This is a genomic window from Massilia sp. SYSU DXS3249, from assembly GCF_053668055.1.
In genome coordinates this window covers 1-56,253 of the sequence record NZ_JBSIPX010000003.1, presented here as the reverse complement: position 1 = coordinate 56,253, position 56,253 = coordinate 1, and the positions used below count along the sequence as shown (strand labels likewise).

At 64.6% G+C, this 56,253-nt stretch carries 57 protein-coding genes (1 of these 57 only partly in view); 40 read left to right on the top strand and 17 right to left on the bottom strand.

From position 1 onward, the window contains the following. The 8 genes from ACWCIA_RS04490 to ACWCIA_RS04455 all read right to left on the bottom strand — a co-directional run. A protein-coding gene (locus ACWCIA_RS04490) for a hypothetical protein (protein ID WP_454161349.1) crosses the window boundary here: on the bottom strand, window positions 1–20 show its beginning. 565 nt of this gene lie to the left of the window's left edge; 20 of the gene's 585 nt are visible here — the first part of the coding sequence; it begins with the start codon at window positions 18–20; the stop codon falls past the left edge of the window. A 110-nt stretch (window positions 21–130) separates the two neighbouring features. Then, entirely contained in the window at window positions 131–688 is a 558-nt protein-coding gene (locus ACWCIA_RS04485; RefSeq protein ID WP_454161347.1) for a GNAT family N-acetyltransferase, read from the bottom strand. Further along, window positions 685–1,812 carry an acyl-CoA dehydrogenase family protein gene (locus ACWCIA_RS04480; protein WP_454161345.1) on the bottom strand — a complete coding sequence of 376 codons (1,128 nt, stop codon included), beginning with the start codon at window positions 1,810–1,812 and terminating at the stop codon, window positions 685–687. The genes ACWCIA_RS04485 and ACWCIA_RS04480 overlap by 4 nt, the downstream gene beginning before the upstream one ends. Window positions 1,813–1,843: 31 nt before the next feature. Beyond that, window positions 1,844–2,512, bottom strand: a complete 669-nt coding sequence (locus tag ACWCIA_RS04475) for an SDR family oxidoreductase (RefSeq protein WP_454161343.1) — start codon at window positions 2,510–2,512, stop codon at window positions 1,844–1,846. 160 nt (window positions 2,513–2,672) lie between these two features. Continuing rightward, complete coding sequence (locus ACWCIA_RS04470; protein ID WP_454161341.1) at window positions 2,673–3,872, bottom strand: acetyl-CoA C-acyltransferase; 1,200 nt, start codon at window positions 3,870–3,872, stop codon at window positions 2,673–2,675. Beyond that, window positions 3,869–5,698: a bifunctional isocitrate dehydrogenase kinase/phosphatase gene (aceK, locus tag ACWCIA_RS04465; protein WP_454161339.1), complete on the bottom strand. Its 1,830-nt coding sequence runs from the start codon at window positions 5,696–5,698 to the stop codon at window positions 3,869–3,871. Before aceK ends, ACWCIA_RS04470 begins: the two co-directional genes overlap by 4 nt. A 181-nt stretch (window positions 5,699–5,879) precedes the next feature. Next, window positions 5,880–7,064 (bottom strand): isovaleryl-CoA dehydrogenase, encoded by a 1,185-nt coding sequence (locus tag ACWCIA_RS04460; protein WP_454161337.1) that lies wholly within the window; start codon window positions 7,062–7,064, stop codon window positions 5,880–5,882. Between the two features lie 119 nt (window positions 7,065–7,183). Then, complete coding sequence (locus ACWCIA_RS04455) at window positions 7,184–7,594, bottom strand: MerR family transcriptional regulator (protein ID WP_454161336.1); 411 nt, start codon at window positions 7,592–7,594, stop codon at window positions 7,184–7,186. A 127-nt stretch (window positions 7,595–7,721) separates the two neighbouring features. Between ACWCIA_RS04455 and ACWCIA_RS04450 the strand changes: the two genes are divergently transcribed. From ACWCIA_RS04450 to ACWCIA_RS04440, 3 genes are all read left to right on the top strand, one after another. Beyond that, window positions 7,722–8,774: an MBL fold metallo-hydrolase gene (locus tag ACWCIA_RS04450; protein ID WP_454161334.1), complete on the top strand. Its 1,053-nt coding sequence runs from the start codon at window positions 7,722–7,724 to the stop codon at window positions 8,772–8,774. Window positions 8,775–9,195: 421 nt separating this feature from the next. Beyond that, window positions 9,196–9,471, top strand: a complete 276-nt coding sequence (locus ACWCIA_RS04445) for a hypothetical protein (protein ID WP_454161332.1) — start codon at window positions 9,196–9,198, stop codon at window positions 9,469–9,471. Window positions 9,472–9,589: 118 nt separating this feature from the next. Then, window positions 9,590–9,760 carry a hypothetical protein gene (locus ACWCIA_RS04440; RefSeq protein ID WP_454161330.1) on the top strand — a complete coding sequence of 57 codons (171 nt, stop codon included), beginning with the start codon at window positions 9,590–9,592 and terminating at the stop codon, window positions 9,758–9,760. 39 nt (window positions 9,761–9,799) lie between these two features. On the opposite strand, the gene ACWCIA_RS04435 is transcribed toward ACWCIA_RS04440, so the two are convergent. Both ACWCIA_RS04435 and grxD read right to left on the bottom strand, forming a co-directional pair. After that, the gene (locus ACWCIA_RS04435; RefSeq protein WP_454161328.1) at window positions 9,800–10,405 is read right to left on the bottom strand and encodes a UbiX family flavin prenyltransferase; all 606 of its coding nucleotides are present in this window, start codon (window positions 10,403–10,405) and stop codon (window positions 9,800–9,802) included. Next, window positions 10,405–10,716 carry a Grx4 family monothiol glutaredoxin gene (grxD, locus tag ACWCIA_RS04430; RefSeq protein ID WP_454161327.1) on the bottom strand — a complete coding sequence of 104 codons (312 nt, stop codon included), beginning with the start codon at window positions 10,714–10,716 and terminating at the stop codon, window positions 10,405–10,407. The genes ACWCIA_RS04435 and grxD overlap by 1 nt, the downstream gene beginning before the upstream one ends. Before the next feature lie 183 nt (window positions 10,717–10,899). Here grxD and ACWCIA_RS04425 point away from each other — a divergent pair, with 183 nt between their 5' ends. Then, entirely contained in the window at window positions 10,900–11,208 is a 309-nt protein-coding gene (locus ACWCIA_RS04425) for a hypothetical protein (RefSeq protein WP_454161325.1), read from the top strand. Between the two features lie 141 nt (window positions 11,209–11,349). Here ACWCIA_RS04425 and ACWCIA_RS04420 read toward each other — a convergent pair whose 3' ends face one another. Further along, the gene (locus ACWCIA_RS04420; protein WP_454161324.1) at window positions 11,350–13,719 is read right to left on the bottom strand and encodes a Tex family protein; all 2,370 of its coding nucleotides are present in this window, start codon (window positions 13,717–13,719) and stop codon (window positions 11,350–11,352) included. A 212-nt stretch (window positions 13,720–13,931) separates the two neighbouring features. Between ACWCIA_RS04420 and ACWCIA_RS04415 the strand changes: the two genes are divergently transcribed. The 32 genes from ACWCIA_RS04415 to ACWCIA_RS04260 all read left to right on the top strand — a co-directional run bounded on the left by ACWCIA_RS04415 (window position 13,932) and on the right by ACWCIA_RS04260 (window position 46,279). Beyond that, the gene (locus tag ACWCIA_RS04415; RefSeq protein WP_454161322.1) at window positions 13,932–17,048 is read left to right on the top strand and encodes a DEAD/DEAH box helicase; all 3,117 of its coding nucleotides are present in this window, start codon (window positions 13,932–13,934) and stop codon (window positions 17,046–17,048) included. Window positions 17,049–17,422: 374 nt separating this feature from the next. Next, window positions 17,423–18,643, top strand: a complete 1,221-nt coding sequence (locus ACWCIA_RS04410) for an ATP-binding protein (protein WP_454161321.1) — start codon at window positions 17,423–17,425, stop codon at window positions 18,641–18,643. Then, the gene (locus ACWCIA_RS04405; RefSeq protein WP_454161319.1) at window positions 18,640–19,320 is read left to right on the top strand and encodes a response regulator transcription factor; all 681 of its coding nucleotides are present in this window, start codon (window positions 18,640–18,642) and stop codon (window positions 19,318–19,320) included. Before ACWCIA_RS04410 ends, ACWCIA_RS04405 begins: the two co-directional genes overlap by 4 nt. 227 nt (window positions 19,321–19,547) lie before the next feature. After that, window positions 19,548–20,252, top strand: a complete 705-nt coding sequence (locus ACWCIA_RS04400; RefSeq protein WP_454161317.1) for a transposase — start codon at window positions 19,548–19,550, stop codon at window positions 20,250–20,252. 301 nt (window positions 20,253–20,553) lie between these two features. After that, entirely contained in the window at window positions 20,554–25,257 is a 4,704-nt protein-coding gene (locus ACWCIA_RS04395; protein WP_454161315.1) for a glutamate synthase-related protein, read from the top strand. Between the two features lie 144 nt (window positions 25,258–25,401). Next, on the top strand, window positions 25,402–26,865 hold the full coding sequence (locus ACWCIA_RS04390; RefSeq protein WP_454161313.1) for a glutamate synthase subunit beta: 1,464 nt from the start codon (window positions 25,402–25,404) through the stop codon (window positions 26,863–26,865). 476 nt (window positions 26,866–27,341) lie between these two features. Next, window positions 27,342–28,145 (top strand): ABC transporter ATP-binding protein, encoded by an 804-nt coding sequence (locus tag ACWCIA_RS04385; RefSeq protein WP_454161312.1) that lies wholly within the window; start codon window positions 27,342–27,344, stop codon window positions 28,143–28,145. Next, window positions 28,142–28,924, top strand: coding sequence for a lipid asymmetry maintenance ABC transporter permease subunit MlaE (gene mlaE / locus ACWCIA_RS04380; protein ID WP_454161311.1), 783 nt, complete (start codon window positions 28,142–28,144; stop codon window positions 28,922–28,924). The genes ACWCIA_RS04385 and mlaE overlap by 4 nt, the downstream gene beginning before the upstream one ends. 59 nt (window positions 28,925–28,983) lie before the next feature. Continuing rightward, entirely contained in the window at window positions 28,984–29,457 is a 474-nt protein-coding gene (gene mlaD / locus ACWCIA_RS04375) for an outer membrane lipid asymmetry maintenance protein MlaD (RefSeq protein WP_454161309.1), read from the top strand. Next, window positions 29,454–30,278: an MlaA family lipoprotein gene (locus ACWCIA_RS04370; RefSeq protein ID WP_454161307.1), complete on the top strand. Its 825-nt coding sequence runs from the start codon at window positions 29,454–29,456 to the stop codon at window positions 30,276–30,278. The genes mlaD and ACWCIA_RS04370 overlap by 4 nt, the downstream gene beginning before the upstream one ends. 101 nt (window positions 30,279–30,379) lie before the next feature. After that, a complete protein-coding gene (locus tag ACWCIA_RS04365; protein WP_454161305.1) occupies window positions 30,380–31,027 on the top strand; it encodes an MlaC/ttg2D family ABC transporter substrate-binding protein in 648 nt (215 codons plus the stop codon). Continuing rightward, a complete protein-coding gene (locus ACWCIA_RS04360) occupies window positions 31,028–31,303 on the top strand; it encodes an STAS domain-containing protein (RefSeq protein WP_379743549.1) in 276 nt (91 codons plus the stop codon). 298 nt (window positions 31,304–31,601) lie between these two features. After that, on the top strand, window positions 31,602–32,528 hold the full coding sequence (locus ACWCIA_RS04355) for an ABC transporter ATP-binding protein (protein WP_454161303.1): 927 nt from the start codon (window positions 31,602–31,604) through the stop codon (window positions 32,526–32,528). Continuing rightward, window positions 32,525–33,292: an ABC transporter permease gene (locus tag ACWCIA_RS04350; protein ID WP_454161302.1), complete on the top strand. Its 768-nt coding sequence runs from the start codon at window positions 32,525–32,527 to the stop codon at window positions 33,290–33,292. Before ACWCIA_RS04355 ends, ACWCIA_RS04350 begins: the two co-directional genes overlap by 4 nt. A 55-nt stretch (window positions 33,293–33,347) precedes the next feature. After that, window positions 33,348–33,584 carry a BolA family protein gene (locus ACWCIA_RS04345; RefSeq protein WP_454161301.1) on the top strand — a complete coding sequence of 79 codons (237 nt, stop codon included), beginning with the start codon at window positions 33,348–33,350 and terminating at the stop codon, window positions 33,582–33,584. Window positions 33,585–33,586: 2 nt separating this feature from the next. After that, entirely contained in the window at window positions 33,587–34,837 is a 1,251-nt protein-coding gene (gene murA, locus ACWCIA_RS04340) for a UDP-N-acetylglucosamine 1-carboxyvinyltransferase (RefSeq protein ID WP_454161299.1), read from the top strand. Then, a complete protein-coding gene (gene hisG / locus ACWCIA_RS04335; protein ID WP_454161297.1) occupies window positions 34,837–35,517 on the top strand; it encodes an ATP phosphoribosyltransferase in 681 nt (226 codons plus the stop codon). The genes murA and hisG overlap by 1 nt, the downstream gene beginning before the upstream one ends. A gap of 5 nt (window positions 35,518–35,522) precedes the next feature. Then, entirely contained in the window at window positions 35,523–36,851 is a 1,329-nt protein-coding gene (gene hisD, locus ACWCIA_RS04330) for a histidinol dehydrogenase (RefSeq protein ID WP_454161296.1), read from the top strand. Then, window positions 36,848–37,708: a DNA-methyltransferase gene (locus tag ACWCIA_RS04325; protein WP_454161294.1), complete on the top strand. Its 861-nt coding sequence runs from the start codon at window positions 36,848–36,850 to the stop codon at window positions 37,706–37,708. Before hisD ends, ACWCIA_RS04325 begins: the two co-directional genes overlap by 4 nt. Beyond that, the gene (gene hisC, locus ACWCIA_RS04320; protein ID WP_454161293.1) at window positions 37,705–38,799 is read left to right on the top strand and encodes a histidinol-phosphate transaminase; all 1,095 of its coding nucleotides are present in this window, start codon (window positions 37,705–37,707) and stop codon (window positions 38,797–38,799) included. Before ACWCIA_RS04325 ends, hisC begins: the two co-directional genes overlap by 4 nt. A 38-nt stretch (window positions 38,800–38,837) precedes the next feature. Then, the gene (hisB, locus tag ACWCIA_RS04315) at window positions 38,838–39,428 is read left to right on the top strand and encodes an imidazoleglycerol-phosphate dehydratase HisB (protein WP_193687690.1); all 591 of its coding nucleotides are present in this window, start codon (window positions 38,838–38,840) and stop codon (window positions 39,426–39,428) included. A gap of 15 nt (window positions 39,429–39,443) precedes the next feature. Next, window positions 39,444–40,085 (top strand): imidazole glycerol phosphate synthase subunit HisH, encoded by a 642-nt coding sequence (gene hisH / locus ACWCIA_RS04310; RefSeq protein WP_454161291.1) that lies wholly within the window; start codon window positions 39,444–39,446, stop codon window positions 40,083–40,085. A 28-nt stretch (window positions 40,086–40,113) separates the two neighbouring features. Beyond that, on the top strand, window positions 40,114–40,890 hold the full coding sequence (gene hisA, locus ACWCIA_RS04305) for a 1-(5-phosphoribosyl)-5-[(5-phosphoribosylamino)methylideneamino]imidazole-4-carboxamide isomerase (protein WP_454161290.1): 777 nt from the start codon (window positions 40,114–40,116) through the stop codon (window positions 40,888–40,890). A 17-nt stretch (window positions 40,891–40,907) separates the two neighbouring features. After that, on the top strand, window positions 40,908–41,669 hold the full coding sequence (gene hisF / locus ACWCIA_RS04300) for an imidazole glycerol phosphate synthase subunit HisF (RefSeq protein WP_454161288.1): 762 nt from the start codon (window positions 40,908–40,910) through the stop codon (window positions 41,667–41,669). Window positions 41,670–41,671: 2 nt separating this feature from the next. Then, entirely contained in the window at window positions 41,672–42,082 is a 411-nt protein-coding gene (hisI, locus tag ACWCIA_RS04295) for a phosphoribosyl-AMP cyclohydrolase (protein WP_454161286.1), read from the top strand. Next, on the top strand, window positions 42,079–42,417 hold the full coding sequence (locus ACWCIA_RS04290; protein WP_454161285.1) for a phosphoribosyl-ATP diphosphatase: 339 nt from the start codon (window positions 42,079–42,081) through the stop codon (window positions 42,415–42,417). The genes hisI and ACWCIA_RS04290 overlap by 4 nt, the downstream gene beginning before the upstream one ends. A 99-nt stretch (window positions 42,418–42,516) precedes the next feature. Continuing rightward, window positions 42,517–42,891: a histidine triad nucleotide-binding protein gene (locus ACWCIA_RS04285; protein WP_454161283.1), complete on the top strand. Its 375-nt coding sequence runs from the start codon at window positions 42,517–42,519 to the stop codon at window positions 42,889–42,891. Window positions 42,892–43,005: 114 nt separating this feature from the next. Then, complete coding sequence (gene tatA, locus ACWCIA_RS04280; protein ID WP_454161281.1) at window positions 43,006–43,248, top strand: Sec-independent protein translocase subunit TatA; 243 nt, start codon at window positions 43,006–43,008, stop codon at window positions 43,246–43,248. A gap of 23 nt (window positions 43,249–43,271) precedes the next feature. After that, on the top strand, window positions 43,272–43,763 hold the full coding sequence (gene tatB, locus ACWCIA_RS04275; protein WP_454161280.1) for a Sec-independent protein translocase protein TatB: 492 nt from the start codon (window positions 43,272–43,274) through the stop codon (window positions 43,761–43,763). Beyond that, window positions 43,763–44,521 (top strand): twin-arginine translocase subunit TatC, encoded by a 759-nt coding sequence (gene tatC / locus ACWCIA_RS04270; protein WP_454161279.1) that lies wholly within the window; start codon window positions 43,763–43,765, stop codon window positions 44,519–44,521. Before tatB ends, tatC begins: the two co-directional genes overlap by 1 nt. A 111-nt stretch (window positions 44,522–44,632) precedes the next feature. After that, complete coding sequence (locus tag ACWCIA_RS04265) at window positions 44,633–45,877, top strand: b-glycosidase (RefSeq protein WP_454161277.1); 1,245 nt, start codon at window positions 44,633–44,635, stop codon at window positions 45,875–45,877. A gap of 99 nt (window positions 45,878–45,976) precedes the next feature. After that, window positions 45,977–46,279: a hypothetical protein gene (locus tag ACWCIA_RS04260; RefSeq protein WP_454161275.1), complete on the top strand. Its 303-nt coding sequence runs from the start codon at window positions 45,977–45,979 to the stop codon at window positions 46,277–46,279. A 17-nt stretch (window positions 46,280–46,296) separates the two neighbouring features. Here ACWCIA_RS04260 and ACWCIA_RS04255 read toward each other — a convergent pair whose 3' ends face one another. After that, window positions 46,297–46,554, bottom strand: coding sequence for an antitoxin Xre/MbcA/ParS toxin-binding domain-containing protein (locus ACWCIA_RS04255; RefSeq protein ID WP_454161274.1), 258 nt, complete (start codon window positions 46,552–46,554; stop codon window positions 46,297–46,299). A 235-nt stretch (window positions 46,555–46,789) separates the two neighbouring features. On the opposite strand from ACWCIA_RS04255, the gene ACWCIA_RS04250 reads away from it, so the two are divergent. From ACWCIA_RS04250 to ACWCIA_RS04240, 3 genes are read left to right on the top strand one after another with little or no spacing between them, the layout of a single operon-like run. Then, window positions 46,790–47,950 carry a sialidase family protein gene (locus tag ACWCIA_RS04250; RefSeq protein ID WP_454161272.1) on the top strand — a complete coding sequence of 387 codons (1,161 nt, stop codon included), beginning with the start codon at window positions 46,790–46,792 and terminating at the stop codon, window positions 47,948–47,950. Next, window positions 47,950–48,672 carry a hypothetical protein gene (locus ACWCIA_RS04245; RefSeq protein ID WP_454161270.1) on the top strand — a complete coding sequence of 241 codons (723 nt, stop codon included), beginning with the start codon at window positions 47,950–47,952 and terminating at the stop codon, window positions 48,670–48,672. The genes ACWCIA_RS04250 and ACWCIA_RS04245 overlap by 1 nt, the downstream gene beginning before the upstream one ends. A gap of 3 nt (window positions 48,673–48,675) precedes the next feature. Next, on the top strand, window positions 48,676–49,479 hold the full coding sequence (locus tag ACWCIA_RS04240) for a hypothetical protein (RefSeq protein WP_454161269.1): 804 nt from the start codon (window positions 48,676–48,678) through the stop codon (window positions 49,477–49,479). Between the two features lie 55 nt (window positions 49,480–49,534). Here ACWCIA_RS04240 and ACWCIA_RS04235 read toward each other — a convergent pair whose 3' ends face one another. Further along, the gene (locus ACWCIA_RS04235) at window positions 49,535–50,344 is read right to left on the bottom strand and encodes an MBL fold metallo-hydrolase (protein WP_454161267.1); all 810 of its coding nucleotides are present in this window, start codon (window positions 50,342–50,344) and stop codon (window positions 49,535–49,537) included. A 95-nt stretch (window positions 50,345–50,439) separates the two neighbouring features. Here ACWCIA_RS04235 and ACWCIA_RS04230 point away from each other — a divergent pair, with 95 nt between their 5' ends. After that, window positions 50,440–51,426 (top strand): GlxA family transcriptional regulator, encoded by a 987-nt coding sequence (locus ACWCIA_RS04230; protein WP_454161265.1) that lies wholly within the window; start codon window positions 50,440–50,442, stop codon window positions 51,424–51,426. 21 nt (window positions 51,427–51,447) lie between these two features. On the opposite strand, the gene ACWCIA_RS04225 is transcribed toward ACWCIA_RS04230, so the two are convergent. The 4 genes from ACWCIA_RS04225 to ACWCIA_RS04210 all read right to left on the bottom strand — a co-directional run. Continuing rightward, entirely contained in the window at window positions 51,448–52,335 is an 888-nt protein-coding gene (locus tag ACWCIA_RS04225) for a DUF2167 domain-containing protein (protein ID WP_454161264.1), read from the bottom strand. Between the two features lie 336 nt (window positions 52,336–52,671). Further along, the gene (locus tag ACWCIA_RS04220; protein WP_454161263.1) at window positions 52,672–54,408 is read right to left on the bottom strand and encodes an extracellular catalytic domain type 1 short-chain-length polyhydroxyalkanoate depolymerase; all 1,737 of its coding nucleotides are present in this window, start codon (window positions 54,406–54,408) and stop codon (window positions 52,672–52,674) included. Between the two features lie 363 nt (window positions 54,409–54,771). Then, entirely contained in the window at window positions 54,772–55,791 is a 1,020-nt protein-coding gene (locus ACWCIA_RS04215; protein WP_454161261.1) for a porin, read from the bottom strand. A 367-nt stretch (window positions 55,792–56,158) separates the two neighbouring features. After that, window positions 56,159–56,253 (bottom strand): IS3 family transposase (locus ACWCIA_RS04210; RefSeq protein WP_454161710.1); only part of this gene is annotated, 95 nt, incomplete at its 5' end.

Here is a 56,253-nt window from a genome sequence, read left to right as displayed (position 1 = left end):
CGAATCCAGCGCGGGTGCATGGCAAATTTCTCAGTGAGGCAAACGATGCCTGATTGCATCATTATCAGCCTCATGTTGATTTTAAGCAAACTCCGGGTGCGCCAGCAGGCAGGCGCCGCACGCTTGCCGTTCAGAGCGGGTGCGACATGAAGACGTAGCCATACTGCTGGCCATCGATGCGGAACAGGTCGGAGATCTCGCCCGCAAAAACAAAACCGCTGCGCTCGTACAGGCGGCGTGCCGGCAGGTTGTTGGACATGACCTCGAGGTCGACCCAGTCGATGCCGGCCTGCTCCCTGGCCCAGCCGAGCGCGGTGTCCAGCAGTTGGGTACCAAGGCTGCGGCGCCGGTGCGCGCGGTGCACGCCCATGCCGAGCAGGCAGCGGTGGCGCGCCAGCCGTTCGGGCCGCGCGCGCAGGTCGACGTGGCCGCAGATGTAGCCGTGCTCGTCGAGCGCCATCCAGGCGCGGCGCCAGCCCGGTTCCCCGACCGCCGTCCCCATGCCGGTGACGAAGCTGGCGCGGCGCTCGACCGGGAAGCCCGATTCGGCGCGCGCCATCGGCTGGAACAGCGGCGTGCCATTCCTGCCGTTGTCGCGCAGGTGGTCGTCGAGGTAGGCGAACAGGGCGGGCAGGTCCTCCCGCTCCACGGGGCGGATCAGCAGCGCGGCCCCGTCCCTGGGTTTCACAGCGCGCGCGCGATCAGGATTTTCTGGATGTCGCTCGTGCCTTCGTAAATCTGGCACACGCGCACGTCGCGGTAGATGCGCTCGATCGGGAAGTCAGCCACGTAACCGTAACCGCCGAAGATTTGCATCGCGCTCGAGACGACGCGCTCGGCCATCTCGGAAGCAAACAGTTTCGCCATCGCCGCTTCCTTCAGGCAGGGCAGTCCCGCATCCTTCATCGAGGCCGCGTGCAGGATCAGCTGGCGCGCGGCCTCGATCTGCATCGCCATTTCCGACAGGCGGAACTGGACCGACTGGTGCTCGAAGATCGCCTTCCCAAAACTTTCGCGTTCCTTCGCATAGCTGAGGGCCGCCTCGAAGGCGGCGCGCGCCATGCCGACCGATTGCGAGGCGATGCCGATGCGCCCGCCTTCCAGGCCGGACAGGGCGATTTTATAGCCCATGCCTTCTTCGCCGATCAGGTTACGCGCCGGCACACGGCAGTTCTCGAACACGATCTGCGCCGTGTCCGACGAATGCTGGCCCATCTTGTGTTCCAGGCCGGCGACGATGTAGCCCGGGGTATTCGTCGGCACCCAGAACGCGCTGATCCCTTTTTTACCGGCCGCCTTGTCCGTGACCGCCATGACGATGGCGACGTCGCCGTACTTGCCGCTGGTGATGAACTGCTTGGTGCCGTTGATGACGTACTCGTCGCCTTCGCGGGTGGCCGTGGTGCGCAGGGCGGCGGCGTCGCTGCCGGTGTGCGGCTCAGTCAGGGCAAAGGCGCCCAGCATCTCGCCGCGGGCCAGCGGGACCAGCCACTGCTGCTTCTGTTCTTCGCTGGCGTACATCATGGCGATCGAGCACACCGGGCAGTTGTTGACCGAGATGATGGTCGAGGTGCCGCCGTCGCCGGCCGCGATTTCTTCCAGCACCAGGGCCAGCGACACGTAGTCGAGGCCGGCGCCGCCGTATTGTTCCGGGACCGCGACGCCGAAGGCGCCCAGGCCGGCGAGTTCCTTCAGCTCGTCTTTCGGAAAATAGTGTTCCTTGTCCCAGCGGGCGGCATTCGGCGCCAGGCGCTCCTGGGCATAGCTGCGCAGGGCGTCGCGGATCATCTGGTGTTCTTCGGTCAGGATCATGGGGTCTCTTGTCTCGTTGTCTTGTGATCGGCTACCAGGGGATGGGCGTGCCGTCGTGGTTCAGGAAAGTGCCGTTCGCCTCGGGCTGGGCGTTGGCGAGGGTGGCCCTCAAGTCGCGCACGCTCTCTTCGACCGTGATGTCGGCGCCGGCACCGCCCATGTCGGTCTGCACCCAGCCCGGGTGAAAGGCGATGCAGGTCGCGCCCTGCGGGCCATAGGTCAGGGCGATGTCGCGCAGCACCGAGTTCACGGCCGCCTTGCTGGCGCGGTAGAGCGAGGCGACCGGGTGGGTGCGCCCGCCGATCGAGCCCATGCGCGAGGACAGCACGCCGAGTTTGCCGCGCGTCGATGTGAGCAGGGGCGCGACGATGGGCAGCAGGCGCATCGCGGCCAGCACGTTCGTGTGCATGACGGCGTCGAATTCGTCCTGGGTCGGAAAACCCTCGCGACGCGGGCCGTAGAGGCCGGCGACCAGCCAGGCGGCGTCGATCTTTTCGTCGTCCAGCTTCCAGCCGAGGCCGGCGACGGCTTCCAGGTTATTGACGTCCAGCGCATGCGGCTCGGCGCCCAGCCGGGCCAGCTCGTCGAGGTCTTGCTGCTTGCGGGCGGTGGCGATCACGCGCCAGCCGTCGGCGCGGTACTGGCGCGCCAGTTCGTGGCCGATGCCGCGCGAGGCGCCGATAATGAGGGCGGTGGGCATGATCGTGGCTCCGGTTGGGTGATTAGGTGCGGGTCCGTAGGGTGGACGGGTTTCCCGTCCACGCGTTCAACGCACGTGTATGCAATCGTATTGCGGCTATTCTTACGGTCGTTGAACGCGTGGACGGCAGAGCCGTCCACCCTACGAGTCACGACAACGCTTATACCATCTCGATCGCCATCGCGGTCGCTTCGCCGCCGCCGATGCACAGCGACGCCACGCCGCGCTTGCCGCCGGTCTTCTTCAGCGCCCCGAGCAGGGTGACGATGATGCGCGCGCCCGAGGCGCCGATCGGGTGGCCGAGGGCGCAGGCGCCGCCGTGGATGTTGACCTTGTCGTGCGGGATCTCGAGGTCGCGCATGGCGGCCATCGGCACCGCGGCGAAGGCCTCGTTGATCTCGAACAGGTCGACATCGTTCGGCATCCAGCCGGTCTTCTTGAACAGCTTGTGCATCGCGCCGATCGGGGCGGTGGTGAACAGGTTCGGTTCCTGGGCGTGGGTGGCGTGGCCGACGACGCGGGCGATCGGAGTGAGACCCAGTTCCTTCGCCTTCGATTCGCGCATCATGACCAGGGCCGCAGCGCCGTCGTTGATCGACGAGGACGAGGCGGCGGTGACGGTGCCTTCCTTCTTGAAGGCGGGTTTCAGGGACGGGATCTTGTCGATCTTCGCCTTCATCGGGCCTTCATCCTTTTCGACCAGCAGTTCGCCGGTGCGGGTGGCAACGCTGACCGGGGCGATTTCCCAATCAAACGAGCCATCGTTGTTGGCGGCCTGGGCGCGCTTCACCGAGGTGATCGCGAAATTGTCCTGGTCTTCGCGCGAGAACTGGTAGGTCGCCACGCATTCTTCAGCGAAAGTGCCCATCGAGCGGCCTTCGCCGGTCTTCTCGTTGCGCGAGTAGGCATCTTCCAGGCCGTCGTACATCATGTGGTCGAACATCGGCGCGTGGCCGATGCGGTAGCCGCCGCGCGCCTTCGGGATCAGGTAGGGAGCGTTGGTCATCGACTCCATGCCGCCGGCGACGACAATATCCGCGCTGCCGGCCACCAGCTGGTCATGGGCGAAGATCGCGGCCTGCATGGCCGAGCCGCACATTTTCGACAGGGTGACGGCGCCGGTCGACAGCGGCAGGCCGGCTTTGATCAGCGCCTGGCGCGCGGGGGCCTGACCTTGTCCGGCCATCAGGCAGTTGCCGAAGTAGACGTGCTCGACCGATTGCGCGTCGACGCCGGCACGCTCGACCGCGGCCTTGATCGCCACCGCACCGAGGTCGCTCGCCGTTTTCGAGGAAAAATCGCCCTGGAAGGCGCCCATCGGGGTACGGGCGGCGCCAACGATAACGACTGGATCATTCATTTTGTAAGTTCTCCAAAAGGGTGGCGCTGTGGGGATGTGCACAGCGCCGGGGTGGTGATCGGGTGTTGATGAAAACGGATGTGCTGCGGGTAAGGAAAAATGTCCGCCACGACGCCGGCCAGGATGCGGTCCTTGTGCGCCTGCCACCAGGCGCGGGACAGCAGGTCCGCATGGTGCTGCATGAAGTGGTGACGGATCTTCTTGTTTCCAAGTAGAAAACGTCCGAACTGTTCGGGGAAGACGTCGTGTTTTCCAATCGGGTACCAGGGTTCGGCCGACAGCTCATCCTCTTCGTTGCGCGCTTCCGGGATGTCGCGGAAATGGCAGTCGGTGAGGTATTCGATTTCGTCGTAGTCGTAGAACACGACCCGGCCCTGGCGGGTAACGCCGAAGTTTTTGTACAGCATGTCGCCCGGAAAAATGTTGGCGGCGACCAGGTCGCGGATGGCGTTGCCGTATTCGCGGATGCCGTGTTCGAGCAGGGCCTCGTCGCCGGCCTGCTCGGCCTGGGACAGGTAGATGTTCAGCGGCACCATGCGGCGCTCGATGTACAGGTGCTTCACGATGATGCGCTCGCCCTCGATCTCGACCAGCGAAGGCGCATGGTGCTGCAGTTCGGCCAGCAGTTCCTCGCTAAACCGGTTCAGGGGGAAGGCCACGCTGGAGTATTCGAGCGTGTCGGCCATCCGCCCCACGCGGTCGTGGTGCTTCACCAGCAGGTATTTTTCCTGGATCTGGGCGCGCGTGGTGTCCTTCGGCGGCGGATAGAAATCCTTGATCACCTTGAACACGTAGGGGAAGGAAGGCAGCTCGAACACCAGCATCACCAGCCCGCGGATGCCGGGCGCGACCTGGAAGCGGTCCGAGCTGTGCTTCAGGTGCTGCAGGTAATCGCGGTAGAACAGGGTCTTGCCCTGCTTTTGCAGGCCGAGCACGGTATAAATCTCGCTGCGCGGCTTACGTGGCATCAGGTTGCGCAGGAAGCTCACATAGGCCGAGGGCACTTCCATGTCGACCAAAAAATAGGCACGCGTAAAGGAGAACAGGATGACGATCTGTTCGACTTCGGTGAGCACGGTGTCGAGCACGAGTTCGCCGTCACCGTTGTGCAGCACGGGAATCACGAAGGGGTATTCGCGCGCACCGTTCACGGCGCGGCCGACGATGTAGGCGCCCTTGTTGCGGAAGAACAGGTTCGACAGCACGTGCAGCTGCTGGTTCGGCTCCATCCGGTCGAGGCCGAATTTCTCGACCATGCGCGCTTCGACCAGGGTCACGTCGCGCTCGAGGGCGGCGAAGGGCACCGTCAGCTGGAAATTGGTGACGACCCGTTTTAACGCGAAGCGCAGGCCGTCGGCGGCCGGGTAGTAGACGCGGTAGGTCGGCAGCACTTCCTCGGTCTCGATGTATTCGGTCGAGATCACGGGGCGCACGAACAGAAAATCGTTGTGGTAATAGCTGCGGTGCAGGATCTTGCAGCTGACGGAATTGAAAAAGGTTTCGGCCAGTTCCGGCTGCTTGTGGCCCGAGAGCAGGCCGATGTAGTGCAGCTTGATTTCGCGCCAGACGCCGTCGACCAAGTCTTCCGGCGCGTATTCGTCCTCCAGCACGTCGACCGCTTCCTGCACCCGCTTGTCGTAGAAATCGATGCGCTCGCGGGCGGCCGCCTGCGCGGTGGCCCAGTCGGCGCGCTCGAAATGGCGCCGCGCCGCCTGGCTCGCTTCGCGGAACAGGCGGTAGTGCTTGTCGAAGCCGTCGAGGATGGTGCGCGCGATGTCAAACGCTATCTGGGAAGACAGCAGTTTAGGGAACGCAACTTGGGTCATCGTTCGTCTCGCGCCTGAGTCCGTTGAGCGTTAGGGTACCGTAGGGTGGACGGCTTTGCCGTCCACGCGTTCGACCGGCATTCGATCAACCGCAACCGGCGCGGCTGATTATATGTCCGTTGGACGCGTGGACGGGGGACCCGTCCACCCTACGTCCCTCCGGCGGGAACCGGCTCTGTTCTTACATCGTCTCGCCAAACAGCTCGCGGCCGATCAGCATGCGGCGAATCTCGCTGGTGCCCGCGCCGATCTCGTACAGCTTGGCATCGCGCCACAGGCGGCCGACCGGGTACTCGTTGATGTAGCCGTTGCCACCCAGGGTCTGGATCGCCTCGCCCGCCATCCAGGTCGCCTTTTCGGCGCTGTACAGGATGGCGCCGGCGGCGTCCTTGCGCAAGGCGCGCACGGCGGCCGGGTTATCGGCGCGGTCGCAGGCCTGGCCGACGGCATACACGTAGGCGCGGCAAGCCATCATGGTCGAGTACATGTCGGCGATCTTGCCCTGCATGAGCTGGAATTCGCCGATCGCCTGGCCGAACTGCTTGCGTTCGTGGATATACGGCACCACCGAATCCATGCAAGCCGACATGATGCCCAGCGGACCGCCCGACAGCACGGTGCGCTCGAAGTCCAGGCCCGACATCAGGACGTTCACGCCCTTGCCGACGCCGCCCAGCACGTTTTCCAAAGGCACTTCGCAGTCCTCGAACACCAGTTCGCCCGTGTGCGAGCCGCGCATGCCCAGCTTGTCGAGCTTTTGCGCGATCGAGAAGCCTTTATAGCCCTTTTCGATGAGGAAGGCGGTCATGCCGCGCGGGCCGGCTTCGATGTCGGTTTTCGCATAGACGACCAGGGTGTCGGCGTCGGGACCGTTGGTGATCCACATCTTGGTGCCGTTCAGGACGTAGCGGTCGCCCTTGAGTTCCGCGCGCAGCTTCATGCTGACGACGTCGGAACCGGCGTTCGGCTCGGACATCGCCAGCGCGCCGACGTGCTCGCCCGAGATCAGCTTCGGCAGATACTTTTGCTTTTGTTCTTCGGTGCCGTTGCGCTTGATCTGGTTGACGCACAGGTTCGAGTGGGCGCCATACGACAGGCCGACCGAAGCCGAAGCGCGCGAGATTTCTTCCATGGCGATGATGTGCGCCAGGTAGCCCATGTTGGCGCCGCCGTATTCCTCGCCGACGGTGATGCCGAGCAGGCCGAGTTCGCCCATCTTCTTCCACAGGTCCATCGGAAACTGGTCGGTGCGGTCGATTTCCGCCGCGCGCGGCGCGATTTCGCTGGCGGCGAACTGTTGGACTGCTTCGCGCAGCGCGGCGATGTCTTCGCCATGGTCAAAGGTCAAGCCTGGAAGATGCAGCATGTCGTCGTCTCCGGTAGAACGGTTATTGAGCTCTCAGGATCATACTCGCGTCTGACGTTAACGTAAACGTCAAGTAGCAAGGGCTATCCGGGTGTTGCAGATGGGATAAGGCAGGCTGTTCAGGCCGCGTTGCCGGCCGCCTCAGGCTGGCCGTCCGCCAGTAGCCGGCGGCATTCTTCCTCGTGGGCGGAAATCTCTTCCAGCGCCATTTCGATGTCGGCCCGCTGTTGCTCGAGCGTTTCGCGCTGGTGCGCCAGTACCCCCAGAAAACGGTCGATCTGGGCGGTCGTGTCTTTCGGCGACTCGTACATGTCGACGATGCTTTTAATCTCCGACAGCGTCAGCCCGAGGCGCTTGCCGCGCAAGGTCAGTTTCAGCCGGGTACGGTCGCGCGGGGTGTATACCCGGCTGCGTCCGCCGACGCCTTCGCGGCTCGGGCTGAGCAGCCCCTGGTCTTCGTAGAAGCGGATGGCGCGGGCGGTGATGTCGAATTCGCGCGCCAGTTCGGCGATGGTGTAGGTCGTGGCCATGAATGCAGGGTAAAAGTAGCAGGTCGCGGAATCGCTTAGAATGACTTTCCAAGGTGTTTCCGTTTACGTCAACGTCAACACATTGTAGCGCGCCCGCATTGCCACGAATACGAAAGATTGCCCGAATATGAATCCGCTCGAGTCCCAGCTTGCCTATCCCTTCGCCGATGAATTGCCGGCTCCCGGCACCGCCCGCGAGGTCGCGCCAGGCTTGCAATGGCTGCGCATGCCGCTGCCGTTTGCGCTCGACCATATCAACCTGTGGCTGCTCGACGACGAGCGCGAAGGCCGCACGGGCTTTACCATTATCGATACCGGCGTCGCGACCGAGCCGACGCGCGCCGCCTGGGAAAGCATTTTCACGGACGCGATGGAGAATAAGCCGGCCGTGCGCGTGCTGGCCACCCATTGCCACCCGGACCACGTCGGCCTCTCCGGCTGGCTGTGCGAACGTTTTAACGCGCCGTTCTGGCTCACCGCCGGCGAGTTCGGCTTCGCACGCATGATGGCGGCCGCGCTGCCCGGCGTCGACGGCCCCTCGGCCATCCCGCACTTCGAGCGCCATGGCCTGCTTGACCCCGCCATGCTCGAGCAGATGCGCAGCCGCCGCAATTACTATCCGTCGCTCGTCCCAGCCGTGCCCGACGCCTATACCCGGCTGCAGGATGGGCAGGAGGTCAGCATCGGCCGCGCGCGCTGGCGCGTGATCACGGGCTTCGGCCACTCGCCCGAACACGCGTCCCTGTACTCGGAAGAACTCAAGGTGCTGATCTCCGGCGACATGGTGCTGCCGCGCATTTCCACCAACGTGTCGGTGTTTGCCGTCGAGCCGGAAGGCAACCCGCTGCAGCAATACCTCGATTCGCTGGATAAATTCGCCGGCCTGCCCGAGGACACCCTGGTACTGCCTTCGCACGGCCGGCCTTTCCGCGGCCTGCACACCCGCATTGCCCAGCTGCGCGAGCACCACGTGGCGCGCCTGGCCGAGGTGCAGGAAGCCTGCCGCACGCCGCGCAGCGCGGTCGATATCGTGCCCATCATGTTCCGCCGCCAGCTCGACGCCCACCAGCTCAGTTTCGCTCTGGGCGAGGCCCTCGCACACCTGCATAAACTTTGGAATGATGGTATGTTGGAGCGCGTAACCGGCGGCGATGGGATCGTGCGTTTCCAACTGATCTGACCCGCCGGAGCCGGATTTCACACGGGCTTCCCCAGCCCGGTCTGGCCTCCGACTTCACGGCATTTTGGCCGCATGCGCGTGCACCGCGCGCGCATACTACAAATTTCCGCAAGGATATAAGTTCGATACATTCGTACTTACTGGAAATTTTGTGGCATGATTCGCTCAGCCACAAAAAATCTCTTCAATTTCCACATCTTTGTTACGTGAAGGCTGAGCAAATGTCACTGTTGATCTTGGCAACGAGACAACTGACATTTATGGTCGAGCGTGAAATAGTGCAATTATGAACTCCACCAACGAACGTGAGAGCTTTAGCGAGCGTCTCCAGCAAGCGCTCAAAAACGCTCATTACTCACCGGATAGCCCGACCCGTCTGGCACGTGAATTTAACATTCGCTTCGAAGGACGCCCCATCACCGTGCACGCGGCACGCAAGTGGCTGGTCGGCGAAGCCATCCCCACCCAGGAAAAGCTGCGCATGATCGCGCAATGGCTGGGCGTGCCTGCCGACTGGCTGCGTTTCGGCGGTCCGGAAGCGCCGGGCGAGCAGGGCGAACAGGCCGGCGCGCGTTTCGAGTCGGCCGACGTCAAGCTGATCGCCGACCTGCAGCGCCTCGACGAACACCATCGCCAGCTGGCACGCGAGTTCATCCGCATGCTAGTACGGATTAACCACCAGGCCCCCACGAAGTAAGCGAAATCCTTCTTCGACCCTGCTTTTCTGCTTACAAACTTTCTTCTTAATTAGGCAATACAAAACGCTAACACTGGCGCATAATCAATTCGTCTCACAGCCGAGGATTGTGCCGCCAATGAAAAGCAACTACATGAACACCGCCCAGCTGAAGGAACTGATGACCGCGCCGCCGATGACGGCCGCTCAACATGCCGAAGTGATGCGCAAGCGCATTGCCCAGCGCAGGATGCTGGAGGAAGCCAGGGAGTTGAAGAAGGCAGAGAGCGAGTACCGCATGCAGCGCTAAGCGTCGCGCCTTGCCTTGAGGGCGTTATTAGGCGCTCTCTCAGGTGGCAGGGGCGTCCGGTGCAGAGCGCATGCCGGGCCAACGCGGCGCGGCGGCGTTCTCGATGCCGAGCAGATCGAGTACGCGGTCCAGCGTATGGTCGACCATCTCGGCGATGCTCGCCGGACGGTGATAAAAGCTGGGCAGCGGCGGGAACACGATCCCGCCCATTTCCGTCACTGCCGTCATATTGCGCAGGTGCGCCAGGTTCAGCGGCGTTTCGCGCACCATCAGAATCAAGCGCCGACGTTCCTTCAGGACCACGTCGGCCGCGCGCGCGACCAGGTTGTCCGCCAGCCCATGGGCCACGGCGGCCAGGGTCTTCATCGAGCAGGGTGCGATCACCATGCCGTCGGTCTGGAACGAGCCGCTGGCGATCGTGGCGCCGATTTCACGATTCTTGTGCACGACGTGGGCCAGCGCCTCGACGTCGCGCCGCTGCATGCCGACTTCCTGGTGCAGCGTGAGGGAAGCGGCGTCCGAGACCACGAGGTGGGTCTCGACGTCGGGCACGGCGCCCAGGCGCTGCAGCAGCCTCACGCCATAGACCGCGCCGGTCGCGCCGGTGATGCCGACGACGATCCGGCGTGGGCGCATGGCAGTCATTACTTCTTGAACATCGCCTGCAGTTCGCCCGACTCGTACATCTCGTTCATGATGTCGGAGCCGCCGATGAACTCGCCGTTCACATAGAGCTGCGGGATGGTCGGCCAGTTCGAGAAGTCCTTGATGCCCTGGCGGACTTCCGGATCGTCCAGCACGTTGACGGTGGCGATGTTATCGACGCCGCAGGCTTTCAGGATCTGGATGGCGCGGCCCGAGAAGCCGCATTGCGGAAACTGCGCGGTGCCCTTCATGAACAGCACGACCGGGGTAGTGGTCACGGTGTCTTTGATCCAGGTTTGTACGTCGCTCATGGAATTTGCCTTCGGTAAGAAATAAGGTGAATAGATGGCGCCATTCTATAAGAAATCCACCCCGGCGGTGCGGCGGACCGGCCTGCCGCTGCGGTAAGGCAGGCGACGGCGCCATCTTGGGCAGGCCGGCACGATTGCGGTATGATCGCCCCGTTTCTTTTCTGTTCACATTCGGGATTTCTCATGCAACAACCGCCCAAAGCCGCGCCGTCCGCCGGTTTCAACCTCGTACTCGCCGTCGTGCTCGGCCTGATCGGCGTCTACGACATGTTCGCAAGTGTGAACGGCGACGGGCCGGGAGGCTTCCTGAAGGGGCTGGCGCTGACGATCTACGCGGCCGTGCTGCTGCGCGACGCGCTTCACATCAAGAAAACCGGCCAGCCCTCGATGACGCGCAAGCGCATGAATTACATTGGCCTGGGCTGCCTGGCGCTGTATTTCATCGGCGTAATGGTCCGGCGGGTGCCGGAGATGGCGCAATTCTTTGCGTAGGGTGGGCACTTGTGCCCACGCGGTCGTACCCTTGCGTACCGCTTGCTTCCGACCCTGCGCCGAATCTCGGGGCGTCCCGTTCGCGCCCTGTTGATCGAGCGGTGAGACCGCGTGGGCTCGAGAGCCCACCCTACGAAAACCTTACTTCTTCAGCTTGGCAAAAGCCGCCGCCATCGCGCCGCCGGCTTCCACTTTCGGCGCCGAGCGTTCCTGGCGCTGGTGCTGGCCGAGGCGCTTGGCATCGTTGCGGTCGCCGCGCCGCATTGACTCCGATTCGGGCTTCGAACCCGGCTGCGGCGCAGAGTCCGACAGGCGCATCGTCAGCGCGATGCGCTTCCTCTTCGGATCGACTTCCAGCACCTTCACTTTGACGACCTGCCCGGCCTTCACTACCGTGTGCGGATCCTTGACGAAGGTATTGGAGAGAGCCGAGATGTGCACCAGCCCATCCTGGTGCACGCCGATGTCGACAAAGGCGCCGAAGGCGGCCACGTTCGTGACCACACCCTCCAGGATCATGTCCGGACGCAGGTCGCTGATCTCTTCCACGCCTTCTTTAAAGGTCGCGGTCGTGAATTCCGGACGCGGGTCGCGGCCCGGCTTTTCCAGCTCTTTCAGGATGTCGGTCACGGTCGGCACGCCGAACTGCTCATCGGCGTACTTGGCCGGGTTCAGCGACTTGATCAGGGCACTGTCGCCAACCACCGCCTTCATGTCGCGCTTGACGTCCGCCAGGATCTTTTGCACCACCGGATAGGATTCCGGGTGCACCGCCGAGGCATCCAGCGGATTCTCGCCGCCCATCACGCGGAGAAAACCCGCTGCCTGTTCGAAGGTTTTATCGCCCAGGCGCGGTACCGCTTTCAGGGCCGCGCGCGAACCGAAGGCGCCCTTCATGTCGCGGTAGCTGACGATGCTCTGCGCCACGCTGCTCGACAAGCCCGACACGCGCGCCAGCAGCGGCGCCGAGGCCGTGTTCACATCGACGCCGACCGCGTTCACGCAATCCTCGACGACTGCATCGAGCGAGCGCGCCAGCTGGGTCTGCGACACGTCGTGCTGGTACTGGCCGACGCCGATCGATTTCGGGTCGATTTTCACCAGTTCCGCCAGCGGGTCCTGCAGGCGGCGCGCGATCGAGACAGCGCCGCGGATCGACACGTCCAGGTCGGGCAGTTCGCGCGAGGCGAATTCCGAGGCCGAGTACACCGAGGCGCCGGCTTCCGAGACGACGATTTTCGTCAGCTTCAGTTCCGGGCGCGCCTTGATCAGGTCTTGCGCCAGCTTGTCGGTCTCGCGCGAGGCGGTGCCGTTGCCGATCGAGATCAGGGAGACGTTGTGCTTCGCCGCCAGCTGAGCCAGCACGTGCAGCGAGCCGTCCCAGTCGTTCCTCGGCTGGTGCGGGTAGATGGTGGCGGTGTCGACGACTTTGCCGGTGGCATCGACCACCGCTACTTTGACGCCCGTGCGCAGGCCAGGGTCCAGGCCCATGGTGGCGCGCTGGCCTGCGGGTGCGGCCAGCAGCAGCGCCTTCAAATTGCGCGCGAAGACCTGGATCGCATCGAGCTCCGCCTTCTCGCGCAGGGCGCCCATCAGTTCGGTCTCGATGTACATGAAGCTTTTTACGCGCCAGGTCCAGCGCGCGGTGTCGAGCAGCCATTTGTCGGCCGGGCGGCCCAGCGCCTTGATGCCGAAGCGGGCGGCGATGCGCGACTCGCAGGGGTTATGCGGCGCGTCCCATTTGGGTTTTTCAAGCTCCGTGTCGAGGCGCAGCGCCACGTCGAGGATGCCCTCGCGCCGCCCGCGCATCAGGGCCAGCGCCCGGTGCGAAGGGACGCTGGCGAGCGGCTCGGAATAATCGAAATAGTCGGCGAACTTTTCGCCTTCGTCCTGCTTGCCTTCGACCACCTTCGATTCGACCACGCCGTGTTCCTGCACGTATTCGCGCAGCGACTGCAGCAGGGTCGCGTCTTCGGCGAAACGCTCCATCAGGATCTGGCGCGCGCCGTCCAGCGCCGCTTTCGTATCGGCCACGCCGGGGTTGTTCACGCCGTCGGCGTTCGTAAACGCCTCGCGCAGATACTTGGCCGCTTCCTCTTCCGGATTGCGGGACGGGTCCGCGAGCAAATGGTCGGCCAGCGGCGCCAGGCCGGCTTCGACGGCGATCTGCGCCTTGGTGCGGCGCTTCTGTTTATACGGCAGGTACAAATCCTCGAGACGGGTTTTATCCTCGGCCAGCGCGATTTGCTGCAGCAGCTCCGGCGTCATCTTGTTCTGCTCGGTGATCGATTCGATGATCGCGGCGCGCCGGTCTTCCAGCTCGCGCAGGTAGCGCAGGCGCTCTTCCAGCAGGCGCAGCTGGATGTCGTCGAGGCCTCCAGTCGCTTCCTTGCGGTAGCGCGCGATGAAGGGGACGGTGGCGCCTTCGTCCAGCAGGGCGATGGCGGCGGCGACTTGCGCCGGCTTGGCGGCAAGCTCCGCGGCGAGGCGTTGTTCGATAGAAGGCAGCATGGGGCAGAATCCTCGTGAGTCAGGCGGGCAATGATACGCAAATGGGCGGGAAGCGCCAGTCTTGACAGCCGCCGGGCGGCGTGTACGCGAGTGTGTCGCATCTTTCACACTGTAAAGATTTCTCGGCTACGTGCGATCACGAACAAAACTGAAGTGCCCGTATGAGAGATAATGTCGTTTGTTGTTTTTTTTCATACAGGTTCAAGGACCCAATGCACACAGTTGATTACCCACGCGAACACGCAAGCGATGCCCCGGCACCGCGGGCGACGCCGGCACGCGCGCCCGCACTGCCCGCACCGGTGATGACCTGGCTGCAACGGGTCGAGGCAGCTGCGCATCCGCAACCGAAGCTGAACGTCGAAGTCGCCGATCCGAAGGCGACGCAATACAAATTCGTGTATGTGATGGCCCCGACCAGCGGCGGGCGTCACGTTGCCGTCTGCCTGTGCAAGGCACGCCTGCGCCCGAACGGCGAAGTGGCCGCCGCCAGCCCGGTCAACGAAGTGTTTTCCCTGCTGTCCGCGCCGCCGGCCTACCTCGAGGGCGAGGACGAAGACCTGGTGCGCTTCTTCATCGCCATGCGCAGCGGTTCCTCGCAGAGCACCAGCGCGACCGAGCCGAAGGGCAAAGTCGGCGCGATCCTGCTCGACCTGCTGCTGCGCCAGGGGAAACTGCTGTGGGCCAATTCCTGGGCCGACATGGCGAACGGCCTGGTCTATCCATTGCAGGCCGGCCCGACCCGGCAGGCAAACCTGGCCTGGCGCGACGAGGGCAGGGCGGCCAAGCTCGGCTGGTCGGTGGAGCCGGCGAACGGCGCGAATCACCCCGGCGCCGACCTGATCGACTACATGCTGCCGACCGATCCGCCCTGGTACATCGACAACCTGTCCTGCGGCCCCCTGGAACTCAATCGCGGCGGCATCGACATTTCGCTGGCCGAACTGCAGGCGCTGGTCGCCCAGGCCCCTGTCCTGACGGGCAATGATAAAAAACGCGTCTCGCAACTGCTGCTGGCGCATGGCCTGCAGGAACTGATGCCGCTGCCGCAGCCGCTGACCCAGCGCCTGCGCGACGACGTCAAACCCCAGCCCTTCCTGCTGCTCGATTCCGTGGCGATGGCCGATGGCGGCAGCCAGCGCTGGCACGATTTCGCCGTGCTCTCGTTTGATTACGATGGCCAGCGCGTCTCCTTCGACCCGTCGCAGCGCGTGGTGCGCCAGATCGGCGACGTCACCGAAATCATCGCGCGCGATGCTTCGCTCGAGGCCGCCGCCCTCGACAAACTGGTCGAACTGGGCTTCCGCAAGCCTGCCACCACGCCGCTGTCCGGCGTCGCGGGTGCGCTGCAACTGGAAAGCCAGGCCGCCTGGCTGCGCTTTGCCGAAGGCGAGCTCGATGCGCTGATCGATGCTGGCTGGCACCTGCAAAAGTCGAACAAGTACCGCTACGACGTGGTGCCGGTGGAAGACTGGTATGCCGAGATCGACGAGCCCGAAGAGGCCGGCAAAGCCTGGTTCGAGCTGGAGCTGGGCATCGTGGTCAACCGCAAGCGCGTGCCGCTGCTGCCCGTGCTGGTGCAATTGATCCGCAACGCGCCGCTGGAATTCGATCCGGCCGTGCTAGCCGCGCACGGCGAAGCCGACCAGATGCTGGCGACCCTGCCGGAAGGCCTGCGCGTAGCCCTGCCCTGGGCGCGTGTGAAGCCGATCCTAGCGACGCTGGGCGAACTGTATTTCAACGACAAGATCAAGAACCGCGTGCGCCTGTCGACGCTGGACGCGAGCCGCCTGGAAGAACTGGCGCGCGGCGTCGAGATGCGCTGGTTCGGCGGCGAGCAGCTGCGCGAAACCGGCCGCAAGCTGAGCCAGTTCGGCTCGGTCAAGAAAGTGGCGGCCCCGGCCGGCCTGCAGGCGACCCTGCGCGACTACCAGCTCGACGGCCTGTCGTGGATGCAGTTCCTGCGCGAATACGACCTCGCCGGCATCCTCGCCGACGACATGGGCCTCGGCAAAACAGTGCAGACGCTGGCGCACATCCTGACCGAAAAGGAAGCGGGCAGATTAACCAGCCCGGCGCTGGTGATCGCCCCGACCAGCCTGATGACCAACTGGCAGGAAGAAGCGGCGCGCTTCGCCCCGAGCCTGAAAGTGCTGCTGCTGCAGGGGAAAGAACGGATGGACTTGTTCGACCAGATCGAGCAAAGCGACATCGTGCTGACCACCTATGCGCTGCTGCCGCGCGACGAGGAAAAGCTGCGCGAGCACCACTACCACCTGGTGATCCTGGACGAATCGCATTACATCAAGAATACCCGTTCGAAGGCGGCGCAGACGGCGGGTTCCCTGAACGCGAAGCACCGCCTGTGCCTGACCGGCACGCCGCTGGAAAACCACCTGGGAGAGTTGTGGTCGCAGTTCCACTTCCTGTTGCCTGGCCTGCTCGGCGAGGAAAAAGCCTTCAATACCCAGTTCCGCCATCCGATCGAGCGCCAGGACGACCCGGTGCGGAGGATGTTGCTAAATCGAAGGATCCGTCCCTTCCTCTTACGTCGGACGAAGGACAATGTGGCGAAGGAACTGCCGGAAAAGACGGAGATGATCCGCCGCGTCGAACTGACCGGCCCGCAGCGCGACCTGTACGAAACCGTGCGCCTGGCGATGGACAAGAAGGTGCGCGAGGAAATCGACCGCAAGGGCGTGGCGCGCAGCCAGATCGTGATCCTCGAGGCCCTGCTGAAACTGCGCCAGGTCTGCTGCGACCCGCGGCTGGTGAAAGCGATGCCGTCGAAGAAGAACACGGCGGCGATTTCCGCCAAGCTGACCGACCTGATGCAAATGGTCGACGACCTGCTGGAAGAGGGCCGCAAGATCCTCGTGTTCTCGCAGTTCACCAGCATGCTGGCGCTGATCGAAGAGGAACTGGCAGCGCGCGGCATCCGCTACGCGATCCTCACCGGAGAAACGCGCGACCGCTCGGCGCAGGTCGCCGCCTTCCAGCAGGGCGCGGTGCCGATTTTCCTGATCAGCCTGAAAGCGGGCGGCGTCGGCCTGAACCTCACCGCGGCCGATACCGTCATCCACTACGACCCGTGGTGGAACCCGGCGGCGGAAAACCAGGCCACCGACCGCGCCTGGCGCATCGGGCAGGACAAGCCGGTGTTCGTGTATAAATTGATCGCCAAGGGCACGCTGGAAGAAAAGATCCAGCAGCTGCAGCAGAAGAAGTCGGAGCTGGCGAACTCCATCCTGGCCGAAGGCGAATCGCAAAAGATGGCGCTCACGCAGGAAGACTTGCAAGCCATCTTCGCGCCGCTCGAAGAGCAGTAAGACTGCCGGCCCATGCGCCAGCCGCATGGGCCATACCATCTCTGGCTGTTTCCCCCCTGCCGGCAAGGCCGGTTTCCCTTTCCGTTTGCGCAACCCGTTGCAACGGCGCGTCACGCGCTGCGCAATTCTGTTCAATATCTTGCCAATAACAAACACGGTTCAGGCTGAATGGCCGGGCAGATATGCATGTTGAATAGGATTCGGTCTTTTCTACATCCGATCCAATAATATTCGACGCATTTATATGCATTGCGTCTTTAATTAATTGCCCTTGCTACAAGGCCGCCTATGCAAAGGGGCATACGCGGCGATATACTCCTTGGCTGCGGCCGCTTCCCAGTCGGCCCGCGTTTCCACATTACCTGGAAGGTCTGATGAACCGCAGCGCAACCAAGGATTGTTCCGGCGGCGCCAGCCTGGAGCTGGCCGAGCAGTTCCGTGTCATTGCCGAAATCGGCGGCGACATTGCGTTCAGCATCGATTGCGCCAGTGGCGAGTTGCGCTACGTGAGCCCTTCCATCGAACAGCTCCTCGGTTATACCCCGGACGAGGTGAAAGCCGGCGTCCGGCCCGGGGCCGACGGCCCGCTCGCCACCCTGTTTGCCGGCCTGCCGGAACGCATGCGGCGTCTGCGCGCGGGCGACCGCAGCCGGCTGCGCCTGGTGCGCGAAGCCGAGCTGCACAGTGCCCACGCTTATCCGGTCCCGGTCGAGATCATTTCCTCGCTGATGTGCGATGCCGCCGGCGAACCCGTTGCCCTGGTCGGCATCCTGCGCGACCTGTCGGCGCGGCGCCTGCGCGAAGCCGAGCAGAAACGCTTCGCCAGCATGCTCAACCATGAATTCCGCACGCCCCTGTCGACCATCGACGGCGCCATCCAGCGCCTGGAAGCGACCAGCAGCCAGGCCGACGAAGGCCGGCGTGCGCGCTACCGCAAGATCGCGGTGGCCACCGACCGCCTGATCGCCATGCTCGACGACTACCTGTCGCCCGAGCGCATGGCGGGCATCGGCAGCGAACGCCAGCCGACCTCGCTTGCGCCGCGCCAGTTGCTCGATGAGGCCGCCGGCCAGGTGCGCGCCGCCGGCCGCGTCGCCAGCGTCCGCACGCGCGACCTGCCCGACTCGCTGCGCTGCAATCCGGAAGGCTTGCGCCTGGCGCTCAAAGTGCTGGTCGACAACGCGATCGCCTACTCAGGCGCCGGCACGACCATCGCGTTCGGCGGCCGTCTGGCGGCCAGCGGCCTGGAACTGAGCGTGCGCGACCACGGTCCCGGCGTGCCGTCCGCTGAACAGGATCGCGTGTTCGACAAGTTTTATCGGGGCAGCAATGCCGACGGCCTGCCCGGCAGCGGCCTGGGCCTGTACATGGCGCGTTCGATCGTCGAGGTGCACGGCGGGGTGCTCAACCTCGTCCACCCGCCCGGCGGCGGCGCCGAATTCCGGATCTGGCTGCCGGTCGCCGGCGCCCCCAAACCCCTTGCACCAAAAGAGTGCAACAGTGATAATCTTCCGCGTTCGCGCCCGCATCCGGACGCCGGAACTCCTGCCACCACCGACAGGCAACCTGAAACAGAGAACATGGCCAATCGATGACGCAGATTCTGATTGTTGAAGACAACGACGATTACGCAGGAGACATGGCCGAGTTCCTGCGCGAACTCGATCATGAAGTAACGGTGGCCACCTCGGCCGCCGACATGTGGGCGGCGCTGACGCGCACGCCCGCCGCCGTGGTCGTGCTCGACCTGGGCTTGCCCGACGAAGACGGTTTTACCGTCATCCCACGCATGCGCCAGCTGTACCCGGAAATCGGTTTACTCGTGCTGACCGGGCGCGTCGCGTTCGACAACCGCATCCTCGGCCTGCAGCTCGGCGCCGACCATTATCTGACCAAGCCGATCAAGTTCCCGGAACTGGCGGCCCACATCGAAGCGCTCGGCCGCCGCGTGAAACCGACCGAGCCGGCGCCGCTGCCGGTCAAGTGGACCCTGCGCGTAAGCGCACGCCAGCTCGAGCTGATGGGGAAGGTCATCGACTTGACCGAAAAGGAATTCAATTTCCTGCACCTGCTGACCATCAACACCCGCCCGGTCCCGCGCGCGACCATCGTCGCCGGCATGGGCGGCGACGACCCGGACGCCAGCCGCCGGGTCGACATGCTGGTCTATCGCCTGCGCAAGAAAACTCGGGCGGCGCTGGGGCAGGAGTTGCCGCTGCGCAGCGCGTATGGAGAAGGCTACAGTTTGTCGGCAGGCTTTACGCTGGCCTAACGTAGGGTGGACTCCCGAGTCCACGCGTTTCGGAGCATGCAGGCCAGCGTGCAATTTCTCGACCGGCACACGTTGTACCGCGTGGACTCGAGAGTCCACCCTACGAGACCCCAGAACACAAAATCGGGACAGAGTCGACTACCATTTCGACAGCTCTGCAATTAATCGGGGACACGGTCGCGCCGCTGCGCTAAAATAAGGCACATTGCCTCCATTTTACGCACCCCATGTCCCGCCAACCCCGCCTCATCCTCCCCAAACAGCCCCACCATATCGTCCAGCGCGGCAACGACCGCCAGGCGATCTTCCGCGAACCCGAAGACTACGAGCGTTTCCTCGGCTGGCTGAGGGAAGCGAGCCGTTCCTACCGGGTCGCGATCCACGCCTACGCGCTGCTGCCGAACCAGATCCACCTGCTCGCCACGCCCGAGACCGAAGAAGGGCTGGCGGCGATGATGCAAAAGCTCGGCCGCTTTTATGTTCCCTGGTATAACGGCAAGTACGCACGCACGGGCGGCTTGTTCGAGGGGCGCTTCCGCACGTCCGTGGTCGACACCGACCGCCATTTCCTGATGTGCAGCCGTTTTATCGAGCTGGCGCCGGTGCGCGAGGGAGAAAGCCAGGAGCCGGCCGCCTACCGCTGGTCGAGCTATCCCCACCATGCGGGCCTGCAGCCGGACGCCACCATCACCGACCACGCCCTGTTCTGGGCATTGGGGAATACCCCGTTCCAGCGCGAGGCCGCCTATACCGAGCTGGTCCAGCAGGGCATTGCCGCCGACGAGCTGGAGCAGATCGGCGCGGCGGTGCGCAGCGGCCAGCCGCTCGGCTCCATGGACTTCAAGCAGCAACTCGAACGCCAGACCCAGCGCCGCATCCTGCCGGCCAAGCGCGGCCGGCCCTTCAAGACGCCGCCGACGGTATCGAACTAATCACTGACGCGGCGCAATGCCGCGTTACCACCCTCCGCCAACCGAAGCGGCACTGCCCATCGGCGCCCACACAAGCCGCTTTCCCACACCCGCAATTTTCTGCTGCCGGTAAGCTCTTCCATTGAATTTCCAACGAGCCTGGCAGCCTTTTTTACCCTAGTTTCGCTATGTCCCCAATTAAGTAATCATGCGGCATCTCATCCATTAATTCGACTCCGACCCTGATTGTTCTTCTTGCTGCCTCTGCTGCATTGCACTATTCTCGGCTTTCAACCCCTGAAAATGCTGTGGAGAGTCTTTCATGATTGCCCAAGGTTTATACGATCCCGCCAATGAACACGATGCCTGTGGCGTTGGTTTCATCGCCCATATCAAGGGCAACAAGAGCCATTCGATTATTGATCAGGGGCTGATGATCCTGAAAAACCTCGACCACCGGGGCGCCGTCGGCGCCGACCCGCTGATGGGCGACGGTGCCGGGATCCTGATCCAGATTCCCGACCAGTACTTCCGCGACGAGATGGCGAAGCAAGGCGTGGAGCTGCCGCCGCCCGGCGAATACGGCGTTGGCATGGTGTTCCTGCCGAAGGAACACGCCTCGCGCATCGCCTGCGAACAGGAAATCGAGCGCGCCGTGCGCATCGAAGGCCAGGTCGTGCTCGGCTGGCGCAACGTGCCGGTCGACGACACCATGCCGATGTCGCCGCGGGTGCGCGAAAAAGAGCCGGTGATCCGCCAGATTTTCATCGGCCGCGGCCCGGACATCATGGTCACCGACGCCCTCGAGCGCAAACTCTACGTGATCCGCAAATCCTCGGGCCACGCGATCCAGGCGCTGAAACTCTTGCACGGCAAGGAATTCTTCGTGCCCTCGATGTCGGCGCGCACCATCGTCTATAAAGGCCTGCTGCTGGCGGACCAGGTCGGCGTGTACTACAAGGACCTGCAGGATCCTCGCTGCGTTTCGGCGCTGGCGCTGGTGCACCAGCGTTTCTCGACGAACACCTTCCCGGAATGGCCGCTGTCCCACCCCTACCGCCTGATCGCCCACAACGGCGAGATCAACACGGTCAAGGGCAACTTCAACTGGACCCGCGCGCGCGAAGGCATGATGAAGTCGGCCGTGCTGGGCGAGGACCTGAATAAACTGTTCCCGCTGATCTATGAGGGCCAGTCCGATACCGCCTGCTTCGACAATGCGCTGGAACTGCTGGTGATGGCCGGCTACCCGATCGCCCAGGCCATGATGATGATGATTCCCGAAGCCTGGGAAAACCACACGGCCATGGACGAGAACCGCAAGGCGTTCTATGAATACCACGCCGCGATGATGGAGCCCTGGGACGGCCCGGCCGCGATGGCGTTCACGGACGGCCGCCACATCGGCGGCACCCTGGACCGCAACGGCCTGCGCCCGGCGCGCTATGTCGTCACCGAAGACGACCTGGTCATCATGGCCTCCGAGTCCGGCGTGCTGCCGATCCCGGAATCGCGGATCGTCAAGAAATGGAGATTACAGCCGGGCAAGATGTTCCTGATCGACCTGGAAGCGGGCCGCATCATCGACGACAAGGAATTGAAGGACACCTACTCGAACGCCAAGCCCTATAAAGCCTGGATCAAGTCGGTGCGCATCAAGCTCAACGAAATCAAGCTGAGCGCGTCCCAAGTCCACACCCCGGCCCAGGGCGAAAAGGCGGCGACCTCGCTGCTGGACCGCCAGCAGGCTTTCGGCTACACCCAGGAAGATTTGAAATTCCTGATGGCGCCGATGGCGGTGCTGGCCGAGGAAGCGACCGGTTCGATGGGCAACGACTCGCCGCTGGCGGTGATGTCGAACAAGCTCAAACCTTTGTATAACTACTTCAAACAATTGTTTGCGCAGGTGACCAACCCGCCGATCGACCCGATCCGCGAGAGCATGGTGATGTCGCTGGTCTCCTTCATCGGGCCGAAGCCGAACCTGCTCGACACCAACAACGTCAATCCGCCGATGCGCCTGGAAGTGTCGCAGCCGGTGCTCGGCTTCGACGACATGGCGCGCCTGCGTTCCATCAGCCTGCATACCGGCGGCAAGTTCAAATCGTATGAACTGAACATCTGCTACCCGGTCGCCTGGGGCAAGGCCGGCATCGAAGCCTCGCTCGCCTCGTTGTGCGCGGAAGCGGTCGACGCCGTCAAATCCGGCCACAACATCCTGATCGTCTCGGACCGCAACGTTTCGAGCGAGCAGGTCGCGATTCCCGCCCTGCTGGCCACGTCCACTATCCACCAGCACCTGGTGGGCCGCGGCCTGCGCGCCTCGACCGGCCTGGTGGTGGAAACCGGCTCGGCCCGCGAAACCCACCACTTCGCTCTGCTGGCCGGCTACGGCGCGGAAGCCGTGCACCCGTATCTTGCGCTGGAAACCCTGGCCGACCTGGCCCAGCATCTGCCGCACGAGATGGACCCGAGCGTCGCCGCCTACAACTATACGAAGGCAGTCGGCAAGGGCCTCATGAAGGTGATGTCGAAGATGGGCATCTCGACCTACATGTCCTACTGCGGCGCCCAGATCTTCGAGGCGGTCGGCCTGAACAAGTCGCTGGTCGACAAGTACTTCCGCGGCACCTCGTCGACGGTGGAAGGCATCGGCCTGTTCGAGGTGGCCGAAGAAGCGCTGCGCCTGCACAACCTGGCCTTCGGCAACGACCCGCTGTTGGCGAACGCGCTCGACACGGGCGGCGAATACGCCTTCCGCGTGCGCGGCGAAGACCACATGTGGACGCCGGACGCGATCGCCAAGCTGCAGCACTCGACCCGCGCCAACAATTTCAACACCTATAAAGAGTACGCGCAGATCATCAACGACCAGAACCGCCGCCACCTGACGCTACGCGGCCTGTTCGAGTTCAAGATCGATCCAAGCCGTGCGATTCCGCTGGGCGAAGTCGAGCCGGCGAAAGAAATCGTGAAACGTTTCGCCACCGGCGCCATGTCGCTCGGTTCGATCTCGACCGAAGCGCACGCCACGCTGGCGATTGCCATGAACCGCATCGGCGGCAAGAGCAACACGGGCGAGGGCGGCGAAGACCCGCGCCGTTACCTGAACGAATTCAAGGGCATCAAGATCAGCCAGGGCGAGACGCTCGCGTCCGTGATCGGCAGCGACCGCGTGGCGGTCGACATCCCGCTGCTCGAGGGCGATTCGCTGCGGTCGAAGATCAAGCAGGTAGCCTCGGGCCGTTTCGGGGTCACCGCCGAGTACCTGAGTTCCGCCGACCAGATCCAGATCAAGATGGCGCAGGGCGCGAAACCGGGAGAAGGCGGTCAGCTGCCTGGCCACAAGGTGTCGGAATACATTGCCTCCCTGCGCTTCTCGGTGCCGGGCGTGGGCCTGATTTCTCCGCCGCCGCACCACGACATCTATTCGATCGAAGACCTGGCGCAGCTGATCCACGACCTGAAAAACGCGAATCCGGCCGCCTCGATTTCCGTGAAACTGGTGTCGGAAGTGGGCATTGGCACGGTTGCCGCCGGCGTGTCGAAGGCAAAGGCCGACCACGTGGTCGTCGCCGGCCACGATGGCGGCACGGGCGCCTCGCCGCTGTCCTCGGTCAAGCACGCCGGTACGCCGTGGGAACTGGGCCTGGCTGAAACCCAGCAGACTCTGGTGCTGAACGGCCTGCGCAGCCGCATCCGCGTGCAGGCCGACGGCCAGATGAAGACCGGCCGCGACGTCGTGATTGCCGCCCTGCTCGGCGCCGACGAGATCGGTTTTGCCACCGCCCCGCTGGTGGTCGAAGGCTGCATCATGATGAGAAAATGCCACCTGAACACCTGCCCGGTGGGCGTGGCCACGCAGGATCCGGTGCTGCGCGCCAAGTTCCAGGGCAAGCCGGAACACGTGGTCAATTACTTCTTCTTCGTGGCCGAAGAGGCGCGCCAGCTGATGGCGCAGCTGGGCATCCGCACTTACGACGAACTGATCGGCCGCGCCGACCTGCTCGATAAATCGAAGGCGATCACGCACTGGAAGGCGCAGGGCCTCGATTTCGCCAACATCTTCTATCAGCCGCACAGCGACGAGCCGCGCAACCTGTTCCACACGGGCGAGCAGGACCACGGCCTGGACCGCGCGCTCGACCACAAGCTGATCACGCAGGCGCGGGCGGCACTGGAGAAGGGCGAGCGCGTGTCCTTCATCTCGCCGGTGAAAAACGTCAACCGCACGGTGGGCACCATGCTGTCGGGCGAAGTCGCCAAGCGCTATGGTCATGCCGGGCTGCCGGACGACACCATCCACATCCAGCTGCACGGCACGGCCGGGCAGTCGGCGGCGGCCTTCCTGGCGGCCGGCATCACGATCGACCTGGTGGGCGAGGGCAACGACTACGTCGGCAAGGGCCTGTCGGGCGGGCGCGTGATCGTGCGCCCGAACACGGAGTTCCGCGGCTGGGCGGTGGACAACATCATCGTCGGCAACACCGTGCTGTACGGCGCGATTTCCGGCGAAGCCTATTTCAATGGCGTGGCCGGCGAGCGCTTCGCGGTGCGTAACTCGGGCGCCATCGCCGTGGTCGAAGGCTGCGGCGACCATGGCTGCGAATACATGACCGGCGGCACCGTCGTCGTGCTCGGCGAAACCGGGCGCAACTTCGCGGCCGGCATGTCGGGCGGCGTGGCCTATGTCTACGATCCGAAGGACGAATTCGAGGGCCGCTGCAACACGACCATGGTCAACCTCGAGCGCGTCGTGGCGACGAAAGAACAGGGCGACGTCTCCGGCTGGCACAGCCAGGCACGCGACGGCGAGCGCGAGTCGGACGAAGTCATCCTGCGCCGCCTGATCGAGCGCCACTTCAAGCACACCGGCAGCACCCGTGCCCGCCAGCTGCTCGACGACTGGGCCAACAGCCGCGGCAAGTTTGTCAAAGTCTTCCCGACCGACTACAAGCGCGCCCTGGAAGAAATGCACAACAGCAGCATGGAAGAAGCGAACGACAAGATCGAACTGGCTGCTTAAGGCTCGAACAACATACCGTAGGGTGGACGGCTCGTAATTCAGGCCCCCGGCCTGAATTACTCCACGCGTTCAACCCGCATCAGCGCAGCCGTGCTGCATAAAGAATAGACGGTGCCCGACACCGGCAAAGCAAAGGATAACAACGTGGGCAAAATCACCGGCTTCATGGAATTCGAACGGCAGGAAGAAGATCACCTCGACCCCGCCGCACGCGTCAAGAACTACAAGGAATTCGTCCTCACCCTGACCGACGGCCAGGCCAAGGTCCAGGGCGCGCGCTGCATGGACTGCGGCATCCCCTTCTGCAACACGGGCTGCCCGGTCAACAACATGATCCCCGACTGGAACGACCTGGTCTATCACAACAATTACAAGGCGGCCAGCGACAACCTGCACTCGACCAATAACTTCCCGGAAGTGACCGGCCGCGTCTGCCCGGCACCCTGCGAAGCGGCCTGCACGCTCGGCATCAACGACGAACCGGTCGGCATCAAGTCGATCGAGCGCAAGATCGCCGACGCCGCCTGGGAACGCGGCCATGTCGTGCCGCAGCCGCCCCTCGTGAAAACCGGTAAAAAGGTGGCCGTGATCGGTTCCGGCCCGGCCGGCCTGGCCGCCGCCCAGCAGCTGGCGCGTGCCGGCCACGACGTGACGGTGTTCGAAAAGAGCGACCGCATCGGCGGCCTGCTGCGCTACGGCATCCCCGACTTCAAAATGGAAAAGGGTCTCATCGACCGCCGCGTCGAGCAGATGCAGGCCGAGGGCGTGACTTTCCGCACCAGCGTCCTGATCGGCAAGGATTTCCCTGCCACCGTCAGCAACATGGCGCGCGACACGATCTTCCCCGAAGACCTGCACGCCGAGTTCGACGCCATCGTCATGGCCGGCGGCGCCGAGCAGCCGCGCGATTTGCCTGTGCCAGGCCGCGAACTGAAGGGCGTGCACTTCGCGATGGATTTCCTGCCGCAGCAAAACCGGGCGAATGCCGGCGATAAAGTGAAAGACCAGATCAAGGCGACCGGCAAGCACGTGGTCGTGATCGGCGGCGGCGATACCGGTTCCGACTGCGTCGGCACCTCGAACCGTCACGGCGCCGTCTCGGTCACCCAGTTCGAGCTGATGCCGATGCCGCCCGAGCAGGAGAACAAGCCGCTCGTCTGGCCTTACTGGCCGACCAAGCTGCGCACCTCGTCCTCGCACGAGGAAGGCTGCGAACGCGATTTCGCCGTCGCCACCAAACGTTTCGAAGGCAAGAACGGCAAGGTCGACAAGCTCATCGCCTGCCACGTCGAGTGGAAAGACGGCAAGATGACCGAAATCCCCGGCAGCGAATTCGAGATGCAGGCCGACCTGGTCTTCCTCGCCATGGGTTTTGTTTCGCCTGTGCAGCAGGTGCTCGACGCCTTCGGCGTGCAGAAGGATGCGCGCGGCAATGCGCGGGCAACGGTCGACGGAGAGAATGCCTACCAGACCTCGGCACCGAAAGTGTTCGTTGCCGGCGACATGCGCCGCGGCCAGTCGCTGGTGGTGTGGGCGATCCGCGAAGGGCGGCAGTGTGCACGCGCGGTTGATGAGTTCCTGATGGGCTCGTCCGTACTGCCGCGTTAATTGTCTTTGTAGGGTGGGCACGTCATTGAAGCCCCCAGCTTCAATGACCCCACGCTGTACGGCGTTAAATAGTCGAGCCTCCAATAACGCCGTGGAAACGCGACGGTATGACCGCGTGGACTCAAGAGTCCGGTAAACCCGTGATCGAGGCCACTGGCCTCAATCACCCCTGCAAAACCCCCCATATTCCTCTTCCGCAGTGCAGCAAAACCGGCGTTTTGCGCAGCCCGGTTCACAATCTGCATATGCACCTCAAATGTGTTGGTTTAAGGCAAAACTGCTTTAGAAACACCAATGTATGTATGTCTCATGGAATTTCCTTATAGAAATCATGGACTTGCGCGCAAAAATATCTGACTTTTCGGTTATTAGTGTTGTAGTTACACATCGGCACACGGCGAAAAACTGAGGGGTGCCAAGCAGGCATTGTGGTTTCTGCACTACAATACGGGATTCCCCAAAACCGACTACCCCCTGTGCCTAACCTTGTAGAAATACGTGATCTCGAGTTCGCCTACGGCGATCGCAAGATCCTGTCGAACCTGCGCATGGATTTCCCGCGCGGCAAGCTCATTGCCGTCATGGGTGGTTCCGGCTGCGGCAAGACCACGGTGCTGCGCCTGATCGGCGGACAAATCCGTCCCCAGCGCGGCGAAGTGCGGGTCGGCGGCGAGACCGTACACAAGCTCAATACCGAAGGCCTGTACCGCCTGCGCCGGCGCATGGGCATGCTGTTCCAGTTCGGCGCCCTGTTCACCGACCTCAGCATTTTTGACAACGTCGCCTTCCCGCTGCGCGAGCATACCGACCTGTCGGAAGAGCTGATCCGCGACCTGGTCCTGATGAAGCTGAACGCCGTCGGCCTGCGCAATGCCTCCAAGCTGAAGCCGGGCGAAATTTCCGGCGGCATGGCGCGCCGCGTCGCCGTGGCGCGCGCGATCGCGCTCGATCCCGAACTCATCATGTACGACGAGCCCTTCGCCGGCCTCGACCCGATCTCGATGGGCCTGACCGCCAGCCTGATCCGCAACCTGAACGATGCGCTGGGCTCCACGTCCATCCTCGTCTCGCACGACGTCAACGAAACCTTCGCCATCGCCGATTACGTCTACTTCATGTCGGCCGGCAAGATCGTCGCCGAAGGCACGCCGGCCGAGCTGCGCGTGTCGACCGATCCGTACGTGAAACAGTTCGTGAATGCCGAGCCGGACGGCCCGGTGCCCTTCCATTATCCGGGCACCTCGCTGGCGGACGACCTCGGCCTGGGAGCGCAGCGATGATCCTGCGTTTCCTTGAAAGTGCCGGCGCCACCGTGCGCGAGTCGATCGAAAGCCTGGGCTTTGCCACGCGGGCGTTTTTCAACCTGCTGCGTTTCTCGCCGGGCGCCTTCCGCCGTCCCAGCCTTATTTCCGAGCAGATCCACTTCATCGGCAATTATTCGCTGGTGATCACGATCGTGTCCGGCATGTTTGTCGGCCTCGTGCTGGGCCTGCAGTTCTACGTCAACCTGATCCAGTTCGGCGCCGAGGAAAAGCTCGGTTCCCTGACCGCCCTGTCGCTGATCCGCGAACTCGGCCCGGTCGTGACCGCGCTTCTGTTCGCGGGCCGCGCGGGCACTTCGCTGACGGCCGAAATCGGCCTGATGAAAGCCGGCGAGCAGCTGTCGGCCATGGAAATGATGGCCGTCAATCCGGTGCAGCGCGTGCTGGCACCCCGTTTCTGGGGCGGCGTCATCGCCATGCCGGTGCTGGCCGCCGTGTTCTCGGCCGTCGGCATCATGGGCAGCTACCTGGTCGCCGTCAAGATGCTCAGCCTCGACGAAGGCGCCTTCTGGTCGCAGATGCAGGCCGGCGTCGACGTGCGCCGCGACGTGGTCAGCAGCATCATCAAAAGTTTCGTGTTCGGCATTGCCGTGACCTTCACCGCCGTGTTCCAGGGCTACCACGTCAAGCCGACCCCGGCCGACGTCGCCCGCGCGACCACGCGTACCGTCGTCATCGCTTCGCTGCTGGTGCTGGGCCTTGACTTCGTCATGACCGCATTAATGTTCACGCAGTAAATACGACAATAACTGTTTGGTTTGGCCGCGCACAGACGGCCTGAATACTAGGAATTACTATGCACCGTAAAATCATCGATGTCTGGGTTGGATTGTTCGTCCTGCTGGGCGCTGCCGCCGTTCTGTTCCTCGCACTGCAGGCAGGAAACATGAGCTCGCTCTCGTTCGCCGAGACCTATGCCGTGACCGGAAAATTCGACAACATTGGTGGATTGAAGCCGCAGGCGCCAGTCAAGAGCGCCGGTGTCGTGGTCGGCCGGGTAGGCGACATTAGCTTCGACGACAAGACCTATCAGGCGCTGGTGCGCCTTGACCTGGACCCAAGCTACAAGTTCCCGAAAGATTCGTCGCTCAAGATCCTGACCGCAGGACTGCTGGGCGAGCAATACATCGGCATCGAGCCGGGCGGCGAGACGACCAACCTCGTCGACGGCGATCGAATCAATCGTACCCAATCGGCCACCGTGCTGGAAGACCTGATCAACCAGTTCATCTACAGCAAGGCGGCCGAAGGAAAGGAAGGCAGCGAATGAAGAGCAAGAAGACGAATGCTGTAACCCGCCGTACCGGCCTGGTGCTGGCGCTGGCCGCCAGCGCCGCGCTGGCCGGCTGCGCCACCCCGAGCAATCCGCAAGACCCGTTCGAAAAGTTCAACCGCGCCACCTTCGCCTTCAACGACACGGTCGACCGCGTGGCCCTCAAGCCGGCCGCGACCGCCTACAAGAAGGTGCTCCCTGGTTTCGCCCAGACTGGCGTGAACAATTTCTTCGGCAACTTGTCGGACGCCTGGAGCTCGGTTAACAACCTGCTGCAAGGCAAGGGCGAGGACGGCATGACCGACCTCACCCGTTTCGCCCTGAACTCGACCTTCGGCATTGCCGGCCTGCTCGACATCGCGTCGGAAGCCGGGCTGCAAAAACACAACGAGGATTTCGGCCAGACGCTGGGGGTGTGGGGCGTTCCTTCCGGTCCTTACTTGATGTTGCCACTGTTGGGCCCATCTACCGTCCGTGACACCGCTGCCTTGCCGGCCGACTTCGCGGCCGATCCATGGTCGTACAAGACCCCGGTCAACGTGCGCAACATCGGCATCGGCGTGCGCGCCATCGACCAGCGTGCCTCCATCCTCGAGGCCTCGAACCTGTTCGAAGAAGCCGCCCTCGACCGTTACGAGTTCATCCGCGACGGCTACCTGCAGCGCCGCCAGAGCCGCGTGTACGACGGCGAAAGTGGCCCTGCCGACGAGGCGCCGACGCAGGACGAGGCGTCGAAAGAGGACGCAGCGCAGCAGCCGGCCTCGAACACGCAAGTGGTGCCGGAACCTGCGGCGCCGGCCGAGACGCAGCGGAAGTAAGACGCAACGTAACAATTGTATGCATGTATGAAGTTGGATTACACGCCGCTGGACGCGGCGCATACTTCCACTTTTCCGCAAACAACTAGAAAAGAGAGCTTATGAAACCAATCGCCCAACTGATCGCCACCGCAGCCACTGTTGCACTCGCCACCACCGTCATCGTCGCCCCGGCCCGCGCGCAAAATGAAACCCCGGACGCGCTCGTCAAGCGCATCAGCGCCGACGTCATCGAGACCGTCAAGGCCGACAAGGACATCCAGGCCGGCAACCGTTCGCGCATCATGGAACTGGTCAACACCAAGATCCTGCCGCACGTGGATGCCGAGAAAATGACGGCGCAGGCCGCCGGCCGCTTCTGGCGCCAGGCCACTCCGGAACAGCAGAAGCGCCTGTCGGAAGAATTCCGCACGCTGCTGGTGTACACCTACTCGGGCGCGCTGTCGCAGATCAAGAACGAAACCGTCGAGTTCAAGCCGATGCGCGCGGAAGCCGGCGCCACCGACGTCGAAGTGCGTTCGCAGGTGAACGTCGCCAGGGGCGAGCCGATCACCCTGAACTACCGCCTGGCCAAGGGCACGCAAGGCTGGAAGATCTACGACATCAACGTGCTGGGCGCCTGGCTGGTCGAGACCTACAAGGGCACCTTCGCCGCCGAGATCAACAAGTCGGGCATCGACGGGCTGATCAACAAACTGGCCGAGCGCAACAAGCAGCTGGCGAGCAAGCCGCTGAAGGCGCCGAAGTAAATGGCCGAAGCGAATCCGATGTTGTCGCTCGACGCCCTGACCTTCGACACCGCCCAGGCGGCGCTGGAGCAGGGCTGCCTGGCGATTCGTGCCGGCGAGACCGTGTTCGACCTCGGCGGCGTGCGCGCCGCCGATTCCTCGGGCGTGGCCCTGCTGCTGGCCTGGCAACGCCGCGCCCGCGATGCGGGGCAGAAGCTTACCTTCATCAATGTGCCGGCGAACATCGATGCGCTGACGCAGCTGTACGGTCTGGACGGCGTGCTGGCGCGGGGTTGACGTAGGGTGGGCACCCCGTGCCCACGCGTAAGCTTGCGTCATCCGCGGCGTGTCAACCGCGCGTCCCAATAACGCATTTCACATCGATACCGTATCGGGTTGCATCCGGAACGTGATCGGTACGCAAGCATCGCATTTCCCACCACGGTCGCCGATGACGCCCGGTTCCGCGTGGGCACGGGGTGCCCACCCTACCACCCCGGCAACCCGCCAGCCTCTTGCATTCCCGATTTCCCCTATAATGGGTCGTTTCCCCGCCCGGCCTTCGTGCGCCCGCACCGCGGCCACTCCAAGAATAATGACAGCGATCCAGATTAACAGCGTCGAGAAAAGCTACAAGGCCTTCAAGGCCCTGAAAGGCGTTTCCCTGAAGATCGAACAGGGCGAATTCTTCGGCCTGCTCGGGCCGAACGGCGCCGGCAAGACCACCCTGATTTCCACCATCGCCGGCCTGATTCGCCCGGATGTCGGCAGCGTTGCCATCCACGGCCACGACGTCGTCACCGATTTCCGCGAAGCGCGCAAGAAACTCGGCGTGGTGCCGCAGGAACTGGTGTTCGACCCCTTCTTCACGGTGCGCGAAACCCTGCGCCTGCAGTCGGGTTACTTCGGCATCAAGAACAACGACAAGTGGATCGACGAGGTCATGGAAAACCTCGATTTGACCAGCAAGGCCGACGTCAACATGCGCGCGCTCTCGGGCGGCATGAAGCGGCGCGTGCTGGTGGCCCAGGCGCTGGTCCATAAACCGCCCGTCATCGTGCTCGACGAGCCGACCGCCGGCGTCGACGTCGAACTGCGCCAGACCCTGTGGAAATTCATCTCGCGCCTGAACCGCGAAGGCGGGCACACGGTCGTGCTGACCACCCACTACCTCGAAGAAGCGCAGGCCATGTGCCAGCGCGTGGCGATGCTCAAATCCGGACAAGTCGTCGCACTCGACACGATGAGCGCGCTGCTGCGCCGCGTGTCTGGCTCGCAGCTGATCGTGCACCTGAAAAGCGGCGACTTGCCGGCTGAGCTGCGTCACCTGGTCTCGCACGACGAACACCAGAATGGCAATCTCAGTGGCACCAAGTACAGCCTGCGCGTCAACGATTATTCGGAAGTCGAACCCATCCTGGCGCGCCTGCGCGAATCCGGCGCCGTCATCGACGAGATGCAGCTGCAGCAGGCCGACCTGGAAGACATCTTCCTGCAAATTATGGAAAAGGGCGCCCTGTGAATTTCGTCTCCGTTGGTTTCCGCACCCTGTTCTACAAAGAGATGCTGCGCTTCTGGAAGGTGGCGACGCAGACGATCGCCGCGCCCATCCTGACCGCGATGCTCTACCTGCTGATCTTCGGCCACGTGCTCGAAGGCCGGGTCGAAGTCTATCCAGGCGTGAGTTACACCGCCTTCCTGGTGCCCGGCCTGGTCATGATGAGCGTGCTGCAGAACGCCTTCGCCAATTCCTCGTCCTCGCTGATCCAGTCGAAAATTACCGGCAACCTGGTCTTCATCCTGCTGCCGCCGCTGTCGCACTGGGAAATCTTGCTCGCCTATGTGTCGGCGTCGGTCGTGCGCGGCCTGGTCGTGGGCGCCGGCGTGTTCGCCATTACCGCCTGGTTCGCGCACCTGTCGTTCGCGGCGCCGCTGTGGATCGTCGTGTTCGCCGTGCTGGGCGCGGCCATCCTCGGCACCCTGGGCGTGATTGCCGGCATCTGGGCCGACAAGTTCGACCAGCTGGCCGCCTTCCAGAACTTCCTGATCATGCCGGCGACCTTCCTCGCCGGTGTGTTCTATTCGATCCACTCGCTGCCGGCTTTCTGGCAGGCAGTCTCGCATTTCAACCCGTTCTTTTATATGATTGACGGGTTCCGCCACGGATTCTTCGGCCAGTCCGACATCTCGCCGTGGACCAGCCTTGCCATCGTCTCCGCGTTCTTCGCGGTGCTCGCGGCAGTGGCGATCAACCTGCTGCGCGGCGGCTACAAGTTACGCCACTGAGGGCGTACCCAGTACTTCACTGAGCCGCATTGAAACTATAGACTTAGGACTTATCGTGTCGACCACTCCAGAACTGATCCACAGCTACATCGCCAACGGCCTGCAATGCACGCACCTGCAAGTCGAAGGCGACGGACGCCATTTCTCGGCCCTGATCGTCTCGCCCGCCTTTGCCGGCAAGCGCCCGATCCAGCGCCACCAGCTGGTCTATGCGGCGCTCGGCGACCGCATGCGCGAAGAGATCCACGCGCTGTCGATGAAAACCCTGACGCCGGAAGAATACGGAGGCTGAGCATGGATAAACTGCAAATTGTCGGCGGCAAGCGCCTGAACGGAGAAATCGCGGTCTCGGGCGCCAAGAACGCGGCGCTGCCCATCCTGTGCGCGGGCCTGCTCACGGGCGGCGACGTCGCCCTGTCGAACGTGCCGCGCCTGCACGACGTCAAGACCATCCTGAAGCTGCTCGAGCAGACCGGCCTGAAGGTGACCCAGGACGACGAGAACGTCACCCTGAACGGCGCCAACATCACGAGCCTGGAAGCGCCGTATGAACTGGTGAAAACCATGCGCGCGTCGATCCTCGTGCTCGGCCCGCTGCTGGCGCGCTTCGGCGAAGCCAAGGTGTCGCTGCCGGGCGGCTGCGCGATCGGTTCGCGCCCGGTCGACCAGCACATCAAGGGCCTGCGCCAGATGGGAGCCGAGATCACGATCGAAGGCGGCTACATCCATGCCAAGGCGAAGAAATTAAAAGGTGCGCGCATCCTGACCGACATGATCACGGTCACCGGCACCGAGAACCTCCTGATGGCCGCCACCCTGGCCGAAGGAGAGACGGTGCTGGAAAACGCGGCGCGCGAGCCGGAAGTGACCGACCTCGCCAACCTGCTGGTGGCCATGGGCGCGAAGATCGAGGGCATCGGCACCGACCGCCTGGTGATCCAGGGCGTCGCCGAACTGCATGGCGCCAGCCACGCCGTCATTTCCGACCGCATCGAAGCGGCGACCTTCCTGTGCGCGGTCGCGGCCACCGGCGGCGACATTTTGTTGACCAACACCCGCACCGACATCTTCGACGTCGCACTGGATAAGCTGCGCGAAGTCGGCCTGCAGATGGACATCGGCACGAACACGATTCGCGCCCGCATGGACGCGCGCCCGCAGCCTGTGTCCTTCCGCACCACCGAATACCCGGGCTTCCCGACCGACATGCAGGCCCAGTTCATGGCGGTGAACACCATCGCCGCCGGCCCGAGCCGCGTGACCGAAACCATCTTCGAGAACCGCTTCATGCACGTGCAGGAGATGAACCGCCTGGGCGCCCAGATCGGCACCGAAGGTAATACCGCTTTCATCAAGGGCGTCGAGCGCCTGGTGGGCGCGCCCGTGATGGCCACCGACCTGCGCGCCTCGGCCTCGTTGGTGATCGCCGGCATGGCCGCCGAAGGCACGACCCTGATCGACCGCATCTACCACCTCGACCGCGGCTACGACCGCATGGAAGTCAAATTGTCGAAGGTTGGCGCCGACATCGTGCGCATCAAATAATGACGACAACTATCGCAACACAATCGCCCGACGACGGCCTGATCCTCGCGCTGTCGAAGGGCCGCATCTTCGAGGACACGCTGCCCCTGCTGGAAGCGGCCGGCATCACGGTGCTGGAAAACCCGGACACCTCGCGCAAACTCATCCTGCCGACCAACGACCCGAGCGTGCGCGTGCTGATCGTGCGCGCCACCGACGTGCCGACCTATGTGCAGTATGGCGCGGCCGACTTCGGCGTGGCCGGCAAGGACGTGCTGCTCGAGCATGGCGGCGAGGGCATGTACCAGCCGGTCGACCTGAACATCGCCAGCTGCCGCATGTCGGTGGCGGTCAATGCCGGCTTCGATTACGCGACCGCCGTGCGCCAGGGCGCGCGCCTGCGCGTGGCGACCAAGTTCGTCAACACCGCGCGCCAGCACTTCGCCAGCAAGGGCGTGCACGTCGACCTCATCAAACTGTACGGCTCGATGGAACTGGCGCCCCTGGTGGGATTGTCGGACGCCATCGTCGACGTGGTCTCGACCGGCAACACGCTGCGCGCCAACAACCTGGTCGAAGTCGAGAAGATCATGGACATCTCCTCGCGCCTGGTCGTCAACCAGGCCGCACTGAAACTCAAGCGCGCGCGCTTGCAACCGATTATCGCGGCGTTCGAAAAAGCGTCGACAACCCAAGGCTGAACCCCATGGCTGTACAGATCCGCAAACTCGACTCCACCCATGACGGCTTCCACGCGCAGCTGCATGCGCTGCTGGCCTTCGAGGCCGCAACCGACGATGCGATCGAGTCCGCCGTGGCGAAGATCCTCGCCGATGTCAAGGCGCGCGGGAACGCCGCGGTGCTGGAGTACACCAACCGCTTCGACCGCGTGAACGCCGCCGGCATGGCCGCCTTCGACCTGTCGCAGGACGAGCTGCACGCCGCCCTGGCCGCGCTGCCGGACGCCCAGCGCAGCGCGCTGCAGACCGCCGCCGAACGCATCCGCGTGTTCCACGAGCGCCAGAAGCAGGAGTTGAAAGGGTTTACCTATACCGAGCCTGACGGCACCGTGCTCGGCCAGCGCGTCACGCCGCTCGACCGGGTCGGCATCTACGTCCCGGGCGGCAAGGCGGCTTACCCGTCGTCGGTGCTGATGAACGCGATTCCCGCGCAGGTGGCAGGCGTCAAGGATATCGTCATGGTGGTGCCGACCCCGGACGGCGTGAAAAACCAGATGGTGCTGGCGGCCGCCGCGATTGCCGGCGTGACGCGCGTGATCACCATCGGCGGCGCGCAAGCCGTCGCGGCGCTGGCCTACGGCACCGAGACCATCCCCGCCGTCGATAAAATCGTCGGCCCCGGCAACGCCTATGTGGCCGCCGCCAAGCGCCGCGTGTTCGGCACGGTCGGCATCGACATGATCGCCGGACCCTCGGAAATTCTGGTGCTGTGCGACGGCACGACCGACCCGGACTGGGTGGCGATGGACCTGTTCTCCCAGGCCGAGCACGACGAGCTGGCGCAGGCGATCCTGCTGTGCCCCGACGCCGGCTACATCGCCCGCGTGGAAGCGAGCATCCACAAGCTGCTGCCGACCATGCCGCGCGCGGCCACCATCACGACCTCGCTGGGCGACCGCGGGGCCCTGGTGAAAGTGCGCGACATGGCGGAAGCCTGCGCAATCGCCAACGACATCGCCGCCGAGCACTTAGAGATCTCGGCGGAGCATCCGCAGCAGTGGGCCGAGCAGATCCGCCACGCCGGCGCCATGTTCCTCGGGCGCTTCTCGTCCGAGTCGCTGGGCGATTATTGCTGCGGCCCGAACCACGTGCTGCCGACCTCGCGCACGGCGCGCTTCTCGTCGCCGCTGGGCGTGTACGACTTCCAGAAACGCTCCTCGATTATCGAGGTCAGCGAAGCCGGCGCCCAGACCCTGGGCAAGGTGGCGGCGGAACTCGCCTACGGCGAAGGCTTGCAGGCGCACGCGCGCAGCGCCGAATTGCGACTGAACCCCGTGCCCAGCAGCCGGTCATGACGGACTGGGTCAACCAGGTCTTTTGCGAGGACGCCCTGGCGGGCCTCGCACGCATTCCGGATGGCGCGGTTGACCTGATCCTGACCGACCCGCCGTACAACCTCGGCAAGGACTACGGCAACGGCTCCGACCAGCAGAGCGTCGAAGCCTACCTCGCCTGGACCGAGGAGTGGATCGATGCCGCGCTGCCCAAGCTCAAACCCAACGGCAGCCTGTACATCTTCCTCACCTGGCGCTTCGCGCCCGAGATCTTCGTGATGCTGAAAAAGCGCATGACGATGATGAACGAGATCATCTGGGACCGGCGCGTACCGTCCATGGGCGGCAGCGTGCGCAGCTTCTCGTCGGTGCACGACACCATCGGTTTTTTCGTCAACCGCAAAGACTATTATTTCGACCTCGACGCGGTGCGCATCCCCTACGACGAAGCGACGAAAAAGGCGCGTTCGCGCTCGATTTTCGTGGGCGCCAAATGGCTCGAGGTCGGCTACAACCCGAAGGATGTGTGGAGCGTGTCGCGCCTGCACCGCGAGCACCCGGAGCGCGCCGACCACCCGACCCAGAAGCCGCTCGAGATCATCGAGCGTATGGTCAAGGCGTCCTGCCCGGCGGGCGGCATCGTGCTCGACCCTTTCATGGGCAGCGGCACCACCGCGATTGCCGCGCGCAACACAGGCCGCCAGTACGCCGGTTTCGAGCTGAATCCGGAATACTGCGCCATCATCGAGGAGCGCCTGGCCGCGCCGCAGCCCGCCCTGACCATCAAACAACGCAAGAGCATCGCGCGCGAGGCGAAAGCGGCCATCCGCGCCGCCAGCGCTACCCGTTCCACCCGCGCCACCGAGGAGAAAGCATGAGCTTCATCGACAACCTGATCGCCAACGTCATCCGCGAAGACATCCGTGCCGACAGCGCCTACGCGGTGCCGGATGCCGACGGCTTCATCAAGCTCGATGCGATGGAAAACCCGTACGAGCTGCCGCGCGCACTGCGCGAGGAGCTGGGACAACGGCTCGCCGACGCGGTACTGAACCGCTACCCGCGCGGGTCCTACGCGACGCTCAAGGACAAAGTATGCAGCAAGCTCGGCATCCCGGCCGGCTACGACGTCCTGCTCGGCAACGGCTCCGACGAACTGATCCAGATCGTCACGACCACGGTCGCCAACCAGAAGCGGCGCGCCACCGTGCTGGCGCCGGTGCCGGCCTTTGTCATGTATTCGCGCTCGGCCCAGTTCGCGGGCGCCGATTTCGTCGGCGTCAAGCTGAAACCCGACTTCTCGCTCGACATGGAAGCCATGCTGGCCGCGATCGCCCTGCACCAGCCGGCCGTGGTCTTCCTGGCCTACCCGAACAACCCGACCGGCAACCTGTTCGCCGTCGAGGACATCGAAGCGATCCTGCACGCGCTGGGCGAGCACGGCATCGCCGTGCTGGACGAGGCCTACCAGCCCTTCGCGCGCCAGACCTTCATGGACCGCCTCGGCGACTTCGAGAACCTGGTCGTGATGCGCACCGTCTCCAAGCTGGGGCTGGCGGGCATCCGCCTCGGCTACATGACGGCCGCGCCTCAGCTGCTGGCCGAGTTCGAGAAGGTGCGCCCGCCCTACAACGTCAACGTACTGACCCAGGTGGCGGCCGAATTCGTGCTCGACCATGTCGAGATACTGGACGAGCAAGCCGAGCGCATCAATGCCGAGCGCGGGCGCCTGGCCGCCGAACTGGCGGCCTTGCCGGGAGTCGAAGTATTTCCGTCGTCGGCGAATTTCATCTCGCTGCGCGTGCCCGACGCCGCTGCGGTCTGCGAGAAACTGGCGCTTGAGAAGGTGCTGGTCAAAAATTTGAGTAGAATGCATGGCATGCTGGCCAATTGCATTCGTGTCACGGTCAGCACGCCGGAAGAGAATTCCGCGTTCCTGAACAGCCTGAAAGGCGCCCTCGGCGCCTGATTTTCACCCGTCTTCACGAGTTTCCCACGAGTCCCTTCATGACCCGCACCGCAGATATCACCCGCAACACCAACGAGACGCAGATCCGCGTCTCGGTCAACCTCGACGGTACCGGCCGCCAGAAACTGAACACCGGCGTTCCCTTCCTCGACCACATGCTCGACCAGATCGCGCGCCACGGCATGATCGACCTGGAAGTCGAGGCCGTGGGTGACCTGCACATCGACGCCCACCATACGGTCGAGGACACCGGCATCACCCTCGGCATGGCGATCGCCAAGGCGGTCGGCGACAAGAAGGGCATGACCCGCTATGGCCATTCCTACGTGCCGCTCGACGAGGCGCTGTCGCGCGTGGTCATCGATTTCTCCGGCCGTCCGGGCCTGGAAATGCACATCCCCTGGACGCGCGCCATGATCGGTACCTTCGATGTCGACCTGACGGGCGAGTTCTTCCGCGGCTTCGTCAACCACGCCGGCGTGACCCTGCACATCGACAACCTGCGCGGCGTGAACGCCCACCACCAGTGCGAGACGGTGTTCAAAGCGTTTGGCCGCGCGCTGCGCATGGCGACCACGCTCGACGAGCGCGCCGCCGGCATCATCCCTTCGACCAAAGGCAGCCTGTAAAGGACTGACCAAACGATGACGAACAAGATCGTAGTGGTCGATGGGCTCGGCAACCTGCGCTCGGTAGCGCAGGCTTTACGGGCCGCGGCGCCGGAAGCCGACATCCTGGTCTCGAACCGGGCGAGCGATATCGATGCGGCCGACCGCATCGTGCTGCCGGGGCAGGGCGCCATGCGCGACTGCATGAACAGCCTGCGCGAGTCCGGCGCCGAGGACGCCTTGCGCCGCGCCGTCGCGACGCGCCCGGTGATGGGCGTGTGCGTCGGCGAGCAGATGCTGTTCGACGAGAGCGAAGAGAACGGCGGCACGCCCGGCCTGGGCCTGTTGCCGGGCAAGGTGGTGCGCTTCCAACTCGATGGGAAGACGCAGGCCGACGGCTCGCGCTTCAAAGTGCCGCAGATGGGCTGGAACCGCGTGCGCCAGACCCGGCATCATCCCCTGTGGGACGGCGTCGAGGACGGCAGTTATTTCTATTTCGTGCACAGCTATTACGTCGCGCCCGAGAACGCCGGCGACACCATCGGCGAAGCCGATTACGGTGGCGCCTACACCTGCGCCGTCGCGCGCGACAACCTCGTCGCCACCCAGTTCCACCCCGAGAAAAGCGCGGCCGCGGGGCTGCGCCTGTACCAGAATTTCATCCACTGGAAACCCTGATTTTTCCGCCACTTTACCGACTACGACCATGCTGCTGATCCCCGCCATCGACCTGAAAGACGGTCACTGCGTTCGCCTGAAACAGGGCGATATGGACCTCGCCACCGTCTTCTCCGAAGACCCCGCCGAAATGGCCCTGCATTGGCTGCAGAAAGGCGCGCGCCGCCTGCACCTGGTCGACCTGAACGGCGCCTTTGCCGGCAAGCCGAAGAACGAACCGGCCATCAAGTCGATCCTGCAGGTCGTCCAGGAATTCGCGGAAGAAAACGGCATCGACGAGATCCCGGTCCAGCTCGGGGGCGGCATCCGCGACCTCGACACCATCGAGCGCTACCTCGACGACGGCATCAGCTACATCATCGTCGGCACCGCGGCGGTGAAAAACCCGGGCTTCCTGCACGACGCCTGCGGCGCCTTCCCCGGTTCCATCATCGTCGGCCTCGACGCCAAGGACGGTAAAGTGGCCACCGACGGCTGGAGCAAGATGTCGGGCCACGAAGTCATCGACCTGGCCCAGAAATTCGAGGGCTACGGCGTCGAATCGATCATCTACACCGACATCGGCCGCGACGGCATGATGGGCGGCGTGAACATCGAAGCGACCGTGCGCCTGGCGCAGGCGGTGCGCATCCCGATCATCGCGTCCGGCGGCCTGCACAACCTGGCCGACGTCGAGGCGCTGTGCGCGGTGCAGGACGAAGGCATCGAAGGCGTCATCTGCGGCCGCTCGATCTATGAAGGCACGCTCGACCTGGCCTCGGCCCAGTTGCGCGCCGACGAACTGACCGAGGGCGAGGAAGCCTGAGGGCGGACGTAAATTTTATGCTGGCAAAACGCATCATCCCCTGCCTCGACGTGACGGGCGGGCGCGTCGTCAAGGGCGTCAATTTCACCGAACTGCGCGACGCCGGCGACCCGGTCGAGATCGCGCGCCGCTATGACGGGCAAGGCGCCGACGAGATCACCTTCCTCGACATCACGGCGTCCTCCGACGGCCGCGACCTGATCCTGCCGATCATCGAAGCGGTCGCCTCCACCGTCTTCATTCCGCTGACGGTGGGCGGCGGCGTGCGCAAGGTCGAGGACGTGCGCCGCCTGCTCAACGCCGGCGCCGACAAGGTGTCGATGAACACCTCGGCCGTCCAGAATCCGCAGCTCGTCTTCGACGCCTCGCAAAAACACGGCGCCCAGTGCATCGTGGTGGCGATCGACGCCAAGCAGGTCGCCCCCGGCCGCTGGGAAGTGTTTACCCATGGCGGACGCAACGCCACCGGCATGGATGCGGTCGAATGGGCGCGCAAACTCGAACAGCTGGGCGCCGGCGAGCTGCTGCTCACCAGCATGGACCGCGACGGCACCAAGTCCGGTTTCGACCTGGGCCTGACGCGCGCCGTGTCGGATGCGGTCGGTATCCCCGTGATCGCCTCGGGCGGCGTCGGCGGCCTGCAGGACCTGGCCGACGGCGTATTGCAGGGGCATGCCGATGCGGTGCTGGCGGCCTCCATCTTCCACTACGGGCAGCACACGGTCGGCGAAGCGAAGCGCTTCATGGCCGAGCGCGGCATCCCGATGCGCCTGGAGTGAGCATGACGACGAATGCAGCATGGCTGAAAAAGGTGCGCTGGGACGAACACGGCCTGGTGCCGGTCATCGCCCAGGAAGCGGCCAGCGGCGAGATATTGATGTTCGCCTGGATGAACCGCGACGCGCTCGCGCGCACCGTCGAGACCGGCGAAGCCGTCTACTGGAGCCGCTCGCGCAAAAAACTCTGGCACAAGGGAGAAGAATCGGGCCACACCCAGAAAGTGCTGGAAATGCGCCTGGACTGCGACGAAGACGTGGTGCTGCTCAAGATCGAGCAGCGCGGCGGCATCGCCTGCCATACGGGCCGCCACTCCTGCTTCTTCCAGAAGTTCGACGGCGAGGACTGGCAGGCAGTCGAACCGGTGCTGCAGGATCCGGAAACGATTTACACGAACAACAAGAAGGCACCATGAGCGTTACTCTTTCCCGCCTGGCCCAGGTGATCGAATCGCGCAAGCCGGAAAACGGCGGCGATCCGGCCACCTCGTATGTCGCGAAACTGTTCGCCAAGGGCGACGACGCCATCCTGAAAAAGATCGGCGAGGAAGCCACCGAGACCGTGCTGGCCGCCAAGGATGCGCGCGTGTCGGGCGACGCGTCGAAGGTGCTGTACGAATGCGCCGACCTGTGGTTCCATTCGCTCGTCATGCTGGCCAGTTTCGGCCTGACGCCGCAGCAGGTGCTCGACGAGCTGGCGCGGCGCGAGGGCATGTCGGGACTGGAAGAAAAAGCGGCACGCAAGGAATAAGCCCGAGGGCGCGCGTCACGGCCGCGTCATCGTTCGCAGCTAAGATGGACAGGATCGCGCGGTGCGTAGTTTGCTGCCGCAACCAATACTGGAGACAACATGGATAACTGCATTTTCTGCAAGATCGTCGCCAAGCAGATCCCGGCCGCCGTCGTCTTCGAAGACGACGACGTGCTGGCCTTCAAGGACATCAACCCGGCCGCGCCGGTGCATTTGCTGGTGATCCCCAAGCAGCACGTGAGCACGCTGTCGGACGTGACCGAGGAGCACACCGCGGTGCTGGGCAAGATGCTGGCGCTGGCGCCGAAGCTGGCGGCCGAGCACGGCGTCGGCGTGACCACGGATGGCGAAGGCCAGCGCAGCGGCGGCTTTAAAACCCTGATCAATACCGGGCCGAATGGCGGCCAGGAGGTGTATCACCTCCATCTCCACATGTACGGCGGCCCGAGGCCATGGCGTGGTCTGGGCACCTGAAGTACTGATACCAATTGACAACATCTTGAACCGGCCACGGATGCGCTGCATCGCTTATACTGGTACGGTACGCTTCACTGATTTCGGGCGCCTGCGCCCACCGAGGAGATAATCATGGGTTCGATGAGCATTTGGCACTGGGTAATCGTGCTGGTCGTGGTGGTGCTGCTGTTCGGTACCAAAAAGCTGGGCAATGTCGGTTCCGACATCGGCAAGGCCGTCAAAGGCTTCAAGGATGGCGTTAAGGGCGAAGAAGAGAAGAGCGCCGCCAATCCGGCTTCGCCTTCCCAGCCGGCCCAGCAGGTCGCGGACAAGTCGACGATCGACGTCGAGACCCGCGAAAAGCACCGTTCGTAATCCGATAGCCGGATAACTGCTCCATGATCGACCTGGGACTGTCGAAGATCGCCATCATCGGTGTGGTGGCGCTGATCGTGATCGGCCCTGAAAAGCTGCCGAAGGTGGCGCGCATGGCCGGCACGCTGTACGGCCGCGCCCAGCGCTACCTGCACGACGTCAAGTCCGAGGTCAGCCGCGAGATCGAGCTCGACGAGTTGCGCAACCTCTCGAAGGAAGTGCACGACACCGCGACCGAATTCCAGTCCGACGTCGAGCACCACCTGTCGAGCAGCTTCAAGGAAGTCGAGTCGGCCTGGCATGGCGACATCCAGCCGAGCGTGCCGGGTTCCGCTGCCAGCATCGGCGACCTCGAGCGCAAGGCCAAAGATTTCCGCCGCAAGAAGCTGGTGCGTTCGTCGGCCATTCCTGCGTGGTACAAGCACCGCCACGGCGGCAAGACCCGGGTGCTGTCGGGCGCCGCGCGCGTGCGCAAGTTCCGCCCGGGCGTTAAATCCAACTCTTCATTCTTTTGATGACGACCGAAGAAGCGCCAGTCGAAGAAACCTTCATCTCCCACCTCGTCGAACTGCGCGACCGCCTGGTCAAGGCCATCATCGGGGTGGCGTTGGTCTGCATCGCGCTGATGATCTGGCCGGGACCGAAGGAAGTGTACGACTACCTCGCCACCCCGATGCTGCAGTCGCTGCCGCCCGGGGCCAAGATGATTGCGACCGGCGTCGTGTCTCCCTTCCTGGTGCCGATGAAGGTCACCCTGATGCTGGCGCTGATCGTCGCCTTGCCCTGGGTGTTCTACCAGATGTGGGCCTTCATCGCCCCCGGCCTGTACGCCCACGAAAAGCGTCTGGTGCTGCCGCTGGTCATCTCTTCCTCGCTGCTGTTCATCGCCGGCGTCGCCTTCTGCTACTTCCTCGTCTTCGGGCGGGTGTTCCATTTCATTGCCGAGTTCGCGCCGTCCTCGATCGCGGTGATGCCGGACATCGAGAACTACCTCGATTTCGTCATGTCGATGTGCCTGGCCTTCGGCGCCACCTTCGAGGTGCCGGTGGTGGTGGTGATCCTGGTACGCATGGGCATCGTCAGCATCGAAAAGCTCAAGGAAGTGCGCCCCTACATCATCGTCGGCGCCTTCGTCATCGCCGCCATCGTCACGCCGCCGGACGTGGTCAGCCAGCTGGCCCTGGCCATTCCGATGTGCCTGCTGTTCGAACTGGGCCTGCTGGTCGCGCCGATGTTCGTGCGCATGACCCAGGCGCCCGAAGAGACGGCCTGATCCGGCAGCGTCTCCCGCCGCGCATCCCATGCGCGGCAAAAAGCGGACTCGTGGCATCCTGTCATCCCGATCAGGCGCGGCTTCCGGCTGCGCCATTGCAAGGAGATGCGCATGGCACGTCACCCGGGGATCTTTCCCACCTTCTTCCTGTCCGGCTTCGAGTGCTCCAATTTCTTCTGGCGCGACGAGGGCCGGCGCAACCTGGTGGCCGAAACCGGGCATGATGTCCATGTGGCCGAGGACTACCAGATCCTGAACAGCCTCGGCATCGCCGTGGCCCGCGAAGGCATCCCCTGGCCGCTGGTGGACAAGCACGGCTGCTGCGATTTCTCCATGCTCGATCCCTATATCGACGCCATGAACGCGGCCAAGGTCACCCCGATCTGGGACCTCTGCCACTACGGCTATCCGGATGACCTCGACCCGTTTTCCGACGCCTTCGTCGACCGCTTTGCCGAGTATTGCCGCGCCGCCGCCGAGTACGTGGTCCCGAAACTGCGCGGCCCGCATTTTTTCACGCCGATCAACGAGATCACCTTTTTCTCCTTCTGCGCCGGCGAGTGGGGCTGGGCCGCGCCCTATCGCTGCAGCCGGGAAGACCGGCGGCGCCTGCGGCTGGCGCTGTGCCGGGCAGCGATCGCCGGCGTCAAGGCGATCCGCGCAGTCGACCCGGAGGCGCGCATGGTGCACATCGATCCGCTGGTGCGGGTGGTGGCGCCGCGCGACCGTCCCGACCAGGTCGAGGCGGCGCGCCACGAGACCGAGGAAGACACCTTCCTGGCCTGGGACATCATCAGCGGGCGCGCGCACCCGGAACTGGGCGGCTCGCCCGAGATCCTCGATATCGTCGGCGCCAACAACTATGCCTTCGGCCAGATGGAATACCGCGAGAGCGGGCCGCATGCGGCGCTGCCGCCCGGCGACGACCGCATCGCCCCGCTGTGCGACATGCTCGATACCGTATGGCAACGCTACCGCAGGCCGATGATCATCGGCGAAACCAGCGGCTTCGGACGCGGCCGCGCCGAGTGGCTCAGGGACGTGATGGGCGAGTCCCTGGCGGCGGTGCGGCGCGGCATGGACCTGCAGGGGATCTGCCTGTTCCCTGCGGTCGACATGCCGGACTGGCATACCGGCGAGTGGCTGCACAACGGCATCTGCGACCTGGTCGAGATCGACGGCGACCTGAAGCGGATGCCCGATCCGGCCTACGTCGACGAATTGCGCCGCTGGCAAAAGGAGCTGAACCGCGTGACCAGCCTGGACGAAGACCCGTACAGCGACCCGGTCGAGTTGCAGGATGTGGTCGATGCGGCGCACCGGCTCCAGATGCAGCCGGACAAGAACTGGTCTTAACGCGTGCCGTTGGCGCCGACTGTCCAGATACCGTGCGTCACCGCTGAGGAGCTTGTATTAAGGTAGGCGCATGCGACACTTAACCGCAGGGGAGCCGGCATGGAAAAATTTCTGATCGTGTTTCGAGGCGCGACCGTCGGGGAAGCGGAAGGCCCGCCCCACCTTCCCGACAGCTGGAACGCCTGGTTCGACGCCCTCGGCCCGGCGCTGGTCGACCGCGGCGCCCTCAGCCACGGCAGCGTCGAGGTGCCGAGCCGCCTGATCGGCCCCAAGCTGAGCAGCAGCGCCTTGTCCGGCTACGCGATCATCTCCGCCACCGATTTCAACGACGCCGTGCGCCTGGCGGAGGCCTGCCCGATCTTCGACGAAAAGGGTTCGGTCGAGATCGCCCACCTGCGCTGAGTGCCGGCGCCTGACCCTTACTTCCCGGACTTCAGGGTCCGGATGTGTTCCAGCACCTCTTCCGCGCGGCCGGCGGCCACCAGCCCGGCCGGCGTCTGGCCGCCCAGCGCCGCCAGCGCCTCTCCCATCCACGCATTCGCCGCGTCGTCGTTGCCCAGCACACCCCGGGCCGCGTGCATGACCGTGTAATACGCCTGCGCCTTGCGCGATTGCTGCTCGAAGCGGCTGCGCAGCGCGTCCAGCGCGCCTAGTGTGAGTTGTCCGTCCTGGCTCATGTCCATCCAATCACTGAGTCATCAAAGTGGCATCGGAATGCCTTGGCATCCCGTCATCATACTCCGCACGGCCGCGTTGGATCGGCAACACGGGCTCGTCATTTCAGGTTACTTCCCGGCACGGTCTTAGCAGTTCGGGATAAAATCGATGTTTCGGCCGGTAAAAACCGGTACCGCGGGAGTTTCCCGCAGGGTGAGGGCAGCTGCTCACCCTTCCGCCCACTACCAGGAAACTATGCATTCTTCCCACACGCCACCACAGCGCAGCTCGATGCGGACCGCCGCCGCCTGCGCCCTGGTCGTGCTCGCCGCGTTCGGCGCCGAGGCGCTGCGCTGGACGCGCGCCGCGCCGGCGCCGTCGGTCTTGAGCATGGCCACGGCCGCCGCCGGCGGCCAGGCTAGCCTGACCGAAATCTCGAGCGCGCTCATTCCGATGCCCCAGGATACGCCCTCGGCCCACGCCAGTGCGCTGGCGACGGTGCCGGGCGGGATGCTGGCGTTCTGGTGGGCCGGCAGCCGCGAGAGCGGTCCCGACGTCAAGGTCTACGCCTCGCGCACGACCAACGGCAAATGGGGCGCGCCCTGGGAAGTGGCGAGCCGCGCATCGCTGGGCAAGGCGCTCGGCTTCGGCGTGCGCCGGATCGGCAACCCGGTCGCCTGGACCGCGCCCGACGGCAGGATCCACCTGTATGTGGTGGCCACGGGCCTGGGCGGCTGGGCCGCCTCGCGCGTGGTGCACATGGTGTCGCCGGACGCCGGCGTGAATTTCGAAGTGCGCCGCGTGCTGCCGCTGTCGCCCCTGTTCAATACCAGCGTGCTGGTGCGTACTTCTCCGGTGGGGCTGGCCGGCGGCGGCTGGTGGCTGCCCGTGTATTTCGAGCTGGGGATCAAGTATCCGATGCTGATGGCCTTCGACGCCCAGGGCGAACCGACCCGCCTCGGGCGCATCGGCAACAGCATGTCGACGCTGCAGCCGGCCATCGTGCCGATGTCGAGCACCGAAGTGCGCGCCTGGATGCGCGACGCCAGCGACGAGCAGCGCGTGCAGCATGCGTGGAGCCGCGATGGCGGCGCCAGCTGGGAAGATTTGCCCGCGCTCGACCTGCCGAACCACAGCACCTCGCTGGCCGCGATCCGCCTCACCAGCGGCGAGCTCCTCATGCTGCACAACCACGTGGTCCCGGGCGGCAGCTCGCGCAGCATCCTGCGCCTGTCGATCTCGAAGGACGGTCACGCCTGGCGCACGGTCGACGACATCGCCAGCGGCCAGGCCGGCGACGAATTCTCCTACCCGACCATGCACCAGGTCGGCAACGAGCTCCACGTGACCTACACCCACCAGCGCCAGGCCATCGCCTACCGCGCCTACCGCATCCAGACGGGAGAGAGCATCTGATGAGCTTGCCGGATCTTGCGTGGCAAATCGCCTATGGCCGGGTGGCCTGGGGCATCGTGATCGCGGCCATGCTGGTCGCCCTGTGGCCGGCGGCCCGGCGCCTGCCGCGTCCCGCCTTCGGCGCCATCCTGGCGGGCATCGCGCTGCTGATGGCGCTGCCCGGCGAGGCCTCGCCCGCCTGGTGGCTGGGTCTTGCGTTCCAGTACCCGAGCGGCATGCTGCTCGGGCTGTGCCTGCTCGGACTGCATGCGCGCTGGCAGGGGAAAAAGGCGGGGCCCTTCATGCCCGCCTCGACCGCCGCCGCGATCGCGATCGCCGGCACCGCGCTCTACCTCGACGCCATCGGCTGGCTGGCGCAAGGCTATTATTACGCCGCTTTCGGCCCGGCGGTGGCGCCCGCCGTGGCGCTGCTCGGCATCCTCGGCTGCGTGGTGGCGCTGCTGCGCGGGCGCGGCGGCCGCCAGAACCTGGCCCTGCTGGGCGCGCTGCTGCTGTTCACCCTGCTGCGCCTGCCGACCGGCAACCTGTGGGATGCCGTGATCGACCCGCTGCTGTGGGGCTGGGCACTGGCGGCGCTGGCCAGGCGCGGCCTGCGCTGGATCGTCCGCTTCCCGTCACGACGCCGGCCGGCCGATACCGAAGCCGGCCTGGCGCAGGACGAGGAGCTGCCGGCCCTGAGCGCCGCGGCCCCCGGCGAACAATTTTCAATCAGTAAGGAGTAGTTGGTGGTACATAGCAAATGGCATACCCATCCGGTCATCCTCATGGCGATTGCCATCAATGTCTTCCTGCTGGTGCTGGCAGTGGCGTGGTCCGGCAATGAGCACGCCCTGGGGCGCCTGCTGGTCGAAGACGGCATCGTCGAATGGATGCAGTTCCTGGCCTTTACGGGCACCGCGGCCCTGCTCGGTTTCGTTTTCGTCGAACGCCTGAAACAGCCGGGAACCGGCAAGCTCGAGCTGCTGGCGCTGGCCGGCCTGACGGCGCTGGTGGCGCTGGCGGCCCTGGAAGAGATCAGCTGGTTCCAGCGCGTGCTCGGCGTCACCTCGCCGGACTTTTTCGTCCAGAATAACCGGCAAGCCGAAACCAACCTGCACAACCTGGCCGTGGGCAGCGGCAGCCTGCACAAGAACGTGTTGTTGAAGCTGATCGTGATCGCCGGCCTGACCCACAACCTGATCCTGCCTTTCCTGGCGCGCAAGCGTCCCGGTCTGCAGCGCTGGGTCGAGAACCTTGGCGTCTACCTGCCGCCGCTGGGCGCCTCCATCGTCTACGTGACCCTGGTGGCCCTGTCGCACCTGCTGGTCGACCACCCGCGCAAGGGAGAACTGGGCGAGACCTTCGGCGCCATGCACTACATGGCCACCGTGTTCTACGCCTATTATGTGGGCGCCAACTACGGCAAGCCGGCCATGTTCGAGGACGCCACCGCGAACCGCCGCATCTCGGTCCTGTTCGCGATGGCGATGGCCTTCCTGCTGCTGGCGGGCTGGATGCTGAGCGCGGGCGTGGGCGCAGTCGGCTACTGACCGCAGGACGCCTGATCCGGCGGCCCGGCTTGCGCCCGGCCGCCGTTTTTTTTCTTCAAAACCGGTAACTCTCCCCATCCGCGGGCACCAGCACCCGCGCGCCATCCATTCCCTTTTCCGCAATGTAGTCCAGCACCTCCCTGCGCGACTGCGTCATGTGGTTGACCGCCTCCAGGTGCACGGCGACCACCGTGGCCCAGGGCGCGGCCTCATGGGCGCGCGCCAGGTCGTCCTTGCCCATGATGATCGAATCGTCGAAGCCGGCGATCTGCGCATAGCCCGTGTTGAGGACGATGACGTCGGGCCGCCAGCGCGCGATGGCGTCTTCCACCTGCGGGATCCAGACCGTGTCGCCGGCCACATACACGGTCTTGTGGCCCGGCTGGCGGAACACGATGCCCGAGGTCTTGCCCATGATCTTGCCGATCACGGACATCAAGGCGTCGCTGCCGTGCTGCCCGTCCACGCGGATCAACTGCACGCCGCGAAACACCGTGTCCTCTCCCAACACCCGCACGTCGGTAAAACCATCCTTGCGGATGCTGGCCGCGTCGTCCTCGTTCTGCGCGAACAGGGGAATGTCCTTGGGCAGCGCCTGCTTGGCCGTCTCGTCCCAGTGGTCGAGGTGGGTATGGCTGACGATGACGGCGTCGGCGCGCATGACCTCGCCAAGGGGCAGCGGCAGCTCGACCAACGGGTTGCGCAGCTCGCTGTTGACCGTGCCTTCGAAGCCGGGATACGTCCCTTTGGGCGCGAGCAGCGGGTCGACCAGGAAGGTGGTAGCGCCATAGCTGATCTTGACGGTGGCGTTGCGGATCTGCTGGAAGGTGACGCTGCCGTCAGCAGCGGGGGAAGGGAAACTCATCATATTGTCCTGTCGGGTTGTTGGAGACGGCATTGTCTGCCGGGCCGGACAGCCGCAACAGTGGCCCGAAGGTCGATGTTCGATATAATCGGGCCATGTCATCCGCTCATCTATCTTCCCGCTACCGGATCGCCGTCGTCGCCTTCGAGGGCATGACGCCCTTCCACCTGTCCGTGCCCTGCCTGGTGTTCGGCACCGCCGTCGACGAGGCGCCCGCCTTCGACGTGCAGGTGTGTGCGCCCGGGGGCAGGCCGCTGCGCACCTCCGCCGGCTTCGCCATTGCGGTCGAGCGCGATTTATCGTGCATCGACGACGCCGACATCGTCGTCATGCCGGCCTGGCACGAGGACTGCCGGCCCGCGCCCGGCATCCTGCTCGACGCCCTGCGCCGCGCGCATGCACGCGGCGCGCGCGTGGTCGGCCTGTGCCTGGGCGCCTTTCCCGTGGCCGAGGCGGGCCTGCTGGACGGCCGGACGGCCACGACCCACTGGGAGCTGGCCGCGGCACTCGGCCGCCTGTATCCGAAGGTGCGGGTCGACCGCGAGGTGCTCTACGTGGACGAGGGCAATGTGCTGACCTCGGGCGGCGTGGCCGCCGGGCTCGATTGCTGCCTGCACCTGCTGCGCGAACTGCGCGGCGCCGAGGTGGCCAACCGCGTCGCGCGGCGCCTGCTGATCGCACCGCACCGCCAGGGCGGCCAGGCCCAGTTCATCGAGCGCCCGGTGCCCTCGAACGGCAGCGAAGGCCGCTTTGCCGAGGTGCTGGACTGGGTGCTGCGCCACCTCGCGCAGCCGCACACGATCGACGCGCTGGCGGCGCGCGCGGCCATGAGCCGGCGCCATTTCACGCGCCACTTCCGCCAGGCGACCGGCACCTCGTTCAAGCAATGGCTGCTGGGCCAGCGGCTGGCGCAGGCCCAGCGCCTGCTCGAGTGCAGCAACGCGTCGATCGACCGGGTGGCCGACGAAGCCGGCTTCGGCACGGCGCTGTCGCTGCGCCAGCACTTCCGCGCCCAGCTGCATACCTCGCCGTCGGACTACCGGCGCCAGTTCCGGGCCGGGCAGGCTGGCGGCGTGGCATGAGACTGCGGCCGCGCGCCGCCGTCAGGCCTTGTCGCGCTTGAAGTACCTGGCCGCGCCGGCCACCAGGGCAAAGGCGGCGATGGCGATGATCTTGGCGAACTTGGCGAAGAAGGCCGCCGCCAGTGCGAACAGGCCCAGCTTCTTGGCGGCGACGCCGGTCACCAGCGCCGCGATCCCGTATTCCGCCACCTTGTCGGTGGAGGCGTTGTAGTCCGCATAGGTCTTGCCCGGATTGAAGCGCGTCTGCGCGAGCAGGGTCTCGACGTAGGGCTTGTTCTGTGCGAGCCCGCGCAGGTCGGAGACCAGGTTCATCGACAGGTAGCCTTCCCGGCCCAACACATAGGTGTTGTAGTTGGCGCCGTGTTCGGCCGCCGCGGCGCCCTTGTCCCGGGTTTCGATGGCCCACATCAGGCGGTGCGATTGCGCCGAATAGGTCGGCTTCTGGGTCCAGCCGACGATCTCCATTTCCGGGATGCCGCGTTCGCGGCGCTCGCCGTTGCCTGCTTCGGTGCCGGCCTGGAGTCCATCGAGCAGCTCGTCCGCTTTCCAGTCCGCCGCCTCGTCGTCCTTGATATAGCCCGAATCGATATAGCGCGGCACCACGAAGCTGGTGCTCTCGGGCGGGAAGATGAGGCCGAGGCGGGTCGGATCCTCGCCGTTGCCCATCGCCTTGAGCAGCTGGTTCGCCTGCGGCTGCGGCACGAAGGCATACCCTTCCGGAAGCCTCAGGCTTGCCTGGTTCCCCAGCGGGATGTTCACCGGGCCGGATTGGACCGCCGCCCTGGCCGCGGCCACGGCTGCCTTCATTTCCGCTTCCTGGTCGACCTTGCCCGGCTGCGCCTGGGCATGGGCCAGCACGGCAAACAAAAACGAGGCGCATGCTGCGCGCGCGAACGAACCGATCTTCATGGCTTTCCTTATCGTGGTGGCATTGCGATGGAGGATGAGGCGCTGCCGATTGTAAGTCCCGGCCGGCCCGTCAATACTCACCAATTGTTTCCTAAATGAAAATATTGGGCGGGATGACCGGGCAGCAGGCGAAAAAAAACCGGGGCATCGGCCCCGGCAAAAGTCGCGCCTGACAGGCTTGAGCCTATCCCAGCAGTCCGGAATCGCGCCTGACGCGCCTGACGAACGTGAGCGGCGTTGCTCGTCGTTGCATGGCTTGCCATGCGGCCTCCTCGCGCCTTGCTCACGCTCGCCATGCATCGTCATTCGCTTCTCCCTGCCTACTGGGACAGGCTCTTACGGGCAGTTGCCGATGATGTAGTAGCCGGCCGAGGTCTGCGCCAGCGTGCTCGTATAGAAGGTGTTGTTCAGGCCCATGTTCTGGTTCGAGCCGTTGGCCAGCGCATAGCCGCCGCTGTTGTGGGCGCGGCCGGCCGTCACGTGGGCGTAGTTGCTGGCGGTGGTCGTGGTGCACACGAAGCCTGAGGTCGTGCTGGCCGTGAGCGTCGCCGAGCGCGCGCTCTCCACGCCGCCGTTGCCGAGCGCCGACACCTGGTAGCTGTAGCCCGTTGCCGCCGCCAGGCCGGAGTCGGTATACGCCGTCGCCGTCAGCGCCGCCGCGTTGACCTTGCTGCCGTTGCGGTAGACGTTGTAGCCGACCGCGCCGTTCGACGCGTTCCAGCTCAGGGCGATGCTGCTGGCGGTGGCGTTGCCTGCCGCGAGGCCTGCCGGGGCTTGCAGCGCGGGCGCGGAGCCGACCAGGAATTGCGCGATGGCGCAGGGGTTCGAGCTCAAGCCGGTGCCGCTGTCGGTGGCGGTGACGCTGCCGCTGTAGTAGCCGTCGGCGCGGCCTGTATAAGCCTTGCTGAAGCTGGCGCCGCTGCCGGCCGCCGCATCGTCCACCGGCGTCGGCCCGTTCAGCACCACCTTATAGCTGCCGATGGTGCCGCCGGCGGCGCCGCTCACCGTCACCGTGGAGCCGGAGACGCTGGCGCTGCAGGAGCTCATCACGGGCGCCGCCGCGCGCGCCACGCGCAGGTTGTTCCTGAACCAGAAGTCCATCACGAAGGCCGGGTAGTTCACCTTGGTGGCGTCGACATAGTTGCCGCTTTGCCCGCCGCTGCCGGCCGGCCAGGCGTGGCCCATGCCGGTCACCGCGATCTCCGAGGTGCGCACCTTGCCATTCGCGTCCGTGTACGGCGTGTTGCTGCCGCCGGTCGGCACGCTCACGGCCGCGCCCTTGGTGTAGCTGCCGCCGTAGGCCAGGCGCATGGCGGCCGCGTCGAGCGGGCCGTAGCCCTGCGCCACCGTGTAGTCGTTGGTGCCCCAGATTACGCTCGCCACCTGGGTGGCGAACTGGGACAGGTTGGTGCCGGCCAGGTTCTTGCAGTTGTTGGCGGCGGTGGTGGCCGTGTAGCCGGACGGGACCATACCGATCTGCGAGGTCGACACGCCCGGCGGCGGACCGGCGTTGATGCCGATGCCGGCGAAGATGTCGGGCGCCAGGCAGCCCATGACCATCGTCTCGGCGCCGCCCGAGGACAGGCCGGCGACGTACACCTGCTTCGGATCGATCGCGTACTGCGGGTTGCTGACGAAACGGTTGATCAGGTCGAGCAGCACCCCCGAGTGCCCGGTGCTGCGGCTGTGGGTGGATTTCGCCCAGTCCCAGCAGTGCGCGCCGTACAGGTTGCCGGTGGCGTTCGGCGCCAGGATCACGGCGCCGTACTGGTCGGCGACGGGTTTCCAGTTATAGCCCCTGTCGCTGGCGCCGTCGATGATGTCGCCGGCCGCGGTCTGGGCGCAGCCGTGCAGCACCAGCACCAGGGCGCGTTTTCCCGCCAGCGCGGGCATGGTGGACGGCCAGTAGTAGTAGCCGGTCAGGGCGCCGCCGTTGACGGTGTCGGTGGCCCAGGTCTGGTTGCCGCTCCAGCTGCCGGGACCGGCCTGCACCTGGGCCTGGGCGCCGGCCCAGGGTGCGAGCGCGGCGAGGAGAAGGGCCGAGCGGGCCGTCCGTGAAAACATCCATGCCATTGAAAACCTCCGTTGCGTAGAAAAGCACTGCGACACTGCGGAAAACCCGGGCGGGCGCGGACGCGGCAACGCACGCAGGCGCAGCACGGAGCCGGCACGGGATCGGTGACACAAGAGGAAACGGACAGCGGAGAGGCGCTAGGTCGCAGGAAGGGTGGTCATGGCTGGTCTCCGGCTGTCGTTATGATTGTGTTGCGACGGGAAATCGCCAGTTGATTGTAGACCGCGAACAATTGCACACAAGCGGTGCACAGGCACGCCGTTTGTGCGCTTTTGCACAGCGGGGAAGGGGAATAAAAAACGGCAGCGCCGGCCAGTCGTGCTGGCGGGCGCTGCCGTGGTGACTACCTGATGATCAGGTGCTTAGAACGAGTGGCGCACGCCCACGTTGAACACCGACGGATCGGCGCCGAAGGCGGTGGCCGGCGGGTTGAAGCTGCCGCCTGCCGAGGCCAGGCCGAAGTTGCCGGTGCCGTTGTTGTTCACGCGCGCATAGCTGGTGTACAGGTTGGTGCGCTTGGACAGGGTGTAGGTGTAGGCCAGCGAGAAGCCCTTGCCGCGGGCGCCGGTTTCCAGGCGTTGCTGGTGGGCGGCGAGGAAGAACTTGTTGACGCCGGCGGTGAACGAGCCGCCCACGATGTAGTGGCGGAACTCGTTGTTCGGGCCTTCCGGGTCGGCTTCCATGTAGCTGCCGCGCAGGTCGAAGGCGCCGAAGGTGACGCCTGCGCCGAAGGCCAGTTCCTTGTCGTCGCCGGTGGCCAGGCGCTCGACGCGGTGGTAGCCGCCTGCCAGGTAGACCGGGCCATTGCGGTATTCCAGTGCGCCGCCGATCAGGTCGCCGGACGGATCGCTCGGCGTGCGCTCGCCCGCGCTATAGGTGGCCATGCCCGTAAAGCCGCTGATAGCTTCGCTCTTGTAGTTGACCGAGTTCGACAGGCGGCGGGTCGCGCGCAGGGTGCCGAAGCCGGCCAGGCTGGAACCGTAGAAGCCATGGCCGAGCGGATCGCTGACGAGGATGATGGCGGCGATCGGGCTGTACTCGCGGCCGACGGTGACGGTGCCGAAGCTGCCTTGCAGGCCGACCACGGCGCGGCGCTGGAACAGGCCTGCGGCATCGGCGGCGCCGTTGTCGAGGGCGACACCGGCTTCGATGTTGAAGAGCGCCTTCAGGCCGTTGCCCAGGTCTTCGGTGCCGCGGAAGCCGATGCGGCTGGTGGACTGGGTGCCCGAGCTGATCACGGTGCGGCTGCCGACGCCGGGCGCGTCGGAATCTTCACGGCCGATCGAAGCGTCGGCGACGCCGTAGACCGTGACGCTGGTTTGCGCCTGGGCGGCCAGTGGCAGCAGGGATAACAGGGCGATGGCAAGGCTGGTCTTCTTCATTGATGCTCTCCAGTGGTTGATGTGGGGTTTTCCGAAACGCCGTTCTCGTTGTCTTTCAGGACAAAAACGAGCTATTGCAAAACGCTAACGCTACCAGTGCATTAGTGATAATGCCACGAATCATTAGCTCTTTACTTATTCGGTTTCCGAGAAGCATGTGCGCTGGGGCAAAAACGCCACATGATCCAGCGCAAAACTCGTCGGCAAGACTGTGATGCTGTTGTGTGTAGCCGACGGATCGGCCGTTATTCCGCCGTTTCTACAACTCAACATACGATTTTCGGAGTGCACCTCAACCTGGATGCGCCACACCGGCGAAAAAAACCGGGGCACGCTGAACTGACCCCGTAAAGTTGGACGGTTGGATCTAGTGAAGTGCTAAGGGCTGGGTTCTGTATTGGACAGGACTCAGCCCTTTTAGCTTCATCTTGATGCGGTCGTGATTATAGTAATGGATATACT

Coding starts and splice junctions, on each gene's coding strand:
- ACWCIA_RS04480 (WP_454161345.1), bottom strand. CDS start 1,812: ATGATCCTGACCGAAGAACACCAGATGATCCGCGACGCCCTGCGCAGC.
- ACWCIA_RS04475 (WP_454161343.1), bottom strand. CDS start 2,512: ATGCCCACCGCCCTCATTATCGGCGCCTCGCGCGGCATCGGCCACGAA.
- ACWCIA_RS04470 (WP_454161341.1), bottom strand. CDS start 3,872: ATGAATGATCCAGTCGTTATCGTTGGCGCCGCCCGTACCCCGATGGGC.
- aceK (WP_454161339.1), bottom strand. CDS start 5,698: ATGACCCAAGTTGCGTTCCCTAAACTGCTGTCTTCCCAGATAGCGTTT.
- ACWCIA_RS04460 (WP_454161337.1), bottom strand. CDS start 7,064: ATGCTGCATCTTCCAGGCTTGACCTTTGACCATGGCGAAGACATCGCC.
- ACWCIA_RS04455 (WP_454161336.1), bottom strand. CDS start 7,594: ATGGCCACGACCTACACCATCGCCGAACTGGCGCGCGAATTCGACATC.
- ACWCIA_RS04450 (WP_454161334.1), top strand. CDS start 7,722: ATGAATCCGCTCGAGTCCCAGCTTGCCTATCCCTTCGCCGATGAATTG.
- ACWCIA_RS04440 (WP_454161330.1), top strand. CDS start 9,590: ATGAAAAGCAACTACATGAACACCGCCCAGCTGAAGGAACTGATGACC.
- ACWCIA_RS04435 (WP_454161328.1), bottom strand. CDS start 10,405: ATGACTGCCATGCGCCCACGCCGGATCGTCGTCGGCATCACCGGCGCG.
- grxD (WP_454161327.1), bottom strand. CDS start 10,716: ATGAGCGACGTACAAACCTGGATCAAAGACACCGTGACCACTACCCCG.
- ACWCIA_RS04425 (WP_454161325.1), top strand. CDS start 10,900: ATGCAACAACCGCCCAAAGCCGCGCCGTCCGCCGGTTTCAACCTCGTA.
- ACWCIA_RS04420 (WP_454161324.1), bottom strand. CDS start 13,719: ATGCTGCCTTCTATCGAACAACGCCTCGCCGCGGAGCTTGCCGCCAAG.
- ACWCIA_RS04415 (WP_454161322.1), top strand. CDS start 13,932: ATGCACACAGTTGATTACCCACGCGAACACGCAAGCGATGCCCCGGCA.
- ACWCIA_RS04410 (WP_454161321.1), top strand. CDS start 17,423: ATGAACCGCAGCGCAACCAAGGATTGTTCCGGCGGCGCCAGCCTGGAG.
- ACWCIA_RS04405 (WP_454161319.1), top strand. CDS start 18,640: ATGACGCAGATTCTGATTGTTGAAGACAACGACGATTACGCAGGAGAC.
- ACWCIA_RS04400 (WP_454161317.1), top strand. CDS start 19,548: ATGTCCCGCCAACCCCGCCTCATCCTCCCCAAACAGCCCCACCATATC.
- ACWCIA_RS04395 (WP_454161315.1), top strand. CDS start 20,554: ATGATTGCCCAAGGTTTATACGATCCCGCCAATGAACACGATGCCTGT.
- mlaE (WP_454161311.1), top strand. CDS start 28,142: ATGATCCTGCGTTTCCTTGAAAGTGCCGGCGCCACCGTGCGCGAGTCG.
- mlaD (WP_454161309.1), top strand. CDS start 28,984: ATGCACCGTAAAATCATCGATGTCTGGGTTGGATTGTTCGTCCTGCTG.
- ACWCIA_RS04370 (WP_454161307.1), top strand. CDS start 29,454: ATGAAGAGCAAGAAGACGAATGCTGTAACCCGCCGTACCGGCCTGGTG.
- ACWCIA_RS04365 (WP_454161305.1), top strand. CDS start 30,380: ATGAAACCAATCGCCCAACTGATCGCCACCGCAGCCACTGTTGCACTC.
- ACWCIA_RS04360 (WP_379743549.1), top strand. CDS start 31,028: ATGGCCGAAGCGAATCCGATGTTGTCGCTCGACGCCCTGACCTTCGAC.
- ACWCIA_RS04355 (WP_454161303.1), top strand. CDS start 31,602: ATGACAGCGATCCAGATTAACAGCGTCGAGAAAAGCTACAAGGCCTTC.
- murA (WP_454161299.1), top strand. CDS start 33,587: ATGGATAAACTGCAAATTGTCGGCGGCAAGCGCCTGAACGGAGAAATC.
- hisG (WP_454161297.1), top strand. CDS start 34,837: ATGACGACAACTATCGCAACACAATCGCCCGACGACGGCCTGATCCTC.
- hisD (WP_454161296.1), top strand. CDS start 35,523: ATGGCTGTACAGATCCGCAAACTCGACTCCACCCATGACGGCTTCCAC.
- ACWCIA_RS04325 (WP_454161294.1), top strand. CDS start 36,848: ATGACGGACTGGGTCAACCAGGTCTTTTGCGAGGACGCCCTGGCGGGC.
- hisC (WP_454161293.1), top strand. CDS start 37,705: ATGAGCTTCATCGACAACCTGATCGCCAACGTCATCCGCGAAGACATC.
- hisB (WP_193687690.1), top strand. CDS start 38,838: ATGACCCGCACCGCAGATATCACCCGCAACACCAACGAGACGCAGATC.
- hisH (WP_454161291.1), top strand. CDS start 39,444: ATGACGAACAAGATCGTAGTGGTCGATGGGCTCGGCAACCTGCGCTCG.
- hisA (WP_454161290.1), top strand. CDS start 40,114: ATGCTGCTGATCCCCGCCATCGACCTGAAAGACGGTCACTGCGTTCGC.
- hisF (WP_454161288.1), top strand. CDS start 40,908: ATGCTGGCAAAACGCATCATCCCCTGCCTCGACGTGACGGGCGGGCGC.
- hisI (WP_454161286.1), top strand. CDS start 41,672: ATGACGACGAATGCAGCATGGCTGAAAAAGGTGCGCTGGGACGAACAC.
- ACWCIA_RS04290 (WP_454161285.1), top strand. CDS start 42,079: ATGAGCGTTACTCTTTCCCGCCTGGCCCAGGTGATCGAATCGCGCAAG.
- ACWCIA_RS04285 (WP_454161283.1), top strand. CDS start 42,517: ATGGATAACTGCATTTTCTGCAAGATCGTCGCCAAGCAGATCCCGGCC.
- tatA (WP_454161281.1), top strand. CDS start 43,006: ATGGGTTCGATGAGCATTTGGCACTGGGTAATCGTGCTGGTCGTGGTG.
- tatB (WP_454161280.1), top strand. CDS start 43,272: ATGATCGACCTGGGACTGTCGAAGATCGCCATCATCGGTGTGGTGGCG.
- tatC (WP_454161279.1), top strand. CDS start 43,763: ATGACGACCGAAGAAGCGCCAGTCGAAGAAACCTTCATCTCCCACCTC.
- ACWCIA_RS04265 (WP_454161277.1), top strand. CDS start 44,633: ATGGCACGTCACCCGGGGATCTTTCCCACCTTCTTCCTGTCCGGCTTC.
- ACWCIA_RS04260 (WP_454161275.1), top strand. CDS start 45,977: ATGGAAAAATTTCTGATCGTGTTTCGAGGCGCGACCGTCGGGGAAGCG.
- ACWCIA_RS04255 (WP_454161274.1), bottom strand. CDS start 46,554: ATGAGCCAGGACGGACAACTCACACTAGGCGCGCTGGACGCGCTGCGC.
- ACWCIA_RS04250 (WP_454161272.1), top strand. CDS start 46,790: ATGCATTCTTCCCACACGCCACCACAGCGCAGCTCGATGCGGACCGCC.
- ACWCIA_RS04245 (WP_454161270.1), top strand. CDS start 47,950: ATGAGCTTGCCGGATCTTGCGTGGCAAATCGCCTATGGCCGGGTGGCC.
- ACWCIA_RS04235 (WP_454161267.1), bottom strand. CDS start 50,344: ATGAGTTTCCCTTCCCCCGCTGCTGACGGCAGCGTCACCTTCCAGCAG.
- ACWCIA_RS04230 (WP_454161265.1), top strand. CDS start 50,440: ATGTCATCCGCTCATCTATCTTCCCGCTACCGGATCGCCGTCGTCGCC.
- ACWCIA_RS04225 (WP_454161264.1), bottom strand. CDS start 52,335: ATGAAGATCGGTTCGTTCGCGCGCGCAGCATGCGCCTCGTTTTTGTTT.
- ACWCIA_RS04220 (WP_454161263.1), bottom strand. CDS start 54,408: ATGGCATGGATGTTTTCACGGACGGCCCGCTCGGCCCTTCTCCTCGCC.
- ACWCIA_RS04215 (WP_454161261.1), bottom strand. CDS start 55,791: ATGAAGAAGACCAGCCTTGCCATCGCCCTGTTATCCCTGCTGCCACTG.